Annotated in this window: 44 protein-coding genes and 2 pseudogenes (1 of these 46 only partly in view); 31 read left to right on the top strand and 15 right to left on the bottom strand. The window is 42.9% G+C overall.

The window, feature by feature from the left end; all coding sequences use genetic code 11:
- The 4 genes and pseudogenes from EII32_RS02780 to EII32_RS02765 form a co-directional block, all read left to right on the top strand.
- Nucleotides 1-1,779, top strand: a pseudogene (locus tag EII32_RS02780) (type III restriction-modification system endonuclease) (it extends 1,256 nt beyond the left edge of the window).
- A 471-nt stretch (nt 1,780-2,250) separates the two neighbouring features.
- Nucleotides 2,251-2,661 carry a hypothetical protein gene (locus tag EII32_RS02775; protein WP_125233931.1) on the top strand — a complete coding sequence of 137 codons (411 nt, stop codon included), beginning with the start codon at nt 2,251-2,253 and terminating at the stop codon, nt 2,659-2,661.
- 167 nt (nt 2,662-2,828) lie between these two features.
- Nucleotides 2,829-4,679, top strand: coding sequence for a 2-oxoacid:acceptor oxidoreductase subunit alpha (locus EII32_RS02770; protein ID WP_125233930.1), 1,851 nt, complete (start codon nt 2,829-2,831; stop codon nt 4,677-4,679).
- A complete protein-coding gene (locus EII32_RS02765) occupies nt 4,679-5,686 on the top strand; it encodes a 2-oxoacid:ferredoxin oxidoreductase subunit beta (RefSeq protein WP_125233929.1) in 1,008 nt (335 codons plus the stop codon). Before EII32_RS02770 ends, EII32_RS02765 begins: the two co-directional genes overlap by 1 nt.
- 216 nt (nt 5,687-5,902) lie before the next feature.
- Here the strand turns inward: EII32_RS02765 and EII32_RS02760 are convergent, their stop codons facing one another.
- The 5 genes from EII32_RS02760 to EII32_RS02740 all read right to left on the bottom strand — a co-directional run bounded on the left by EII32_RS02760 (nt 5,903) and on the right by EII32_RS02740 (nt 13,022).
- Nucleotides 5,903-6,115 (bottom strand): hypothetical protein, encoded by a 213-nt coding sequence (locus EII32_RS02760; RefSeq protein WP_125233928.1) that lies wholly within the window; start codon nt 6,113-6,115, stop codon nt 5,903-5,905.
- A 12-nt stretch (nt 6,116-6,127) separates the two neighbouring features.
- Nucleotides 6,128-7,942 carry an ArnT family glycosyltransferase gene (locus tag EII32_RS02755; protein ID WP_125233927.1) on the bottom strand — a complete coding sequence of 605 codons (1,815 nt, stop codon included), beginning with the start codon at nt 7,940-7,942 and terminating at the stop codon, nt 6,128-6,130.
- 64 nt (nt 7,943-8,006) lie between these two features.
- A complete protein-coding gene (locus EII32_RS02750; RefSeq protein WP_125233926.1) occupies nt 8,007-9,959 on the bottom strand; it encodes an LTA synthase family protein in 1,953 nt (650 codons plus the stop codon).
- Nucleotides 9,960-10,046: 87 nt separating this feature from the next.
- Nucleotides 10,047-11,930: an ATP-binding protein gene (locus EII32_RS02745; RefSeq protein ID WP_125233925.1), complete on the bottom strand. Its 1,884-nt coding sequence runs from the start codon at nt 11,928-11,930 to the stop codon at nt 10,047-10,049.
- Nucleotides 11,931-12,440: 510 nt separating this feature from the next.
- A complete protein-coding gene (locus tag EII32_RS02740) occupies nt 12,441-13,022 on the bottom strand; it encodes a hypothetical protein (RefSeq protein ID WP_125233924.1) in 582 nt (193 codons plus the stop codon).
- A 595-nt stretch (nt 13,023-13,617) separates the two neighbouring features.
- Here EII32_RS02740 and EII32_RS02735 point away from each other — a divergent pair.
- From EII32_RS02735 to glmS, 20 genes are all read left to right on the top strand, one after another.
- Nucleotides 13,618-14,712 carry a transcriptional regulator gene (locus EII32_RS02735; RefSeq protein WP_125233923.1) on the top strand — a complete coding sequence of 365 codons (1,095 nt, stop codon included), beginning with the start codon at nt 13,618-13,620 and terminating at the stop codon, nt 14,710-14,712.
- A gap of 70 nt (nt 14,713-14,782) precedes the next feature.
- Nucleotides 14,783-16,219: a lipopolysaccharide biosynthesis protein gene (locus EII32_RS02730; protein ID WP_158611111.1), complete on the top strand. Its 1,437-nt coding sequence runs from the start codon at nt 14,783-14,785 to the stop codon at nt 16,217-16,219.
- A 21-nt stretch (nt 16,220-16,240) separates the two neighbouring features.
- Nucleotides 16,241-16,972 carry a glycerophosphodiester phosphodiesterase gene (locus EII32_RS02725; RefSeq protein ID WP_125233921.1) on the top strand — a complete coding sequence of 244 codons (732 nt, stop codon included), beginning with the start codon at nt 16,241-16,243 and terminating at the stop codon, nt 16,970-16,972.
- Entirely contained in the window at nt 16,972-17,376 is a 405-nt protein-coding gene (locus EII32_RS02720) for an adenylyltransferase/cytidyltransferase family protein (RefSeq protein ID WP_125233920.1), read from the top strand. The genes EII32_RS02725 and EII32_RS02720 overlap by 1 nt, the downstream gene beginning before the upstream one ends.
- Nucleotides 17,346-18,197, top strand: a complete 852-nt coding sequence (locus EII32_RS02715) for a phosphorylcholine transferase LicD (protein ID WP_125233919.1) — start codon at nt 17,346-17,348, stop codon at nt 18,195-18,197. The genes EII32_RS02720 and EII32_RS02715 overlap by 31 nt, the downstream gene beginning before the upstream one ends.
- A 2-nt stretch (nt 18,198-18,199) precedes the next feature.
- The gene (locus EII32_RS02710; protein WP_125233918.1) at nt 18,200-19,291 is read left to right on the top strand and encodes a glycoside hydrolase family 99-like domain-containing protein; all 1,092 of its coding nucleotides are present in this window, start codon (nt 18,200-18,202) and stop codon (nt 19,289-19,291) included.
- 13 nt (nt 19,292-19,304) lie between these two features.
- Nucleotides 19,305-19,937, top strand: a complete 633-nt coding sequence (locus EII32_RS02705) for an acyltransferase family protein (protein ID WP_125233917.1) — start codon at nt 19,305-19,307, stop codon at nt 19,935-19,937.
- Between the two features lie 441 nt (nt 19,938-20,378).
- Complete coding sequence (locus EII32_RS02700; protein WP_125233916.1) at nt 20,379-21,194, top strand: glycosyltransferase family 2 protein; 816 nt, start codon at nt 20,379-20,381, stop codon at nt 21,192-21,194.
- Complete coding sequence (locus EII32_RS02695) at nt 21,191-21,868, top strand: CatB-related O-acetyltransferase (RefSeq protein WP_125233915.1); 678 nt, start codon at nt 21,191-21,193, stop codon at nt 21,866-21,868. Before EII32_RS02700 ends, EII32_RS02695 begins: the two co-directional genes overlap by 4 nt.
- Nucleotides 21,869-22,109: 241 nt before the next feature.
- Nucleotides 22,110-22,580, top strand: a complete 471-nt coding sequence (locus EII32_RS02690; protein ID WP_125233914.1) for an acyltransferase — start codon at nt 22,110-22,112, stop codon at nt 22,578-22,580.
- Nucleotides 22,577-23,503, top strand: coding sequence for a hypothetical protein (locus EII32_RS02685; RefSeq protein WP_125233913.1), 927 nt, complete (start codon nt 22,577-22,579; stop codon nt 23,501-23,503). Before EII32_RS02690 ends, EII32_RS02685 begins: the two co-directional genes overlap by 4 nt.
- A gap of 70 nt (nt 23,504-23,573) precedes the next feature.
- Nucleotides 23,574-24,323 (top strand): glycosyltransferase family 32 protein, encoded by a 750-nt coding sequence (locus EII32_RS02680; protein WP_233582293.1) that lies wholly within the window; start codon nt 23,574-23,576, stop codon nt 24,321-24,323.
- A 45-nt stretch (nt 24,324-24,368) separates the two neighbouring features.
- Nucleotides 24,369-25,514 carry a hypothetical protein gene (locus EII32_RS02675; protein WP_125233912.1) on the top strand — a complete coding sequence of 382 codons (1,146 nt, stop codon included), beginning with the start codon at nt 24,369-24,371 and terminating at the stop codon, nt 25,512-25,514.
- A 74-nt stretch (nt 25,515-25,588) separates the two neighbouring features.
- The gene (locus EII32_RS02670) at nt 25,589-26,140 is read left to right on the top strand and encodes an acyltransferase (protein ID WP_125233911.1); all 552 of its coding nucleotides are present in this window, start codon (nt 25,589-25,591) and stop codon (nt 26,138-26,140) included.
- Nucleotides 26,130-27,191, top strand: coding sequence for a glycosyltransferase family 4 protein (locus tag EII32_RS02665; protein ID WP_125233910.1), 1,062 nt, complete (start codon nt 26,130-26,132; stop codon nt 27,189-27,191). Before EII32_RS02670 ends, EII32_RS02665 begins: the two co-directional genes overlap by 11 nt.
- Nucleotides 27,175-28,410 carry a glycosyltransferase gene (locus EII32_RS02660; RefSeq protein ID WP_125233909.1) on the top strand — a complete coding sequence of 412 codons (1,236 nt, stop codon included), beginning with the start codon at nt 27,175-27,177 and terminating at the stop codon, nt 28,408-28,410. Before EII32_RS02665 ends, EII32_RS02660 begins: the two co-directional genes overlap by 17 nt.
- 131 nt (nt 28,411-28,541) lie before the next feature.
- Complete coding sequence (locus EII32_RS02650) at nt 28,542-29,327, top strand: WecB/TagA/CpsF family glycosyltransferase (protein WP_125233907.1); 786 nt, start codon at nt 28,542-28,544, stop codon at nt 29,325-29,327.
- Between the two features lie 46 nt (nt 29,328-29,373).
- The gene (locus tag EII32_RS02645; protein WP_125233906.1) at nt 29,374-30,336 is read left to right on the top strand and encodes a capsular polysaccharide synthesis protein; all 963 of its coding nucleotides are present in this window, start codon (nt 29,374-29,376) and stop codon (nt 30,334-30,336) included.
- Entirely contained in the window at nt 30,336-31,445 is a 1,110-nt protein-coding gene (locus EII32_RS02640; RefSeq protein WP_125233905.1) for a nucleotidyltransferase family protein, read from the top strand. Before EII32_RS02645 ends, EII32_RS02640 begins: the two co-directional genes overlap by 1 nt.
- Before the next feature lie 46 nt (nt 31,446-31,491).
- The gene (glmS, locus tag EII32_RS02635; protein ID WP_125233904.1) at nt 31,492-33,336 is read left to right on the top strand and encodes a glutamine--fructose-6-phosphate transaminase (isomerizing); all 1,845 of its coding nucleotides are present in this window, start codon (nt 31,492-31,494) and stop codon (nt 33,334-33,336) included.
- A gap of 617 nt (nt 33,337-33,953) precedes the next feature.
- On the opposite strand, the gene EII32_RS02630 is transcribed toward glmS, so the two are convergent.
- The 5 genes from EII32_RS02630 to EII32_RS02610 form a co-directional block, all read right to left on the bottom strand.
- The gene (locus EII32_RS02630; RefSeq protein WP_125233903.1) at nt 33,954-35,069 is read right to left on the bottom strand and encodes a restriction endonuclease; all 1,116 of its coding nucleotides are present in this window, start codon (nt 35,067-35,069) and stop codon (nt 33,954-33,956) included.
- Nucleotides 35,062-35,943, bottom strand: a complete 882-nt coding sequence (yhdJ, locus tag EII32_RS02625) for an adenine-specific DNA-methyltransferase (protein ID WP_233582292.1) — start codon at nt 35,941-35,943, stop codon at nt 35,062-35,064. The genes EII32_RS02630 and yhdJ overlap by 8 nt, the downstream gene beginning before the upstream one ends.
- 9 nt (nt 35,944-35,952) lie before the next feature.
- Nucleotides 35,953-36,111, bottom strand: a complete 159-nt coding sequence (locus EII32_RS12810; protein ID WP_410524563.1) for a hypothetical protein — start codon at nt 36,109-36,111, stop codon at nt 35,953-35,955.
- A 635-nt stretch (nt 36,112-36,746) separates the two neighbouring features.
- Entirely contained in the window at nt 36,747-39,050 is a 2,304-nt protein-coding gene (locus EII32_RS02615) for a PKD domain-containing protein (RefSeq protein WP_125233902.1), read from the bottom strand.
- A 210-nt stretch (nt 39,051-39,260) separates the two neighbouring features.
- The gene (locus EII32_RS02610) at nt 39,261-40,766 is read right to left on the bottom strand and encodes a glutamine synthetase family protein (protein ID WP_125233901.1); all 1,506 of its coding nucleotides are present in this window, start codon (nt 40,764-40,766) and stop codon (nt 39,261-39,263) included.
- Between the two features lie 188 nt (nt 40,767-40,954).
- On the opposite strand from EII32_RS02610, the gene EII32_RS02605 reads away from it, so the two are divergent.
- The 3 genes from EII32_RS02605 (at nt 40,955) to EII32_RS02595 (ending at nt 48,845) form a co-directional block, all read left to right on the top strand.
- Nucleotides 40,955-42,346, top strand: a complete 1,392-nt coding sequence (locus EII32_RS02605) for an SO_0444 family Cu/Zn efflux transporter (protein ID WP_125233900.1) — start codon at nt 40,955-40,957, stop codon at nt 42,344-42,346.
- A gap of 238 nt (nt 42,347-42,584) precedes the next feature.
- A complete protein-coding gene (locus tag EII32_RS02600; protein WP_125233899.1) occupies nt 42,585-45,614 on the top strand; it encodes a leucine-rich repeat domain-containing protein in 3,030 nt (1,009 codons plus the stop codon).
- 255 nt (nt 45,615-45,869) lie between these two features.
- Nucleotides 45,870-48,845 (top strand): glycoside hydrolase family 2 TIM barrel-domain containing protein, encoded by a 2,976-nt coding sequence (locus EII32_RS02595; RefSeq protein ID WP_158611110.1) that lies wholly within the window; start codon nt 45,870-45,872, stop codon nt 48,843-48,845.
- A 92-nt stretch (nt 48,846-48,937) separates the two neighbouring features.
- Here the strand turns inward: EII32_RS02595 and EII32_RS02590 are convergent, their stop codons facing one another.
- The 3 genes from EII32_RS02590 to EII32_RS02580 form a co-directional block, all read right to left on the bottom strand.
- On the bottom strand, nt 48,938-49,408 hold the full coding sequence (locus EII32_RS02590) for a MaoC family dehydratase (protein WP_125233897.1): 471 nt from the start codon (nt 49,406-49,408) through the stop codon (nt 48,938-48,940).
- A gap of 151 nt (nt 49,409-49,559) precedes the next feature.
- Entirely contained in the window at nt 49,560-51,245 is a 1,686-nt protein-coding gene (locus tag EII32_RS02585) for a LeoA/HP0731 family dynamin-like GTPase (RefSeq protein ID WP_125233896.1), read from the bottom strand.
- Complete coding sequence (locus tag EII32_RS02580; RefSeq protein ID WP_125233895.1) at nt 51,232-53,055, bottom strand: GTPase domain-containing protein; 1,824 nt, start codon at nt 53,053-53,055, stop codon at nt 51,232-51,234. The genes EII32_RS02585 and EII32_RS02580 overlap by 14 nt, the downstream gene beginning before the upstream one ends.
- 363 nt (nt 53,056-53,418) lie before the next feature.
- Here EII32_RS02580 and EII32_RS02575 point away from each other — a divergent pair, with 363 nt between their 5' ends.
- The gene (locus EII32_RS02575) at nt 53,419-54,426 is read left to right on the top strand and encodes a YqiA/YcfP family alpha/beta fold hydrolase (protein ID WP_125233894.1); all 1,008 of its coding nucleotides are present in this window, start codon (nt 53,419-53,421) and stop codon (nt 54,424-54,426) included.
- A gap of 478 nt (nt 54,427-54,904) precedes the next feature.
- Here EII32_RS02575 and EII32_RS02570 read toward each other — a convergent pair whose 3' ends face one another.
- Nucleotides 54,905-55,033: a DUF4372 domain-containing protein gene (locus EII32_RS02570; protein ID WP_125233893.1), complete on the bottom strand. Its 129-nt coding sequence runs from the start codon at nt 55,031-55,033 to the stop codon at nt 54,905-54,907.
- Nucleotides 55,034-55,355: 322 nt separating this feature from the next.
- Between EII32_RS02570 and EII32_RS02565 the strand changes: the two genes are divergently transcribed.
- The 3 genes from EII32_RS02565 (at nt 55,356) to EII32_RS02560 (ending at nt 57,043) form a co-directional block, all read left to right on the top strand.
- A complete protein-coding gene (locus EII32_RS02565) occupies nt 55,356-55,898 on the top strand; it encodes an isopentenyl-diphosphate Delta-isomerase (RefSeq protein ID WP_125233892.1) in 543 nt (180 codons plus the stop codon).
- Nucleotides 55,899-55,910: 12 nt separating this feature from the next.
- Nucleotides 55,911-56,051 carry a hypothetical protein gene (locus EII32_RS12035; protein WP_158611108.1) on the top strand — a complete coding sequence of 47 codons (141 nt, stop codon included), beginning with the start codon at nt 55,911-55,913 and terminating at the stop codon, nt 56,049-56,051.
- A gap of 179 nt (nt 56,052-56,230) precedes the next feature.
- Complete coding sequence (locus EII32_RS02560; protein WP_125233891.1) at nt 56,231-57,043, top strand: carboxypeptidase-like regulatory domain-containing protein; 813 nt, start codon at nt 56,231-56,233, stop codon at nt 57,041-57,043.
- A 174-nt stretch (nt 57,044-57,217) separates the two neighbouring features.
- Here the strand turns inward: EII32_RS02560 and EII32_RS02555 are convergent.
- Nucleotides 57,218-57,661, bottom strand: a pseudogene (locus tag EII32_RS02555) (hypothetical protein).
- Nucleotides 57,662-57,671 lie beyond the last annotated feature (10 nt).

The raw sequence follows: 57,671 nt of genomic DNA, 5'->3' as shown, positions 1-57,671 counted from the left end.
ACTTACGACAACGGCGGTAATGGCAAAGGTAAGTTTGCCGAAATTTTTGAAGAAGAATACCATCGAGTGTTGCAAGAGTTGCAACCCACTTTTACTGATGACGCTTACACTCGCTATCTGTCACGTTTCTCGGCAGAACAGGTACACAATGGCTACTTCTCGAAAGACAAGAAGGGCAAGTTTATCGACTCAAAAGTGAAACGTGGTGAGGCGGGCAGCAGTGATGAAAGTGCCTACGACCTGATTATGAAGGATAAGGAACGATTGCTGAGTTTCGACGAACCGACACGTTTTATCTTCTCGCACTCGGCTCTGAAAGAAGGCTGGGACAACCCCAATGTGTTCCAGATTTGCACGCTGAAGAACAGTGCCAATGAGACCAACAAACGTCAGGAGGTAGGACGTGGTATGCGCCTTTGCGTTAACAAAGACGGTGAGCGTCAAGATGCCAATGTGTTGGGCAACAAAGTATTCGATACCAATGTGTTGACCGTGATAGCCAGCGAAAGTTACGAGCAGTTCTCCAAGCAGTTACAGCACGAGATTGCCGATGTGGTGAGCGACCGCCCTGTGGTCATCACCCCGACACTCTTTGTGGATCACGTCTATGAAACGGCAGAGGGCAAAAAGGTGAAAATAACGGTAGATGATGCCCGAAAGATATACAACCGGCTCATTAAGTGCGACTATGTGGACGACGATGGCAAACTGACCGATATCTACTTTGAGGAAAAAGAAACCGAAACTCTCAACTTTGGCGACCTGTTTAATGACATCAAAGAGGGTATTATACAGACATTGGATAAAGTCTTTAATCCGAATGCCGTCAAGCCGGGTGATGCCCGCAAACCAAAGAAGGCGAACTTCCAAGAAGAGCAGTTTAAGAAGAAGCAGTTCCAGGAACTGTGGAAGCGCATCAATGTCAAGACTTACTATAAGGTGGATTTTGATACGGCAGACCTTATCCACAAGTCTGTTGATGCCATCGACAAACGCCTCTGTGTAACAGAGATACGTCTTGTGATGGAGGAAGGGAGCATGGAAGAGATACGCGACAAAGAACAGCTCAAAGCCGGGGCTGCAATGGTACGAGAGAAAGCACGCACTTATCATGTGCGTGAGACGGTTGGCACGGGCGTGGCATACGACTTGATTGGCAGACTGGTGGCTGCTACCGGACTTACCCGTAAAACTATCGTGGCAGTCTTGAAGGGTATCAAGCCTGAGACATTCCATCAGTTTAAGATGAATCCGGAGGAGTTTATCCGCAAGGTAGGCAACATCATAAACGACGAAAAGGCAATGGCGGTGGTGCAGAAGATATGCTACGAACGCACCGACAATACCTACGATGTGGACATATTCACCGAAGATACCCTGCGTGGCAAGATAGGTATCAATGCCATCGAGAGCACGAAATCACTCTACGACCTTGTAGTGGTAGATAGCGAGGGCGTGGAGAAACGGTTCGCCGAGTCTTTGGAGACGCACGATGAGGTGGCTGTCTATACCAAACTGCCATGTGATTTTTATATCAATACGCCGATGGGTCACTACAATCCGGACTGGGCGATAGCTTTCAACGAAGGCACAGTGAAGCATATCTACTTTGTAGCTGAGACCAAAGGCAACGAATGGCAACGCTCCCAACTCCGTGGTGCAGAAGATGCCAAGCTCGAATGTGCCGCCCGCCACTTCGAAGCCATCAGCCAGAGTGGTGATGTGGTGTATGGCGTAGCAAAAGACTACAAGACATTATATGATAAGGTGATGAAATAAGTTGAAAAATTATGGCAGTAGGAACGACTAAATATAAACTGCTCGGCAATTTAGCCGAAATCGGTGAGTAAAACCGCCGAATTTGGTCGGTAATTTCGGCGAAATTGAGATACGGTTAAGCACAAACGGGACACCGGTTCGGGGTAAAGGATAACGTAAATGGTTTGAACTTCTGCAAAGTAACGGAATTGTTTTCCGATTTTTTTCACGGCGGCGGACTTGCCACATGACGCGCATGTCGTATCAGCGACGGCTTGCGCCGAGAGTCTTTTCCCCACTCGCGCTACTTGCGTATATGTGTCTTTTGAAACATTTCATCCATACTTAATTGTTACCGATTACGATTGGATTGTGTACAAAGCGACGAATAAATTCAAAAGACATGACCGAAAAGAGAAAAGCATGCCCCAAAAAACATGTTGAAAAAAGAACCGATACGGCTGAAACAGATGGTAAAAACTATTTTTACGTATGTTGATGCCACATTGTGTGGGGTTGAAATTTTATCCCCAATCTGTCATTAGAACCCTCAACCGGTTTTGTTCGATTGTTGAGCAGATGTGCAGCCGTTTCATCGAAGGCGTAGCGGGCTACATCGAGATGAAATGGCTGTGCAGATCAGCAAGCGGGCTAAAGCGTTTGGGAAGCGTAACTGCAATGGCAAATCTAAGCAAATGCGGTATAATGACCGATTCGGGTTTATGGAAAACGTCATTAAAAACTCGTTCAAAACCAAAGAATGTCACAATACTTCGCCCTCCGAAATGCCGTAAACCTATCCTCGGAGAAACGGGGAAGGGGAACGCAACGTACAGGCACATATATCCGCGGACAGACACGGGCGTACTGTCCGTAAAAACAACAAATACCATGCTACGATAAGGCAAGCGTCATATGTTTAATGTGGTAAGTTCGGAGATATTGCCGAAGATTTCCCGAGAAAACATGAAAAAGGACAAAATTATGCTTTTTTATTTTGTTATTTAAATTGTTTTTAAGACCTTTGCACTCACTATATTCTTAAATCTAAATAACGTCAAACAATTAAAATGGCTGAACAAGGCAAATTAGAAATCAAGGAAATCGAACAAGTAGTAGTCCGGTTTTCGGGAGATTCCGGCGACGGTATGCAACTTGCCGGCAATATCTTCTCAACAGTTTCTGCTACAGTGGGCAACGGCATAAGCACGTTCCCGGACTATCCTGCAGACATTCGGGCTCCGCAAGGCTCACTTACCGGTGTGTCAGGATTCCAAGTACACATCGGCTCGGGCAAGGTTTACACGCCCGGCGACAAATGCGATGTGCTCGTGGCAATGAACGCCGCGGCTTTGAAAACACAGTACAAGTATGCAAAACCACAGGCTACAATTATCATCGACACCGACTCTTTCGGTGCGAGCGACCTGAAAAAGGCGGCATTCCGAACGGAGGACTATCTCGGCGAGATGGGCATCGATCCGGATCGCGTAATACAATGCCCCCTTACGAAGATGGTAAAGGACTGCCTCAAGGATACCGGCATGGACAACAAGGCACAACTGAAATGCCGCAACATGTTTGCCCTCGGTATAGTATGCTGGCTGTTCAACCGCGACATAAATCTCGTGGGAAATTTCCTGCGTGAGAAATTTGCAAAGAAACCGGAAATTGCAGAGAACAACATCAAAGTGGTTCAGGCAGGATACGACTACGGACACAACGTTCACGCCAGCGTTCCGGCAACCTACCGCATCGAATCGAAGCACAAGGTGGCAGGTCGCTACATGGACATCACCGGCAACAAGGCAACGGCATACGGACTGATTGCCGCCGCCGAGAAAGCCGGCATGCGCCTGTTCCTCGGTTCTTACCCCATCACTCCCGCCACCGACATACTGCACGAGTTGGCAAAGCACAAGTCGCTCGGTGTGATAACGGTACAGTGCGAGGACGAAATTTCGGGCTGCGCCAGTGCCATAGGCGCATCTTTTGCCGGTGCGCTTGCGGTAACATCGACATCGGGCCCCGGTGTATGTCTCAAGAGCGAGGCGATAAACCTCGCCGTAATCGACGAACTCCCGCTCGTAATCGTTGACGTACAACGCGGAGGCCCGTCAACCGGTCTGCCGACGAAGAGCGAGCAAACCGACCTGTTGCAGGCTCTATACGGTCGAAACGGTGAAAGTCCGATGCCCGTCATCGCCGCACTCTCGCCCACCGACTGCTTCGATGCTGCCTACGATGCTTCAAAGATTGCCGTAGAACATCTCACACCGGTGATACTCCTTACCGACGCATTCATAGCCAACGGCTCGTCGGCATGGTTGCTGCCCGACATAAACAAATTGCCGGAGATAAAGCCTCACTATGCTCTTCCGGAACAGAAAGGCAAATATACGCCGTACGAACGTGACCCGAAGACAGGCGCACGCTACTGGGCAATACCCGGAACAGAGGGTTACACACACATTCTCGGTGGTCTGGAAAAAGACGGCAAGACCGGTGCAATATCAACAGATCCGGAAAACCACAACCTCATGTGCCGTCTGCGTGCAGAGAAAGTGGCACGCATAGAAGTTCCCGATGTGGAAGTGTTCGGTGATAAGGACGATGCCGAACTGCTGCTCGTGGGCTTCGGTTCCACTTTCGGACATCTTTATTCTGCAATGGAAGAACTCCAAAAACAAGGCAGAAAGGTTGCACTCGCACAATTCCGTTACATCAATCCGCTGCCGAAGAACACCGAAGAAGTGCTCAGACGGTATCCGAAAGTGCTCGTTGCCGAACAGAACCTCGGTCAGTTCGCCGCTTACCTGCGCACAAAGATTGACGGTTTCGTGCCATACCAATACAACGAAGTGAAGGGACAACCGTTCCAAGTGAATGAGATAGTAGAGTTCGTAACCCAAAAATTCTAATCAAAATGTACACAGCAAACGATTATAAAAAGGGACAACCCCGTTGGTGTCCGGGTTGCGGAGACCACTTTTTCCTTGCATCGCTCCACAAAGCGATGGCCGAAATCGGCGTAGCACCGCACGAGACGGCAGTGATATCGGGCATCGGCTGCTCAAGTCGCCTGCCATATTATGTCAATACCTACGCCATGCAGACAATACACGGTCGTGCGGCGGCCATCTCCACGGGTGCAAAGGTGACAAACCCCAACCTCACAGTATGGCAGATTTCGGGCGATGGCGACGGACTTGCCATCGGCGGAAACCATTTCATACATGCCATGCGCCGCAACATAGACATAAACATCATTCTGCTCAACAACCGCATCTACGGACTTACCAAAGGTCAGTACAGCCCGACATCGCCGCGCGGCTTTGTGTCGAAGTCATCGCCATACGGCACCGTGGAAAACCCGTTCCGTCCGGCAGAGTTGTGTTTCGGTGCCCGCGGTAATTTCTTCGCCCGTTCGGTTGCCACCGATGCCAAGGGTACACAGGAAATTCTGAAAGCGGCAAAACTGCACAAGGGTGCCGCCGTATGCGAGATATTGCAGAATTGTGTCATCTTCAACAACGGTGTATATGACCCGGTATATACCAACGACGGTCGCAAGAAGAACTGCATCTACGTGCGCCACGGCGAGAAACTTATTTTCGGCGAGAACAACGAGTTCGGTCTCGTGCAGAAAGGTTTCGGTCTTAAGGTGGTGGAAATCGGCAAAGACGGATATACACTCGACGATGTTTTGGTGCACGACGCACACTGCGAAGACAACACCTTGCAACTGAAACTTGCCGAGATGTGCAACGAAGACGGCTTCCCGGTAGCACTCGGAGTAATCCGCGATGTGGAATCGCCTACTTACAACGATGCGGTATATGCACAGATAGAAGAAGTTTCGGCAAAGAAGAAATATCACAATTTCAGCGAATTGCTCGAAACCAACGACACATGGGAGGTTAAATAATCCTTTTGACACTTTTATAACGAAAGGATATTAACAAAAAGCGCGGGAGTGTGAAGAACTTGTTTCTTCTACTCCCACGCTTTCTTTTTACGACTTACAAGATGTTCTGCAATACCGCTTTGTAACAATATGCTCCGCTGTCCGCACCGCAACGGAAAGACAACGAGGGGCATCGAAATACTTCGACAAAACAAACCAAATGGCAGAAGATAATGCTTATGTTTTTAACCCGAATCTGTCATTAGAACCCTCAACCGCTTTTGTTCGATTGTTGAGCAGATGTGCAGCCGTTTCATCGAAGGCGTAGCGGGCTACGTCGAGATGAAACGGCTGCACAGATGTCAGCAAGCGGGCTGAAGCGGTTGGGAGTCGTAACGGCAATGGCGAACCTAAGCAAATGTGGTTTAATGACCGATTTGGGTTTAACACATCCTCTACCGGTCAACGGGCGGTAAACTTGTAGAAGTAAATAATCTGCTTTAATTCCGTTGCCGGGTGTTCCGTGCGGTTTACCTCCACAAACTTATATTCCGTGTGTCGGGCGAAAAATGCAGTGCGGTCGCCATCGGCAATCATGAGGAATCCGTGACACGGAGACGATTTCTCAAACTGTTTGATGCGATCGCCAAGGTAGAAATTTGTGCCGAAGAAATGCATCATGGGTTCTTCAACAAAAGAATACAGGTGATCGACAGGCAATGTCTTGCTTATCTCCATTGCAAGCGGGCGGTCGCTTTTCACGTTCTGTATGGCAGGAAGGAGCAAACCGTAAAGGCATACATATATGGCTGTTACGGGTATTAGAGACAAATAATGGGCATTATTTCCCACCTTCGCTTTAGACGTGTCAACCGTTGAAGCCGTACCGCGTGACGAACTGCGGGCAAGTTTTACAATTACATAGATGCCGGCAACAATGGGGACAAGCATGAGCAAGATGCTGACAGGCGTGAAACCGATGTCCTGAAGTGCGGCAAAAATCTGTCGGTTCTGCCAAGCATGCCTGCCGTGGAAAGAGTCGGGGGCAACGAGGTGAAACTGCAATGCGGCACAGACTGTGCCGAGAAGCAACGCCATGACTCCCATGATGCCGGAGAAGATTTTTACGGCAAGGGGTTTCCGGCGTGCAATACGTGTAATCCACTCTGCCAGCAGCCATGCCATGAAAGGATAGGCGGGCAGAAGATATACACTGCGCTTGCTCTTGGGAATGCAGTAAAAAGCCACCACGATGATGAAAGCCACCCACGTGTAAAGTTCCAACGGCTCCATATTCCTCAGTCGGGCAAGCCATCCGCAAGGCTTGTCAATAAATCGTCTCGCATACGTGAAATGTTTTTTGCGCAGGAAAAATAACGATACGAGCGGCAGAAGTATCCAAGGCAGCCACCCTGTCATAAGGGTCTGAAAATTATAGAACACGTTGTGTACATGACTCTCATACGACATCTTGCCGAGCATTCGCAACACGTTCTCCTCATATACCAACGCCAAAAACTCGTCGCCTCCCTGACGATAGGCTGCAAAATACCAGCACAGTGGAAGTATCAGGGCAAGAACCGACGACAACAGCAGTATGGAAAAAGGGCGAAGGAGAGAACTGCAAGACAGACTGTGGCAGGACACGGTACATTGTTCCTTCCCTGTCGTTCCTTCTTTTACATTCCTACCCCTCAACAACAAGAATGTACCTGCAACCCCGCAGGGAAGTATTATCCCCACCGGACCTTTTGTAAGCACCGCCCCGCTCATAAAAAGCACCGCCCACAATGGTATTCCGCGGCATCCGCCCTCTATCCATTTGTACAGTAACATGATTGCAAACACTATGAACATTGTGAGCAGCATATCCACACGACAGTTCACTCCCGACCGATATACCTCGAAAGATGTCAGTGTCAGCATGGCGGCAAGGAATGCCGTAGAGTTGTCTCTGCGTTTCGAGTAGAACCAAAACATCAGTCCTATCATTGCCGTCAACGATAGTGCTGAAGGCAGTCGCGACGTTGCCTCGCTCACATATCCTTGCGGCAGCGAGCACAGTGCCGCCGTCCAGTGGAAGAGTGGCGGTTTGTAAGCGATGTCTCCTCCGTTGTTCACCGGCAATATCCAATTACCCGTTTTCAGCATTGTCACTGCCACTATGGCCTCACGCGGTTCTCCTTTCGAGTTGTATTCCGTCAGCGGGAGAAACGTTATCAGCATTGCCGCACATATCGCCACCACTGCCGCAAGCATCGTTTTTCTACTCTTCATATATCCAATTCCTTGTTTGTTTTTTATCTTCGTGTTTATGCAAATATCATTTTTCTGAAATCAATCAGCGACAACGACTCTGCCTTTCGTTGAACTCTGCCGTCTCTATCATTGCGAACACATAACGTCTCAGCACATCGGTGGCTGCCCCGGGTTTCATCTCTGCCAACTGCCAACCGGGCATCACGCCGTACGTAAAACTTTTCTGCATTTCGGGAGAATAGATGAATACCTGCTCGTTGTTGCGTGCCACGATTTGATTGTCGGCACTGTAGAACACCATCTCGCGCGGATGCCGCAACAAATCCTGCCCGAAACCGTCGAACGTGTATCCAATGCCCATAATTCCGAGCAGCGTGGGCATCACGTCTATCTGACACCCCGGCCCTTCATACACCTGTGGCTGAATGCCGCAACCGAACATCATCAGCGGTATGTGATTGTAACTTTGGGGCAGTTCGGCATCTGCCTTGCCAACAAGTTTGCCGTGGTCGGCGAGTACGACGAATATGGTGTTGTCGTACCACGGCTGTCTTTGTGCCGCTTGCAGAAAATCTCCTATGCAGCGGTCGGCATATTCCACTATTTGTGTCTCCGGCTCTTTGCTCCTGCACTTGAACCCTTCGGGTATCACATACGGCGGGTGGTTGCTTATCGTCAGCACGGTTGCCATGAAAGGTTTGCCCGTTTTCGCCTGCCGGTTTATCTTATCGAGTGCGAATTCGAAAAGGAAACCGTCGTTCACCCCGAAGGCATTGACAACCTTGTCGGCCGGATAATCCTCCTGCGCATATATGTCATCGTAGCCGTTCTGTGCGAAGAAAGCCTTCATATTGTCGTATTGCGACTCATGTGTCATAAAAAACATGTTGTGATAGCCATTCTCCTTGAGAACCGTAGGAAGCCCCGTTCGTCTCGGCGTAACGGTGCCTTTCATAAGGTTTCGCTTCATAATGGCAGGACACGAGTAAAGTGTCCCGGTCATTCCCATGTTGGTGTGGATGCCCGTGCTGTAGAAATTGCTGAACGACAGCGATGTCTTGTACAGTCTGTCGAGTACCGGCGTAAGTTCCTCCCGCGCCCCAAAACTTTTCATAAAGTTTGCAGACATCGACTCCATGAGTATTATCACAACATTGGGACGTGACTTTACAGAATCTCCCGCCATCTCCCTTCTGAGCACATAGAGACTATCCACAGAGCCGGTTATTCCGAGACTGTGCCGTGCAATCGTAACTGCCTCGGCAGTGGGCATGAGGTTTAGCGAGCGATTTTCCTTTCGCATGTCGTCGAGGGCACTCGTGAGTAGATTGAAAGCAGGGTTTATGCCGAGTTGATTGAGGAAAGAGTCGTTACAGTAATATGCCGCACTTATCTTTATCGGATTGTATCCCGTGCGCCCTCTGATGCCGAAAAAACACAGTCCGAGCAACACCGATGTTACGACAAGTCTCAAAGCAATGCCCGACGGACGGCGTTTGCCGGCATCGGTACCCCGAATGTCAACGAACGTGCGTTTCTCGATAAACCACAACAGGCGTACGAATATTGCCGTGACGACAATGAAAAGAATTATGTATAACCACCAACTGCTCTCTTGAAACATCATTCCCGCCGTGGTGCCGGTATATCCGAACCACTCGAAAATACCCGAGTTGATGTTCTTGAAAAAGAAACCGAAATATGGTATGTTGGCAGCCGATACGGCGAATGCCAGAGTATAAAATATCGAGAACCACCACACGGCAAACCGCCGCCACCCTCTGTTGTGACTGTGGAAGCACGCCGCGAGCATCACAACGAACATAGGCGCCACCATTATATAGCAAGCCGTAACGTTGTCGAACCACACTCCGCGCACAAACGCCCCCGTCTGCAGCCATGTCTCGCCTTTAACGGCAGGTGTGAGCAGGTCTTTCAGTGCGACGAACTCTGTTATGCGGAACATGCTGAGCATGGCAAGTCCCAGCAAATGTATCTTTAACAAGAATGTTATAGTCTTTCCAAAACGTTTCATATCTGTTGTTTGTTGAATGCCATTGCTTTGTTGACGGCATGGCAGTGATTGGCAAACGGTTGACAGCCTTGCCGTTCGATTTCATTGTTATTTTTCATTATTTTGCTTTATCCTGTATTTCTGACGGGGATGATGAGGAATGTCGTACATCTTTTCTATTACATCAGATAGTTGTGGAAGAACTCTGTCTCTTATATATACAGGATTCCTTCCGACTTCAAGTGCAATTTCATCAGCAGTTCTCCAATTGGTGCAATAAGCCACTATAAGTGCCCGTAATTCCGATTGAGAGTATCTTTTTTTATCATTAAGTCTTACATTATCACTGTTAAGTCCTACATTAGTATCATTAAGTCCTACATTAGTACTGTTAAGTCCTACATTAGTACTGTTAAGTCCTACATTAGTACTGTCAAGTCCTACATTAGTACTGTCAAGTCCTACATTAGTATCGTTAAGTCCTACATTTATTCCATAAACACGGTATTTTGTACCTCTTCCATGTCCGTATGAATCCAATAATTTCTGAGAACACATCTTGCTTAGCATTTTTGTGATGTCCGCCCGATGTATTCCCAAGGCATATTGCAGTCGTTCATTAGTTATTTCTTCTTCAGAATATGCCATCGCCAGTGTCAGCAATTGATGACGAGGCAACTTTTCTATAATCTTCCCAAAATGTTCTACAAGTACCTTTATTATCGATTTATCTAATAAGGATTCCATCGACAACGTCAATACTACTTTATTGGGATGCTTCTTCTCAACGAGATAAGGACGTTTCCAATTAAGTTCTTCCCAACCACGCATAATCTTATCTACACCACTTCCTGCTTTCTCTGCTGATCCTAAAAAAGTGAACATTGTCTGTAGATACTTGTTTCTGCAAATACTTTCTCCTCCTTGATAATATTGTTTTATCGAAATCAACATGATGCCTGGATTTGAGAACACCATCTTATTTGGGTATTTATATATATTCAACGAAGCATTCTCCGTATAGTCTGCATGTACTAATGCATTGGTCAATGCCTCTCTGACAGCCACATGAGCCTGTGTCTCCGTTCTTCTTTGATTGCCTTTCAATTGGAAAGGTTTAGGAAGGAAATTCTGTAAGATGGGAAGTGTCCGGCTATAGAACTGGAACAAATTCGATTCCCAATTCCCGTCAGGACAAATTCGATTCACCCATCTGTCTTTTGGGTCTTGTATCTCCTGATAGTCGGGGAAGAAATTAGGATTTTCGTCCATGATGGCACTATATGTTCCGAACATCAACAGTCCTGCGTAAGTCAAGCCATACTTGCCCGTCTTCCTGTCTTTTCTGAACACATTAAGTTTCTCCAAAAATTTATCTTCAGGTAATGCATTCCACACATGATCAGGATTCCATTGTTCAAATCTGCGACGATATTGCTTGATAGAGTCTAAATCCAAATCATTCTTGCTGAAATTCTCCAAAATACGTCCATCTACAGGACTTGCCAAGTTCGCATCTGCAAACATGCTGTTCACTTCCTCACGCGAACAATGGTAATCCCCGTCAAGGTCACGCCGATAAGTTCCCGTATAAGGGTCAAGTCCGCAATACACAGGTCTCAGACTTCTGTCAACTCTTGGAATATAGAAAAGCAGAAAACAGGCATCTTCATGTTTTATTGTACGTACATCATTTTCTTTCAGTAATGCAATATTCACACTCTCCTTGCTGTGCATTCTGTTAAAGAAATCCTTTTCGTACTTTCTAACCTGCTCTTCTGTCAGACCGTCAAGGAAATACTGCTCATCTTTTTCTTTGATACCAAAGACAATAACGCCCCCGTCCGTATTGGCAAACGATGAATATGTTTCCCAAAACGAAAGAGGAAATCCTCCTCTCGCCGACTTGAACTCCAAATCGCTCGACTCCTTATCTTGTAGAAACTGTTCCAACACAAGTTGCAAGTCTTCATATTCATATACTCGTTTCATAATCTTATGCCATATCTATGTTTCCTTTTCTTAAACACTTAAATGTTTGGAAATCGTTGCAGGATATTTGCAAATCTGTCCGGCAAGCCATTCATTACCATTCTGCAAACATAACAACTTTGATTCCGTTAAATCTACATTATTCTTAAAGTTGTATTCTGTTCACAAAGGTAATAAAATATCTGCATAATAAATGAGATTTTCAGATAATTTACCCCGATAAGTGATGATAAATTGCGTAAGGAACTTGAGATTTCTGCAAAAACAACTAATTTTGCGAAGGTCTCAATGTTTTGTTTATAATCAAAATTTAAAGGAGCATTAAACTTTCTTATACCGAATTTACATTATATAAATTTCTTCGCGTAGCATTTTTGGATGATTTACGATTGTTGGTTTAAACTCTTCGACAAGCAGAAGGGGTAAAGTTGATTTTAATTGCACTTCGCATTTATGTGGAAACATAGGGGCATAAACTTGCTTTCTTTGTTTAGAACGACTTCCCGAAACTTATGTATGGCACCAAATAGAGACGGTCGAGTGTGTGCTTGCCGCCCAGTCCGAACGACGGTGACAGTCCGGCACGGAACGTGAAACCCCTGCAAGGCTGCAGTCGGTAGCCGATGTTGCCGAAAATATAGTAGGTGAAGAATTTTTTTTCTCTTTCACATGCCCGGCGTACTCATGGTATTTATAACCCCCTTTTTCCTTAATGTCGTATATGTCGTATTCATTTTTTCCTATAAGATAGCCAATGTTAGTGCCAATGCCGAGTTCGAGTTTGCTTTTTTTCTTGCCCAATAGATAATTCATGCGCGGCACAAAGGAGATAAGATGATATTGTTCGACACTGTTAAATAAGTTGCTCGACTTGGAATATCCCCATGCCAATCCTGCCGAGTATCCCCACCCGTTATTTCCTTTCAGACGGGAGTCGTAGTGTAGTCCTATCCCGTTGGAAGATCCAAAAAGTTCTGTCGATATGTTCTTTGTCGTTTTCGTTACGGAAGGTTTGTGATCTCCGGCAGATGCAGGCAATGTGGTGAACAAAACTACTGTTGCTACCAATATTGTTTTTGATGTTTTTCTCATTTTTTTATCATAATGGCGAGTCGTGTAAATTACTGCAATAAAAATATATTTTATATTGTGGGTAATGTTTTGTCATCTTGATTTATGTTCCTATTCCAAAATAGTTGGCACGTTCGGTAATGTATTTCGTCATACTTTTTCGCCTGCTGCCACTTTATACTCGAAAACTGTCTCTCGACCCTCACGTTAGGGTCGAGGGGAAATATTTATATGTTAATAGACGCATGTTTCTACCATTCTGAAGCAACTTTTTCGGTGAATGTCATTTGCTTGATACAGAGTATTTCGAGTGTGCAAAGGTATTAAATTTTTAATGGAATGCAAAAAACGATGCTGTCTTTTATTTTTAATTTTGCTGTTTCTTAAAAACACATTTAAGAAATGTAATATATTTCAAAAAATATTTGTAACTTTGCAAGCGAAATATTTCTTTTTTGTAGTTATATTTCGACATTGAAACTTTTTATACAACCATAAAAAAGGTAAAGGATATAAGCAGTAAATGTATATGTGGAAAGATGAATGTTTTTTTCGGGAATACATCTTTCTGTTTTGTTAAGGTTCAGATAGTCAGTGGTTTATAATTCTTGCTGATATGGCCGAGTTGTGTGGTGATGTGAAAAAAAAGACTGTTTCAAAAGATTGTAATGTCGTAAGATGGTACGTGCTGGTACTACCATACAGACATCATGGTTCGCCATCGGCAGGACTACAAGAGGAACTCGAACTACGTGAGAAGAACGGGGAAACTTTGTTTGAATATTTCGCTCCGTCGTATATGGAAGTAAAGAGTTTACGCGGGAAAATGACAAAGACATCCCGTCCGCTCTTGTTTAACTATGTTTTCGTGCATGCCTCCGAGAAAGAAATATACAAGATGAAATGCGGTACGCTGAAACGATATAATTTTCTGCCGCGGGTGCGTGAAGAGGACAGGCAATATTATCCATATATAACGGACGAAGTCATGGAAAATCTCCGGTGGGTGGCGCGGGCATACGATGACGTACTGCCGGTATATACACCTGAACCGGACAAACTGATGAGAGGCGACAGGGTGAGAATAACCGATGGGCAGTTCATGGGGATAGAGGCAACGGTAATGATACAACCCGGTGCAGGACAAAAGAGCGTTATGGTATGTGTGGAAGACTGGCTTTGGGTGCCGCTGCTACATGTGAAGCAAGGGCAATACGAAGTAGTGGCTTTGAACGAAAGCGGTAAACACATATACACCAAACTCAACAACGACCGCCTTTTCACGAAAATGCACGAGGCCATAATGCGCCACCATTCGGCAGAAGGAGTGACCGATGATGACCGCCGAACTGCTCAAGAAATAATAAACCTCTTCGGCTGTCTCGAAATGCCCACACCGATATTAAGATGCAAACAATATTCTTTGCTGCTTCCGGCGTATCTCGTGTTAGGCAAAACCGATGAAATGGACACATTGCTACAAAAGACTGATAATATATTAAATGGCATAAAGGTAGAGCAAGCCGCAGTTCTCCTTCTTACTACCTTATACGGCTGTACCGGACACGATTGTTATCGGGCGCAGACAAGTAATATAGTAAACCGGTGGAAAGAAGAAGACAATCCTAAAAAGAATAAACGGATAATAATAATGTTCTTCGAAAATTATGAAACCTTGCATTATCCGTGCCTGCACAAAGTTTTAAATTAAACTGTGCAATAAATAAATATCTCTCATTCGGGAATATTTTAATGCGATGAGTTCTTTAAAACAACAAACTATGTCAGGGGTCTTCTGGCAATTTATGCAGAAGATGCTTGGACAGATAATAACATTCGCTGTATCAGTAGTATTAGCACGTCTTATATTACCTTCTGATTACGGTACTGTTGCCCTTGCCGGAATGTACATGCTATTGCTTGGTATATTCATTGATTGTGGTTTAGGTGCCGCGTTGATTCAAAAAAAAGAAGTTGATGATTTGGACTTATCCACAATATTCTGGGCTCAATTATTATTATCAATCATAATATACACGATTGTATTCTTTTCTGCGCCATACTTCTCCGAAATGTTCAAGGATGACAGGTTGACACCGATACTCCGTGTGTCTGCATTGTTAATGCCTCTCGGTACTTTGTCAACCATACAGACTTCCATAATAAGCAGGAAGATGGCGTTTAAGACTTATTTTTACACAACATTCGTCAGTTCGCTATTATCAGGTGGCATAGGCATTTTTATGGCTTTCAGGGGATATGGTGCATGGGCATTGGTGGGGCAAAATATGTCAAGTAGCATAATTGGCACACTTGCTGTTTATTTTCAAGTCAGGTGGCTGCCAAGTTTTAAGTTTTCCAAAGAAAGATTTCTTGGTTTATTTTCGTATGGATGGAAGTTTTCAAGTTCAAGTTTTTTAGGCACGATATTTTTTCAGTTACGTGGATATATCATCGGTTTTTATTATACAAATGCAGATTTGGCTTTTTATAACAGAGGAGAAGGCATTCCCGGAATAATAAACAGGAATATTTCAGGAACTGTCAGCAGTGTTCTTTTTCCGGTCTTGACAAAGTTACAAGACGACAAAATGGCAGTAAAAAGAGCACTGAGTCGTTCAATGAAAACCTGTAGCTACCTTATGATGCCGCTTCTTTTTGGTTTGGCAGCAATTTCAGACAAGCTTGTAGTATTGTTATATACAGAGAAATGGAGTCCGTGCATACCTTTTATGCGGGTTATATGTGTAATGGAACTTTTTAATTTGTTGTCAATGGCAAACCTGCAAGCACTAAATGCTATTGGAAAGGCGGATGTGGTTTTGAAGTTGGAAATTTACAAGAAACCACCATTGGTGGTCATTCTTGTCATAACAGCCATGATAAGTCCTTTAGCTATTTGTGTCGGAATGCTAATATATTCATTGTGGGCATTCATCGTGAATGCTTTTCCCAATCGTAAATTAATTTCTTATCCAATAAAAGAACAGTTGAAAGATGTAGTAGAAAATGTGCTTTTGTCTTTTATTATGGTAATAGTAGTGGTTTTATTGGGTAGATTGTTGCCATTCAGTGACATGATTATAATTGCGCTTCAGATTACAATTGGAATCGCAATTTACATACTATCTTCTATACTGATGAAGAATGAGAGTTACTTATATTTAAAATGTAATTTTAAATCTTATTATTTTAAAAAGAAAATAAATGCAGAATAGTTTGTATTTATTGCACAGAGAATGGCTCCGTTTTTTAAGAAGCAATATATAGCACATGCACGTCATAGGGGAACTGCTCCGGAAAATACAATTTTATTGTATGAGCATGTGATAGAATCTTTAGGATATGGCATTGTTGAAGGTGATGTTGTATTTACGAAAGATGGTGTTGGCATATTGAATCACAGTATCTTTTTGGAGGCATATATTAATAAAGCAAAGGTTACTATTGATGTTACAAAGACCTCTTATGATGAATTGAAATCATATTCTTTGTCATGTGAAAGTTTCATCCCTATTACATGTGTTGAAGAGTTTATAAAATTTGGGAAATGTAAAGACGTATGGGTGATGCTTGATCTTACTTTCCAGAAATATTCATATTCAAATTATAAATACCTATACAACTTGGCGTGTAAATATGATATGAAACAACGGATAATATGGGGAGATCCTGATTTCTTTAAACTTGCATTGATTGACAGGAAACTGATATGTCAGCTTGGCGGATCATGGGGACGTAAGATGTTGATAGAGGCGGCATTTAAATCACTGCTTTGCAAGAAAATGATAATGTCTTTTAGTTATTATGGAGGTGACATAGAACAGTTCGAAAAAATTGTACGTTATGGTCACAGATTGGGATTTGTTATGAAAGTCGCCACTGTAAATGACGCTGAGACTGCTGATAGATTTTGGAGAATTGGAACAGATTTGATTAATACGGATGTGCTTTTAAACGAAATGATATAATGAAAAAAGTTTTGACAGTAGGTGTGTATGACATGTTACACATAGGTCATGTCAATTTATTCAGGCGAGCAAGGAAACTTGGTGATTGGCTAATTGTTGCTGTTCAGGAATCAGACGTTGTTTTGAAGTTTAAACCGGGAACGCAGTTAATATACGGCACAGAGGAACGTATGTATATGGTAAAGGCCATAAGGTATGTTGATGAGGTGATTACTTATGAAGGGATTGACGAACTTGTTAAGACTTGCGACTTTGATGTCTTAGCCACAGGACCGGATCAGACACATGAGGGTTTTCAACGTGCAATAGAATGGTGTATTAAACATGGTAAGGAAACGATTGTGGTTCCACGTACAGAAGGAGTTTCTTCATCATGGTTAAAAGAACAAATAAAGACAATGTAGAATATATGCAACAAATTTCATTAAAAATAGAAGAAATACAAGAAGTTTCTCTTAGAATTCTGAAAAGAATTACTAGTGTTTGTGAGGAACATGGATTTCGTTATACACTTGCTTTTGGCACATTAATAGGTGCTATAAGGCATAAAGGGTTTATACCATGGGATGATGATGTGGATATTTTGATGCCTCGTCCAGACTATGAGAGATTTATTCTATATTTGACAAATCACCCAATAGAAGATCTCAAGGTATTTAATTGGAAGTGTGTTAAAAACTACCCATTAGGAATAACACGTATTTGTGACATGAGATATAGGGTTCTTGAAAATAATTTTATTGATTTTGATCATGGAATATTTGTAGATGTTTACCCTGTTGATGGACTTGCAAACTCATATAATGATGCAAAAAAAGCCTTTGATAGGACTGCAAAGGAAAGGGATGAACTTTTTATGTCTGCTATAAAAAAATATAGAGAAATTAGATTAGTGGAGTTTTTTAAAAATCCAAGATTAACGTTATCAAAACTTCGCAGGCGCATTCTTGGTATATGTTATTATCAAAGGAAATTAGAAGAAAAAGTTATAAAATATACTTTTGAGGATTATAAATATGTCGGTGTTCCGAATTGGAATTGGGCAAGAATTGTATTTGAGCGCGACTGGTTCAATGACCGCGTAAAAGTACCATTTGAAAATGATGAGTTTTATATAACAAAACATTATGATAAGATGTTAAGAGAAGAATATGGTGATTACATGCAGTTGCCTCCAATTGAAAAACGTGTATATCATCATGGATATATTGCTTACAGAAGATAAATATGAAAAAACCAAGAGTACGAGCGATAGCCTTTTATTTGCCACAGTTCTATCCTACGATAGAGAATGACGAGTGGTGGGCTCCGGGGTTTACAGAGTGGACTAATGTCGGTAAGGCCAAACCGCTGTTTAGAGGTCATATACAACCGCGTGTCCCCGCAGATTTAGGATATTACGATCTTCGTGTTCCGGAAACACGTGTCAAACAAGCAGAGATGGCCAAAGCACATGGAATTGAAGGGTTTTGTTATTGGCATTATTGGTTTAATGGTCACAGACTTTTAGACCGTGTATTTTCAGAAGTTGTGAGTACTGGTGAACCAAATTTTCCATTTTGTCTATGTTGGGCAAATCATTCATGGTATGCAAAAACATGGGATGATAACTCACCTGACAAACTTTTAATAGAACAGACGTACAAAGGCATTGATGATTATACAAATCATTTTTATGCGATGTTGCCTGCTTTTAAAGATTCTCGTTATATTAAAGTTGACGGGAAACCTGTTTTTGGGCTATTCAGTACGAGTTTCAATGATTTTCGTCTTTTTGCAAAGACATGGAATGCTTTAGCAAAGAAAAATGGTATTGAAGAATTTTTCTTTTTTGGACTATGCCAAGAAACATACCAAATTAAGATTGCGATAGAAAATGGATTTAAGCATGTAGTTGTTGACAATCTTGTTGACGCGCACTATCATGCAGACAATAAGATAACAAGAAAAATAGGATTTCTTAAACGTAAGTATTTCCACAAACCTTATGTCGTTCATTATGAAAAATATGTTGATTACACCATAGATTTTTTCAAAAATAATTATGAAACAAATCATCATATAATACCATGTATAGAACCCGGATTCGACCACAGTCCAAGAAGTGGATACCGTGGGACTGTTTTTGATAAGAACACACCCGACAAATGGGGAGAAGTCTGTAAAAATATTATAGATATAATATCAAACAGTCAAACACATAATGACAAATTGATGTTTATTAAGGCATGGAATGAATGGGCAGAAGGAAACTATCTTGAACCTGATATCCATAATGGAAGAGACTTTCTTGAACAACTGAGAGAATCTATATATTAATAATGTTTTAAAAATGGGAATAACAGAAAACCTTTTTAATATTAAGAAACGGCAGTCGAATTTCGAATTGTTAAGGATTCTCTTAATGTTCTTTGTACTAATCGAACATGCAGATTTCCATGTGTTAGGCATTCCAACAAAAGAAGATGTTTTAGGAGCACCAGAATCTGCTATTACAAGAATCTTTTTTGAGTTTATGTCAGTTGGTGCCGTAAATTGTTTTATAATGATATCCGGATGGTTCGGTATAAATATGAAATTTAGGAGTTTTTCTAAATTTCTTTATCAGATATTCTTTTTTTTCATAACCATTTACGTATTTCTTATTATATTAGGTGAAGAATTTAATATTAGGGAAGATATTAAACCATTGTTATTATTCAAGGGAGGTTGGTTTGTCAAGTCATATCTTATTTTGTTGTGCCTGTCTCCCGCTCTGAATTATTTTATAGAACATGCGCCAAGAAATAAACAAAAACATGTTCTTATCTCTTTCTTCTTTTTTCAAACTATATATGGTTGGCTTTCTCCGGATACTGGATTTTTTAACGAAGGATATACTCCAATATCATTTGTGGGACTTTATTTACTTGCTCGTTATCTGAGAACTTCACGCCCTGCATTTTCGAGATATGATCTTTGGTAAAGATTTAATTATAATAATGTCGATAGTAATTTTGCAATCATTATTATCATTCTTATCTATTCTTGGGGGGCATGATGTCACATTTAAAATGATTTCATATACAAACCCATTGGTAATTATTACATCATTATACTTGATTTTCTTTTTCTCAAAATTGAAATTTTCCAATAAGTTTGTAAATTTTATAGGAGCATCAAGTTTTGCAGTTTTTTTATTTCATTGTCACCCTAATATCTATTTTAATTATTTCAGTGTGTTTGTAAAACAGTTATATGAATCTTATGATTCCATAATTTGTATTTTAATGATTGGTTTTTTCTTGATTCTTATATATGTTTTATCTATTACGATTGATTTGACAAGGATGCTTTCGTATGAATATATAGAAAAGATAATATCTAAATATAACAAAATTGAATTTTATCATAAGAAAATAAAAAGATGACCCCTAAAATATCAGTTATAATACCTTTGTATAATAAGGAAAAGATTGTAGAACGTTCTGTAAATAGTGTTCTTAACCAATCATTCAAGGATTTCGAGTTGATAATTATTGATGATGGGTCAACTGATAATAGTTTTAAAATAGTAGAATCGATTAAAGATGAAAGAATTCGGATTATTGTTCAGAGTAATGGTGGACCGAGTAAAGCGCGTAATACGGGTATAAAAAATGCAAAGGCAGATTGGTTGTATTTTATAGATGCGGATGATGAGATGTTACCAAATGCTCTGGATTGCTTATGGAGAGGTGTTATAAATAATTCACAATATATGATGTATTGTGGAGAGGTTTACATAAACAATAGGATAGCAACTAAATATATTGAAGGAAAACTTGAGAATGCTTATAAAGCTACTTTTTTAAATAAATTATATCAATGTTCCGGAAGTACATTATATCATAATAAATTATGTAAAGAACACATGTATGATGAGTGTATTAGACGTTATGAAGATTTAGATTGCTTATTTCGAAAATATAGAACAAATAAAGTTTTTTTGATTGATTCCGTTGTAGCAAAGATAAATGCGAATTTTTCTTCAGCAAGTAATGCAAGAAAAGATATTAGTGAAGATTTTGTCGGGCATTTGGATTTTAGGGGGAAGTCATTTTGGGAAAAGATGTGTCTGTATAAACTATATTTGGGTGAACGTAATTATTACAAGAAGCAGATTCGCAAACTTTATCCTTCCTTGCATTTTAGGTATGACTTGTTGATAATGTATAAAATTATAAGGAAATTTTACAAATGAGTATAAGGAACAGGGTAAAACATTGTTTGCTATTTTTTTACAACAAACATAGGTTGAAAGGAAAAGTTAAATTTCCATATTCCGCACAAATATCCCATAGCTCCGAATTCGAGTGCTGTAATGCAGTTGGGGCGAACTCTACGTTTTATGGAAAAATGGGATATGGTACTTACATTGGAAATAACAATCATATAACTGCTTATATAGGTCGTTTTACATCAATAGGCTCTGAAGCTCGGCAAATTGTTGAGACCCATCCTATGAAAAGTCCATTCGTAACTACCTGTCCGATGTTCTTTTCGATAAAAAAACAAAATGGGCATACATTTGCGAGAGAGCAGAAATTTCAGGAATATCGTTTTTATGATGAAGAAAATAGTATTGCATTAAATATTGGTAATGATTGTTGGGTCGGCAATAATGTAACTTTCATCGGTGGAGTATCCTTATCTGATGGAGTTGTTGTGTTATCAGGCAGTATTGTTACGAAGGATATTCCTCCTTATGCAATTGTTGGAGGAATTCCTGCCAGAGTAATTGCTTATAGATATGATAAAGAAACCATTGATTTTCTTATGAGAATTAAATGGTGGAATAATACTCCTGAATGGTTTTCAGGTCATTCTGATTTGTTATGTGATATTGATGCATTAAAAAAGTATTTCGAAAAATGAGTTTGTTAATCTCATGCTAAATTTTATGGAATATTTACATAATGATATTTAATATATTAAGATAAGTTGTCTGTAAGAAAGACAAAAACTAAGATAATTAATATTACTAATGAAGTCTTTGTTTAAAAAAACATATACGTTTTATTCTTTAGCAATCTTCGTACTATGGAATTGGTATAACAGAATACTTTTTCGAATAAAAGGGGTGAAGTTTGCAAAAAAACTGCAAATATATAAAAAGATGTATTTGCAAGTAAGAAATGGTACACTTACTGTGGGAGATAACTTCACTTTGACTAGCGGTAATTGTATCAATCCCCTATGTCGTAATATTCGTGCATGCATACACATCACTCATGGTGGAGTGGTAAAGATTGGTAACAATGTAGGAATGAGTTCTCCATGTATATGGGTGAGGAATAGTTTGACTATAGGAGATAATGTGAATGTTGGTGGAAATTGTATTATCATGGATAATGATGCTCATGAAATTGACTATAAAGCGCGACGTGGAGAAATAAAGGGAGAAGTAAAGTCTGCTCCCATAGTTATTGAAGATGATGTTTGGCTTGGTGCAAATGTGATGGTGTTAAAGGGGGTAAGAATAGGTGCTCGTTCGATAATTGGAGCCGGTAGTGTCGTGACAAGAAACATTCCTTCTGATTGTATTGCCGTAGGTAATCCTGCGCGTGTAATTAAAAACTTAAAATGAAGAAAGTAGTTGCTGTAGCACCATACAATCATGGTGTGAATTTCAAGATGCAGGTTTACGATGCCTGGGTTAAGATGGGAGGAGAGACAATGCCGAGCCATTATCCTTGGCGACTATTTCATAGGTTTGCATATAATTACGAACTGCCGACAATTCCAAAAAATAATGATATTGCACAATTACGTTTTGTGGAACCGGTGAGTCTTAGTTTCGACACCTTTCCAGACTATGCACGATATGAGATTATTCCATTGGTATGGGATTGCTGGCCAATATATTTCAAAAAAACCTGCCAGTGGTTTATTAAACATGATGTAAAAACGGCTATATTTACATCTTCACAGACAGCAGAAAGAATGCGTGAGAGATTTCCACAGATGAATATTCTTACGATTACAGAGGGTATAGACACAAGTAAATATCAAGAAGGCAAATTATTGAAAGAAAGAGATATTGACATCTTAGAGTTTGGAAGAAATAACAATCTTTTCAAGAAAGGTTTACCTGCCAATATTAATCATATATGTAGCAATGGTAAACAAAAGATGTTTGCAACAGACGAAGAGTTCCATGTAGCATTGAAAAATTCTAAAATAACAATATGCTTTCCGAGATGTGATACAAATCCGGAAACGGCTGGTGATATAGAAACACTTACCCAACGTTATTGGGAAGCAATGCTGTCACGAGTGATTATTGTGGGGCGTGCCCCCAAAGAATTAAAAAATCTTGTGGGATATAATCCTGTTATTGAAATAAATGATAGAAATTATATTGAAAAAGTTATAAATATTATTGAAAATATAAATGATTATCAAAAAGTTGTTGATAAGAATAGAGAATTTGCATTGACTATGGGAGATTGGAAAGTTAGAGTTGTTCAAATTAAAGAATGGCTTAATGGTCTTGGTTATGAAATTTAGTTTGTGTTGTTTACTAATTATATAATGTGGATTATCACATTTAGTTATTCATATAAATAAAATCTTATTTATGATACCTAAAATAATACATTATTGTTGGCTCAGTAAAGATCAGATACCTGATAATATGAAAAAATGGATGGAATCTTGGAAGAAACTTCGAGGTTATGAATTTATTTTGTGGAATTTTGACAGGTTTGATGAAAATAGTTCTGTATGGGTTAAACAGGCATTTGACGCGAAGAAATATGCTTTTGCAGCAGATTATATTCGGGCTTTTGCCTTGTATAATTATGGTGGTATATATATGGATATGGATGTAGAGGTAATAAAACCATTTGATGATTTACTTGATAATGACTACCTTTTAGCAGAAGAGAATCCTTTTGGACTTGAAGCAGGAATAATGGGAGCATCAAAAGGTTGCCCACTGTTTAAAGATGTATTGGATTGGTATAATGCTCGTCATTTCTTAGATAAAGATGGAAAGATACCATCTCCACCTCCGAATATGCCAAAAGTAATACAAAGTGTATGGAAGGAAAAATATGAATTATGTAGAGATTGGAAAACAAAATCTCCAAAATTTGATGGTAAAACTATATATATATATCCTTGGTATTATTTTACGTCACGTGATTATCCTTTTCGTGATATAGTTGTCAAGCCAGAATCTTATACTATTCATCATTTTGCAGGTTCATGGATTGGTTCGAGAAAAGGGCTTAAATTCTGGATTAAACAGATATTAGGTAAAAAAATTACTAGAAAGATAATTTTATTAAAACATATAAATGATAAAGATTGGGGTAACGACTAACATTTTGATATATTGTATGCAAAATTGTTTTATATTTATAATCACATGAAAACAAATAAATTTTTTACTTGGTTTTGGGTGTTATATTTTTCGTTCTGTATATTGTTTTACGACAAGTCAGGTTTGCAATATCTTGATGAGTTTATGACGCTCGGCCTTGTCATCTTCACATTCATAAAAAAAACCTCTGGACATGAGATAAAGAAAGAGATATATGTATATGGAGCATTGATGCTATTTTTTCTCGTCTATTCATTAGTTATGGCGGTAAACGTCCCAAATGCTGTTTTTCTTGACTTTCAGCAACAAGTGCGTCCGTATGCTATTTTCTTCTGTACATATCTGCTAGCTCCATCTTTCACCAAGCGACAACAAAACACAATTTTATATGTTTATATAATAGGAATCTTCCTATATTTCATTGGGTTTAATTTTGGAAGTGAGGATGCGACAATCGGACAGGCATGTTTCCAATGTAGTTTGCTATATATATTCTTTAGAGGGGATAAGAAAAAACATATATATATTGGCATATTGATTGCTACTTTAGGACTTTTCTCCGGGAAATCCAAGTTTTATGGAGAGTATGTCATGCTTATCGGTTTTGTTTTCTTACTTAAAAATAAATTCCGCTTGAATAACTTGTTATCTTATATTCAAATTGGGGCTCTTGTATGCGCAATTGTATTTTTCACATGGTATAAGTTTAACGCATATTATGTAGAAGGATTTAAAGAGGCAAAAGTTTCCGAGATGATGGCGCGTCCTGCAACATATACCACTGCGGGAACTATTATCTTCAAAGATTATGTTCCTTTCGGCAGTGGTTTAGGAACATTTGCTACCAATGCTGTTTCCGAATACTATTCACCATTATATTACAAATATGGACTAAATAAGATATGGGGACTTAGTGGTAAGCATGCTGGCTTTATTGCTGATGCATATTTTCCTACTCTAGCCGAGTTCGGTTTGGTAGGTATTTTCTTTTTCGTATGGTTTTGGGTGAGGCGATATAAAGATATAAATAGAATAAATAATTTATTGGATTATAAGATTGCATTGATGTGTATGTTGGCATTATTCTTAGAGGGAGTTGCCGATACGAGTTATCTGTCGGGAAAAGGTATGGGATACTTCATGCTCCTTGCCATGGCTATACGTAGTCGTAAAATGGTAAAAAGAAATTAAAGTCCCTAAAAGAATTTCATATTATATGGTGAAATATTTATATTGATTGTTTTTTATAAAGGAATAAAAGAATAATGTATGATTTTATTATAAAGTTATTAAATGTAATTCCATACTTTAATGACAAGATTGTCTCTTTTTTCTATAAACGTGCGATGAAGCATTGTGGAAAAGGAGTCTATATGCGTCCGTTGAAAAGCGATCTAAAAGGTTTGAATAATCTTAGTATCGGTGATGGCACGAGTATACCTAAAGGAAGTGTTTTTTATTGCACAGAAGCTACACTCACAATAGGTCGTAAAGTAGTTTTTGGGCCAAGACCAATAATAATTACTGGGGATCATCGTATAGATGTTGTCGGAAAACACATATTGGATAATACAGAAAAACTTCCAGAGAATGATGCACCTGTTGTTATTGAGGACGATGTATGGTGTGGTGCAAATGTGACAATTCTAAAAGGGGTGACAATTGGCCGTGGAGCAGTAATAGCAGCAGGTGCTGTCGTAACAAAAGATATTCCACGTTATTCCATTGCCGGTGGAATTCCTGCAAAAGTTATTCGTATGCGTTTTAATTCGGAAGAAATTATTGAACACGAAAGAATATTAGGATATGTTGAATAAGAATCATTGCACAAAAAAAGTAATGATGGTCGGTTCTGCCGAAAAAAGTCCCGGTGGTGTTGCTTCTGTAATTAAAACAATGAAAGAGATGCCATTTTGGGGGAAACACGATTGTTTTTGGCTTGGGACTCAGATACAGTCGGGTTATCCTACAAAATTGTGGTATGCTTTGAGAAGTTATTTCGTTGCATTATTTAAAATGTGGCGATATGATATAATTCATTTCCATACAGTTGCGGATCTGATTTGTCTTGTAATACAATTACCGGTGTTCTTGCTTGCATTGATTGGGCAAAAAACGATAATAATGCATATTCACATGGGTAACCAGATTGGGGAACATACAAATGACAGGCTGTTTAATTGGTGTATGAGAAAAGCTGATCTTATAATTGTTTTGGCAAAGATATGGAAAGAGAAATTTGATAAAGAATGGTTTAAAGATTTGGGAACTCCGGTAACCTATCTCTATAATGCATATAGTCCTGTGGAGGCACTCCCTTATGAGGAACGTAAAAAACATATACTGATGGCCGCATATTTAAATGATAATAAGGCATATCAGGTTTTGTTTAAGGCATTCAAAAGGATAAAGGACGATTATAAAGATTGGAACTTGCTTATTCTTGGGAATGGTGAGGTAGAGAAAGCAATGTCGCTGGCGAAAGAAATGGGTATTTCTCATCGTACAACATTTACTGGATATTTGACAGGAAAGAAAAAACAAGAAGTGTTCCAACATGCTTCAATCTATTGTATGTGTTCTTATCAAGAGGGCTTTCCTATGGTGATACTTGAGTCATGGGGATATGGCATTCCTGTTGTTACAACACCGGTAGGTGGTCTTCCTGATGTGTTGGATGATGGAAAGAATGCTCTCGTTTTCCCTTTTGGTGATGATGAATCTCTTGCAAACAAATTGGAACAACTTATTGATGATTTTCCCAAGTGTAAAGAGATATCTGAATATTCACAGATTTTCGTTAAACAGAATTTTTCAAAAGAGAAAATTAATTCTGATATAGAAAAGATTTATGAAAGTTTTGATTAATGCATATGCATGTTGTCCTAATATGGGATCAGAGCCGGGAATGGCATGGAATTGGTGTCTTAATTTAGCCAAAGAATGTGAATTATATATTATAACAGAAGGTGAGTTCAAAGAGCAGTTGGAAAACGCTGTAAAAAAAGTGCCACAAGGTCATAGAATGCATTTTTATTTTAATCCGGTAACACCTAAAATAAGAAAAATGTGTTGGAATCAAGGTGATTGGCGTTTCTATAAATATTATCGTGAATGGCAACTTAAAACTGAAAAAATAGCAAAGAGCATTTGTGAAAAAGAAAAGATAGACATAATCCATCAGTTGAATATGATTGGATTTCGTGAACCGGGTTATTTGTGGAGAGTTTCACAGGAAATGAGAATTCCATTTATATGGGGACCTGTTGATGCAAAAGAGAAATTCCCTGTATCCTATTTGGAAGGGGCAAAATTAAAAGACCAAATAACATTAAGACTGAAAAATGTTATTACAGGTTTGCAATTGAGATTTTCCACAAGAGTACGCAAGGCGGTCTTGACTGCAAATTGCGTATTGTCAGCTTCTTCAAATAGCCAGCAGAGTTTCAAGAAATACTTTAATATTGATACTACTATATTGAACGAAACTGGATGTAATGTTATAAGTTTTGACAAAACACGAAAAGATAAAGATACTTTTGACATCTTATGGGTTGGGAAGATGGACTTTAGGAAGAAGTTAGATATTGCAATTCGTTCAATTTATGAATCTGGGCTTTCAGATGTATGTTTACATATCATTGGCAATGGCGATAATTCAAAATATCAAAAGTTGGCAAAGTCTCTCAATATTCAAAATCAATGTAAATGGTATGGTGTAGTGAGTCATTCTGAAGTCCAAAAGATTATGAGACAATCAGATTTATTGCTTTTTACAAGTGTAGCGGAGGGTACACCTCATGTCGTTTTAGAAGCAATAGCTAATTCGTTACCTGTTGTTTGTCACAATACATGTGGACACGGAGATTGCGTGAATGAAGATGTTGGTATAAAGGTTATGCTTTCAACTCCAGAGAAAAGTATATCTGAATTTTCAAATGCAATAAAGAAACTTCATTCTGACAGAATATTACTTCAGAATCTATCAGAGAAATGTGTTTCAAGAGCCAAAGAATTATCATGGAATAGAAAAACAGCAGAACTTATGTGTATTTATAACAAGATTATTAAAAAAAGTAACCCATGACACAGAACCTTATTCAATATATGCGGGGGTACCAGCAAAGAAAATCAGAGATAGATTTGAAAGCGAGGAAATTCTTAGGCAACATCTTGAAGGAATTAGAATGAATTGATTTGTTCGTGTCAGTGATGAATATGTTGAGACTGAAAGACGTAAATATAATATGCTCTAAAGATGAGTTGAAAGCGTTGCCACGAGGTAAGATATTGATTAATACAATCAATGCTCATTCTTACAATACCGCACAAAAGGACGCGTTATTTGCTGAAGCACTTTTGAATGGCGACGCGTTGATTCCTGACGGAGCAAGTATAGTAAAGGCCTGCAAGTGGTTGAATGCCAAATCGCAACCAAAAGAAAGGATTGCAGGTTGGGACTTGTTCGTTTTCGAGATGAGAAGACTGAATGATGAACAATTGAGAGTAGGAAGCAATGTACAGGCGGCGAACGTAAATTCTGAACCAAACGACGACAGGAAACAGCCAAAAGTAATGTTCATGGGAAGTTCCGAAAAAGTGTTGGAACTGATACGTGAGAAAGCAAAACATGAATATCCAAATCTTGAGATAGTTACTTATTCTCCACCTTACAAACCGGAGTTCTCCGATGAGGATAACGCAGCAATTGTGAAAGCAATTAATGATGCTGATCCCGACTTGTTATGGATAGGCATGACTGCCCCCAAGCAGGAGAAATGGGTTTATAAGCACTGGCACGAACTGGATATAAATTGCCATTGCGGAACAATCGGTGCCGTGTTCGACTTCTTTGCCGGCACGGCAAAACGTGCTCCTTTATGGTGGCAAGAGCATTCATTGGAGTGGCTCTACCGTCTTATTATAGAGCCTCGACGCATGTGGCGCAGGTATATAATAGGAAACGCACTGTTTCTTTGGAACATAATAAAAGAGAAAGCATAGTTCTTTTGTATGTTGGTTTTCGGGAAGATAAAAAGATACTCTCTCTGTGGACATTAAGAAACTTATAACAAAATTCCGCCAACTTGGCGGTTTTACTCTTTTAAGAGAATATGCACGCATCGGTGCATTGCATATTCTCGTAAAGGAACTTGTGCGCATAACCGGAAAGGGATTGCCCCCGAAAGAGATTTATCCAGCACTTGAACGTAAGGTTCAACCTATTCTTCGTAAACGTTACGAGAAAACCATGCACGGTCTGATTGAAAAATATAACACAGTATGTCTTGAACAGAAGCGTAGTGACAAGATATGGTTCTGCTGGCTTCAGGGCATGGAGAATGCACCATTGTTGGTCAAGGCATGCTATGAGTCACAGAAAAGAAACCTTGTGGGAAAGAAGATAGAATTGATTTCATACGATACATACGGCCAATTCATTGAACTTCCCGATTATATTGTTAAGAAACACAAGCAGGGAAAGATACCACATCCTCAATTCTCCGACCTTATTCGTCTTGAATTATTAATAAAATATGGAGGGACTTGGATTGATTCCACCGTGCTATGCACCGGAAACAATTTCCCCGAGAAGGTCTTGGACTCTGACCTTTTCCTGTTTCAATATCGTGATGCGCAGACAAACAAGATTGTAGGCTTTTCCAATTGGTTCATAACATCGTGTACCAATAACCGCGTGCTGCTTGTGCTACGTGAAATGCTCTATCAATATTGGCGCGACTATGATTGTGTCATTGATTACTATATTTTCCACCTTTTCTTCTCTATGATTATCAATGAATGTCCGGAAGAAATGTCCAAGATGCTAAAGAACAACAATAGCGTGACATTGATGTTAGGTAAAAGAATAACACATAAGTATGATGATGTTTGGATGAAGAAACTTACATCTGCTTGTGCTTTTCATAAACTGAACTACAGAATAAAGCCTGACAACAGAAATGCAGAGCCGACATTCTATGATAAAATCATCGAAACCTATATTGTATAATGAAGCGATTTATAGAACTTCTTCTTATTGCGATAGGCAGAAAGGATAGATTTGATGTTGCTCCTACTGAAAAAGAGTGGGAAAGCCTTATCGAAACCGCAAACAAGCAGACCATGATTGGGGTGGCTTTCTCTGCAATAGAACGCTTGCCGAAGGAGCAACGACCGCCAAGAGATACGATTATCAGACAATATATGTTTGTGCAACATATAGAAACGAGAAACGAAAAACTCACTGAATCGTGCGTGAAAATGATAAAACATCTTCATAGCAATGGTTTCGAGGCTTGCATACTGAAAGGACAAGGCAATGCCTTGCTGTATCCGGAGCATCTGAGAAAGAGACGCATGAGCGGAGATATTGATGTATGGACATTGCCCAAGGGCTATAAAGAAAAGGGTGAGTTGGAGTCGATAAGAATGGTGATAGATCATGTCCATAAGTTGACACCCGGCACGAAGGCAACATATCACCACATTGATTTCCCTGCCATGAAAAATGTTGAGACAGAGGTGCATTATCGTCCGGCATTCCTTTACACTCCTTATCGCAACAGGCGACTTCAGCAATGGTTTCTTGAAAATTCGGAAGAGCAGTTCCGCAATGTGATGAATACACAATATGGAGAAATAATAATGCCTACGAGAGAGTTCAACATGGTGTTCCAGTTGTGCCATATCTACAAGCATTTGTTCGAGGAGGGTGTAGGACTAAGACAGTTGATGGACTATTATTATGTGTTGAAAACCACTCCTATAAATACAGAGAAACAGCAGGATGCCCTAATGATAATAAGACGCTCCGGGATGCTGAACTTTGCAAAAGCCGTGATGTGGGTGATGCAGGAGGTTTTCGGATTAGAAAAGGAGTTTCAATATGTAGAACCGGACGAAAAGATAGGGCGATTGTTGCTTGAAGAAATTGAAGCGACAGGAAACTTCGGACAAATGGATACTCGGTTCGGTGACAAATCAAAGGAGAGCAACTGGCACAGAATTGTTAGAGTAGTAGGTTATGACATGAAGTTTTTCCGATATTATCCCGAGGAGGTTCTGTGGAATCCTTTGTTCAAACTTTACCACTGGTATTGGCGGCGAAAGATGAATTGAGAAATGTCGCCATGTAATTATTCATTATAAAACAAATAGATGTAAAATGTGTGGAATAGTAGGTTATATCGGGGACAGGGACGCATATCCCATCCTTGTAAAGGGCTTGAGAAGATTGGAATACCGCGGTTACGACAGTGCCGGTGTGGCACTCGTTAACGGTAGCGGGACACTTAGTGTGTATAAGACAAAGGGCAAGGTAGACGACCTTGAAAACTATTGTGCCGAGAAAGACGTTTCGGGACAGGTGGGCATAGCGCACACGCGGTGGGCTACCCACGGCGAGCCGTCGTCGCGCAATGCACACCCGCATTACTCCGAGTCGAAAAACCTCGCAATAATACACAACGGCATAATAGAGAACTATGCCGATTTGAAAAAGAAACTGCAACAGAAGGGAATACCGTTTCGCAGCGACACCGACACCGAGGTGCTTGTACAGTTTGTGGAGTATGTGCAGCAGAAGAAATCGCTCGACCTTCTCACCGCCGTCCAACTCGTGCTTCACGAAGTGATAGGAGCATACGCCATAGCAATCGTGGATAAGCGCACCCCCGACACAATCATCGCGGCACGCAAGCAGAGTCCGCTGGTGGTGGGTATAGGCGAAGATGAGTTCTTCCTCGGTTCCGATGCCAGTCCGATAATAGAATACACCTCGCGCGTGGTATATCTCGAAGACGGCAACATCGCGGTAATGAAACGGGGCAAGGAACTGCAAGTGGTAAACATTTACAACACCAAACTGCCGCACGAGGTGAAAACCGTGGATATAAGTCTCGGGCAGATAGAAAAAGGCGGCTATCCTCATTTCATGCTCAAGGAAATATTCGAGCAACCCGAATGTCTCACAAACTGCATGCGGGGGCGAATAAACGTGGAGGCTGACAATGTAACCCTGAGTGCGGTAATCGACTATAAAAAACAACTGTTGGCGGCTCGGCGCGTAATCATAGTGGCATGTGGCACATCGTGGCATGCCGGACTGATTGGCAAACAGATGATAGAGAACCTGTGCCGCATACCGGTGGAGGTGGAATATGCATCGGAGTTCCGTTACCGCAATCCCGTGGTGGGCGCGGGGGATGTGGTCATAGCCATATCGCAGAGCGGAGAGACGGCAGACACTCTCGCTGCCGTTAACTTGTCGAAGGAGCGTGGGGCTTTCATCTACGGCATCTGTAATGCCATCGGGTCAAGCATTCCGCGTGCAACAGATACCGGATCATATATCCATGTGGGACCGGAAATTGGTGTGGCGTCGACAAAGGCTTTTACCGGACAGGTTACCGTTCTTGCCATGCTCGCACTCGCCATCGGTAAGGAACGCGGTACTGTGGCGCGTGCCGAATACGAGAAAATAGTGAAAGAACTTGTTTCCATGCCTGCTAAGATAGAGGAGGTGTTGACTGTTAACGACCGCGTAAAGGATCTCAGTCGCACGTTCACATACGCCCGCAATTTCATATATCTCGGTCGTGGATACAATTATCCCGTTGCTTTGGAGGGTGCTCTCAAGTTAAAGGAAATAAGTTATATACACGCCGAGGGCTATCCTGCCGCCGAGATGAAACACGGTCCCATCGCACTCATTGACTCCGACATGCCGGTCGTTGTCATAGCAACACATAATGCCATGTACGAGAAGGTGCTTAACAACATACAAGAGATAAAGGCACGCAAGGGGCGTGTGATAGCGTTGGTAAGCAAGGGAGACGAGACGATATGCCAAATAGCCGATGAGTGCATCGAACTGCCTGACACCATAGAGTGTCTCGAACCGCTCATCGCATCGATACCATTGCAACTCCTCGCATATCACACAGCCGTGTGCAAAGGTAAGAATGTTGACCAACCGCGCAACCTCGCCAAGAGCGTAACGGTGGAATAACGGACAACACAAGAGGTGAAAGATGATTCTCGGGAATAGATGATTTAAAAATAATACCGGTGTTATTTAAATACGATCCCGTTTAGAATATTGAAAATTCAAAAACAAATTGCAAAATTGAATAAAAGAAGTATTAAAAAATATTTGGCAACATTGCACTTGCTGATGGACTCTACAGAAATAAAATGTTATTTTTGCATTGTAAATATACAGAACACATTATTAGGCGTAATGGACATATGAAAGGTTTTAGCCTACCAAATGTCCATTACGCCATAATTTATAAATTTGAACTTGTGGCTCACTAAAATACGCTATACAGAAAAGATTTTGTGAAACGTTCCTTGATACACATTTGGTCGCATAATCCTTCATTTTACGTACTACGACACTAATCCAAGTTTCATTGAACTCATCAATCTCTTCGGTTGTCCTACATCTATCCCATGCACCTTTTTCAAAACTGACTTTTCTTCCCGCAATATTCATCTTCCGTCCGCCGGAGAGATCGGCAAATACCACATCAATAGTATTGTCCTAAAATTCAGAAATCAAGGACAAACTGTTGCCAAGGTATAAGCTAAAGTCTGTTGTTTGAAAATATGCTTGTGACATTTTCAATCTTCGTCTTCTTCGTAGTTGAATTCCACCTTACTTTGTAGTCTAATTTCTTTCAGCACATCTGAAATCTTACCTTCATTCTTCAATTTCTTCAAATAGTGTTTCAACTTAGAAATATTGATGATTTCATCGATACATTCCAGATAGTCTTTTACAACACTCTCCACAACGTAAGTCTTGATCGCATCTGATTTCAGTTTATCCAAAATAGCCTCCTCACTTTCATCTATCTTAATGACAAACGAGATGGGGTATTTCTCTATCTTTTCTATGTCAAGGAAATACTTCTTGAAGTCGAGTGTCTCGGTTACTTGGAAGAAACGACCGAGAGGTCTCATCACGAAATCGATGCCGCCATCATTTGCATTTGTCCGTCCAGTCTTATAGAGGTGAAGGTAATCTTTTCTTATTTCCTCCATCGTATAGCCCCAATAAATATGCTGGTCTCTGTAGAAGAACTTCAGAATGGCATAACTTACTATCTCAAAGAGTCGGGAATCAACATTGGGTGCTAACAGAGATAAGATGAACGACATTATCTTTTCGGGTTCTTTGTCTTCTATAGTTTGCAATTGCTGACATTTCTCAATAAACTGTGTGAAGGATTCCTTTTTGGCGACCACATAATCATCAATGATATTAATGATATCTTGGGCTATGTTAATGTTTTCTTGACCAATTCTTATTTTCAGGTAATTCTCATTGAACCAGTAACGCTGGGTCTTGAGATCACGCATAATCGGATAATTTCCTTTTTGGGTTGGGAAAAACTTGAAAAACTCTTCATTCATTCGCGAGTTTAAGGCATGGTTCTGCAATCTTGCGCCAAATGGCAATTCTCTCTGCCTTTTGAACAAAACTGAGAACTGAGCTCCTTCATACTGGGCATATGTTCCATTCTTGTCGAAGCCTTGTTTCAAATAATCCTCGACAATAACATATATGGCATAGAGATTGGCAAAACTACTACGGGACTTTGCTCCGCGATTTGCCGATTTTGTTTTGTTCACCAAGTACTGAAGAATGTAACTCAAAGAATACAATTCTTCTGAACGTTCTCCATACTGATCAGCAAGATATTTTTTGATATATGCTTCGAATGTATTATCCATTTGCAAAAAGTTCAGTTTGAAGCACATTCGTCGGCATGTGCTTTATTTCGTATGTCTTTTGTTCTCTTACAAGCTTTTCGTTCTTATATTCGCTGGCCAACGCAAGCCGACGGAGACCTATCTTGTAATACTCCTCCTGTATTTCGATTCCGATAAACTGTCGGCCAAGTTCTTTTGCAACATATCCTGTCGTAAATGTGCCACAGAATGGGTCAAGAACAATGTCTCCTTCGTTGCTGCTGGCTTTTATGATACGTTCAAGCAAACTGATAGGCTTCTGCGTGGGATGGTTCTCGTATTCATCCATCCTATAGCGCACACGACAAAAATTCCATACATTGCCAGGCACTTTCTCGTTCTTGTATGGCCGGGGGGGGGTCTTTCTATAGTCAATTAACTTACGCTTCGCTCCCGTTTTTGCCTCTACCATAATGTCATCGGCATTGAACGTGTAGTTGTTTTTGTCCTTTACACAAAATAGTATTGGCTCGTATAGCGAACCAAAATAACGTTTTGCCTGAACACCAGAACTGTCATAAGTCCATACAATTCTTGACAATATAGTCATTCGTTCCCTAATATACAAGTCAAAGTAGGGCATAAATTGCGTGGAGGTCATCACGTAGAAAGTTCCAGTTGGCTTTAGTTTCTTGATGCACTGATCAATCCAGATATAACACCACTTCAGATAGTCCTCATCGGTTTTCCACTTATCCTTTCTACCAGCAAAATCCTTACCGATATTATATGGTGGATCGACGAATATCAAATCCACAGAACTGTCAGGAATAACTTGCAGCGCCTCCAAAGCGTCACCGTGAAATATTTGTAGATTATCACTTCCTGCCATTTCCATATTTGTACTAATTTTCATATTGTTGTTTCATACATATTTGTTAAAATTTAAATTCGGACTAATTAAGGTTAGAACATCTACATTTAGAGCATTTGCAGTTTCGTTTAATTGAGTCATTGACGGTTGGGTCTTATTGTGACACCACCGAGAAATGGTATGTTCCGATTTGCCAAGACGATATGCCAACTAATTGTTGGCCTTTTCCTGCTCTGCAAGGACAACCTTGATCCGATTTAAAGCCTCTACACGTTCATTATTTGCCGTAAATTGTTCATTAATTTAATACAAAAGTATAGAAAAAGAGCGAGAATAAAGAATGTTTTAACGTTTTTCAAACAAAAACGCTGTACTTTTGGTGTGATGTGGTATATTTTTCCTTTCGGAGGCTTTTTGTCTGCTCCTAATCGTGGGATAAACTTTTCATAAATTCTCATGAAATCACAATGATTTTCAAAAACTATGTCAAGGTTACCATCGCTTCAAGATGCGCAGTGATTGTGACTCAGGGGGATTGCAGTGGTGTTCAACGTATCACGAAGACTCAATGATACGATAGTGTATCAGATGGGAAGGCTGAAAAAGTTTGTTTACACATAGTTTACACAGACATAAGAAAGCACTTGCAAAATCTTTGTAAATGCTTGATTTTTAGCGTGAGCCGACCTGAGTTTGAACCGGAGACCTCTGGATTATGAGTTTGTTGCTCTAAGCCAGTGTATTAAAATAAAAAGTGAAACAGGCGGAATTGCGCGGCAATTTCGGCGGTATTGGAACACAATTTGGGTGGAATTGAAATGCGATTCCGCCCAAATTGTGTTATGTCAGTTATCTTTTGCCACTTTTGTTACGCGTTCCCTGCCGTCGGAAAGTTGTTCTCGCACGAAGTGTATGCCACGTTTTGGTATGGCGGTGGTAATTTCCCTGCCGTCTGTGGTGTAATAGCGGCGCGACACTACCACCGGTGTTGCATCCGGCATTGTTGCTGCCGACACGTTGGAAGCCCTCTGAACCACCCTCATTGTGATGGTAGTCACACTGTCGGAGAAAGTCAGGGCTGCCTCGCGTTGTTGCATTCCTTCGGGCAACGGGTCGCATTTTATGTGGATAGTGTCGAGTGTCAGTCCGTTGGGTGTGTTTGTCACGTTACACCAGTCTGCATTACTTCCAACGAATTTGTACCCGAGATACGAGAACAACTCTTGTTCGGTTATTCCTCCCTCTCGCGTTACCTCCACAGTCTCCTTTCCCACCGGCAGCGGCGTTATCACGCTGTGTGCGATGCTTGGGTAAACATAGAACGATGTCTGTCCGCCCGGTGTTTGGTTGAAATATCCTGTCATGGGACGCCATTCGCCGTTTTTCAGCATGTATGCGGTATTCTCCTTGTCGCGCATCGGTGCCATGGCAAATGTCAGTTGCAGCGTTCGGTTTTTCTCCGGCAGGTCTGTCACTGTTATGAAAAACTCCTCGTCCATGACATGTGGTTTGCTAAATTCCACCGTTATTATGCCGTTGTTGTTCTGTATGGCATATCCTATTTCCGGTATTGTCCACGAGTCGAAATCAATCACTTCGCCCGGCATGCCGTTGTTGCTTTTTGCGAGACTGAATTTAACTGCCTTTACCTGATCGTACAGTTGCTCTGCCGCAGCCTCCGTGGCATACACGTATGCTCCGTATACGAGTATCGGTCGCGATGGTTTTGAGAATTTCTCGGCAAATCCCTGTAAGTTGCTGCCTGCAATTTTGCATGCCCCGGGGAACTTTCCGTCTTCTGACATGTCGTAGTTTGTCGGAACATCGTTTTCGAGCAGATTGCATACCGGTCCGCCATACTTGGGCAGTACGCTGTCCGTGGCGGCTTTTGCCATTGCTTCCGAGGGCTTGCTCTCACCGTTCGGTTCCTCGTTTTCCGCCACGAGTGCCGCATATTGCTTTCCAAGGAAATTGTATGCAATCCACGGGTGCTGTTCGTGTTTATGCTCATCGGTGGCCGATGTCGGCCCGTTTGTCAGCAACCATGTCCACGATGTAGGGAATCCCGTTGACGTGTCGCGGTATTGCACCGGAACGAGCGGCGCAACCATTTTCAGGTGCGACGCGGCATCGCGGAACGAGGCGGGGCAGTTGAACGCCGATACCGGTTTTTTCCCCGTCACGCCAACGAAACCTTCTACGGTCTTTGTGTCTTCTCCCTCGTTGTCGGCAACGGTCAGCGTTACGTTGTATCGCCCTCCCTTGGTGTAATATACCACGGGATTCTGTTCGTTGGAAGTTTCGGGAACTCCTCCCGGGAAGTCCCATTTCCATGATGTGGGACTGCCTGTTGACATGTCTTTGAAATGAATTTCCTCGCCTGTCTGCACTTCGATGTGAGCAGTCTCGGCAATACCCGTCACGGCGATATTGTCTATGCCGTACTCGTACATATATCCTCCCACGTTCATGTCGTCCTTTATTCCCGCGCCGTATGCGAACATTACCTTCACGGTTTTTCCCGCGAAGACTGCAAGGTCGAGCGCAACGGAGTGCCATTTCTTGCCCGTCTCGGTAATTTCCGTGCTCTTCCACAGTTCTGTTTCGGTGGCAAAGTTGTCCGTGGATACGCTTATGGTGAGTGTGGCATAGTCGTTATGCGTCTTTCCTCCATATATCGCGGCATGCAGTGTGGCGTTTGACGGTATGGCTATTTGCGGACTTTTGGCGTATGCTTTCTCGCGTTTCCATGTCTGGTATGGCACATCGAGTGTCAGCGACTGCACGTCTCCTTCGCACGGCGGTGTACCGATCTTTTCCAGTTTCCACGTTACGTGGCTCTCTGCTCCGTTTTGCAAAGTCCACCCTTCGGAGCCATCGTCGAAGTTCTCTGTCCATATCGTATCCCGGATTTCGCTGCCTTGAATGCCGAATTTTGCTGTAAGTCCGTTTGCCGCAGCCTTTGTCATGCGCGCCATGCGATGCCGGTCTGCAATGATGCTTGTTGCTTTGGGCATGTTTGTCACCGGTGTGTCAATGCCGTGCCTTACCTTTTGGCAGATTATTGCGTCGTCTTCACCGTTGTCAATGGCGGCAACCGCAAGTGCAGTCGATGCCAATATGGAAAATAAGAAGAGGTTGCGTTTCATGGTATTGGGATTTTGGTAGTCTTTTCTTTCCGGTATTTTAGTAATTGAGTTATTAAATAAATTCGGAGTCAACGAGTTGAGTCGAAAGCAAAAGGGATAAGCATTGTTGTATTGCTTATGAATTTGTCTGTCGTCTCAACTCGTTGACTCCGTGAGTGTTAATTCCCGGGAACGTTTTACGGAAATTTTTTCAACTGTCGAAAATCGTTTTTATCCGCAGTGGAAATATGTTTGCACGAGTTCCTTGATGGCATCTTGGTTGTTCTCGATGTCGCGGCGCAGCGTGGTATCCTCGAAAGAGCGGAGTTGTTTGATGATACCGTCGATCATTGCCTTGCTGAACACGCCCTTCTCCTCGTATATCGCACGTTGACGCTCAAGGCGGTCGGCAGATGCGCAGCAACTATCAGGCAGTTGTGCCAGTTTGTCGAGTTTCTCGGCATTTGCCGCATCGTGGATATTAACGTTGACATAAGTGTTGTCTGCCACTTCGAGTGCGTTGTCCATCTCGAAACCGTGACGGCATGCCACGCACAGACCTGCTATGAGTTGATACAAGTCGGCACTTCCGTCTGGCGAGCGCATCTCCACAGTCTGTTTTGACGATGTGTCAACGGTAATTTCCGGTTCCTGCGGGTTGGCAGCATGGCAGAGATCTATGCCTGCGGTCCAGCCGAGCGGTACTCTTACGAGTACACTGCGGTTGCGGTCGCCCCAACAAACGTTGGTGGGTGCTTCCTGATGAGGCACGAGACGGAAATAAGACGTTGGGTTTTTGTTGCCGAAAGCGGTTATGCTCTCTGCGAGATCCATCATTCCGGCGATAGCCTTGCGTGCCGCTTCGCTCAGTTTTCCTCCGTCGAGCATTTGGTTCTTGCCGTCTTTCACCATTCGCATGTGTATGTGCAGACCGCTTCCTGCCTTGCCCACGGTAATCTTCGGAGCGAACGTAATGTCGAGTCCCATCTCGTATGCGAGATTTCTTATTACCCATTTTGCGAGCATCAGTTGGTCGGCAGCTTTCTCTGCATATACCGGTAAGAATTCTATTTCGTTCTGTTCGTAAAGCAGTCCGTCCTGTGTGAAGTTTCCGACCTCCGAGTGTCCGTATTTAATCTCTCCCCCGGTTTGTGCCACATACAGCATGCATTGCTGGCGGAATTCGTTCATTTTGGCGTACGGAGACGACTCGTGGTATCCGTGCTGGTCGATTGCAGGGAACATTTCCGGGTCGTTATCGATTACATAATATTCGAGTTCGCCCATTGCGTAGAAATCCATTCCCGTTGTCTCGCGGAATGCGCGGCACGCTTTGCGCAGCGTGTTCTCGGGAGATGATGCAAGCGGCTGACCGTCTTTGTCGAAATAACTGCACAACATGCAGAGCGTGGGGATTTCCGAGAACGGGTCGAGGAATGCTGTGCTGAAACGCGGCATCACATACAAGTCGCTGCTTCCTGCCTCGATGAACGAGAACAGACTCGAACCATCGACACGCTCTCCGCATGTAAGTATCGTTTCAAGGTATTCCTTGTTTGTGATGACGAAGTTGAGAGTTTTCAACTTACCATCGCCCGCCGGATACATGAAATTGACCATCTTCACTTCATTTGCCTCGATGAAGCGGATAATGTCCGCCTTGGTAAATTCTTCCGTAGGCTTTTGCAGGAATGCCACCACGCGGTTTGCATTCATTGCCAGTTCTGCTTTTGTCATAGTAATATTGATAAAGTTTACAAGTTAGTAATTAAAAAATTAATGTGTGCAAAATTAGTCATTTGTTTTAATACTGCCAAATAAAACGAGGGAAATAATGCAAATGCAACTTTTTTCCACTTTGCAACCGGGTTGCACTCTTTTGTTCGTAACTTTGCGGCAGATAAATAAAGAAAGGAACAAAGAATATGTTTACATTTATTGAAAACTATTGGGATGCTCTTGTAGTTATGCTTGCAGAGATGGCTCCCTACCTGTTGTTGGGTTTTTTCTTTGCGGGACTGCTGCGCGCATTTGTGCCTAAAAATATCTACAAGAAGCATCTTGCGCCACGCAACATGAAGAGCGTGGTAAAGGCTGCGGCTCTCGGTATTCCTTTGCCGCTGTGTTCGTGCGGTGTGATACCGACCAGTGTGGGACTGCGGCGAGAGGGTGCATCGCACGGTGCATGCACCGGTTTCTTAATAGCCACGCCTCAGACGGGTGTTGATTCCATAGCCGCGACATACTCGCTGATGGGACTTCCATTCGCCATAGTACGTCCCATCGCGGCACTTTTCACGGCGATGCTCGGCGGGTGGCTCGTAAATCGTCATGCACGTCAGGACGAGACATTGTCTGCCGAGGCGGCAAAGAGCGGCGAACATGACCACTGCGATTGCAGTAACGACCATTGCGACGACGACCACGGTCATGGAGGCTGCTGCTGCGAAGGCTCGCGAGAAGAACATGCCAAGGGCGGATTTCTTCATAAGTTCGCGACATCAATGCACTATGCTTTCGTTGAAATGTTGCAAGACGTGGGCAAATGGTTAGTTGTGGGTCTGCTCATTGCCGCGCTGATAACCGTTGCCGTACCCAACGAATGGCTCGCAGCACTGCACGACTACAAACTGCTTAACATGCTCATCGTACTTGCCGTGGCTGTTCCGATGTATGTCTGTGCCACTGGGAGCATTCCGATTGCCGTTTCTCTCATGGCAAAGGGGCTCACTCCGGGTGCCGCACTCGTGTTGCTTATGGCAGGGCCGGCGGTGAACAGCGCCTCGATACTCGTCATCGGAAAAGTGTTCGGAAAGCGCACGTTGTGGCTGTATGTAATATCGATAGTATTAGGCTCGGTGCTGTTCGGGTTGGGCATCGACTATATTTTGCCGCAGGAATGGTTCGCGGTAAGCAGTATTATTGCAGGTGGCGAAAACTGTACGCACTGTCTCGGGATAATGGATTGGGTATGGATTGCCATATTCCTCGTCCTGCTCGTCAACGCGTTTGTCTCCCGTCTGTGGCATTCCCGTACTTTGTCGCATCGTCACGGAAGCGACGGACGGCACGAGGAACACTTGTCGGAGTGTGTGGCGGCGGAAAGCGATGTTACCATATACGATGTTAGTGACATGGCGTGCAACCACTGCAAGGCCAACGTTGAGAAAATAATAGCGGAAATTGCCGGGGTGGAAAGTGTGGAAACAGACCTCGCGCGCGGACTTGCTTATGTGAGGGGAGACCATGACCACGGCGAACTGGAACGACAAGTGGCTGCTGCCGGTTATCCGACAAAAGAAAAGAAACCGTCCTGACGCTCAAAAAACATTGGTTGTTAGGAAAGTCTTGGCACCCGTGCGTATAACATTTCCCCGATTATCGGAAGACTAAGTTTTTGCGATGTCGGTGCGCTTGAAAAACAAATTCATTATTATTCGTTTTTTAATGACAGAATATTTGCCCTATTTGGAATAAGTGACTATATTTGCATGCAAATTAAATATTTTGTTGGAATAAAGAATTTTATCATAAACTAAAAGAAACAATAATAATATGAGAAAACTGTTTTTCATGTTATGCGCGGCGTTACTGCTATGCAACATTGCGCATGCACAGACGATTGACAACGGGGTGCTGACCTCGTGGGACAACGCACAGGGAGAAATAACTATTCCGGACAATGTTACCGAGATTGCCGCGAACTGTTTCTATCAGGAGGGAGAACCCGACGACGAAGGCTGGGGCATATCGGATCCGATAAGCAATACCGCCATCACGGTGGTGAACCTTAACAACGTGACCAAGATTGGCAAGAATGCGTTCAGAGGATGCACCGGCATTAACACGATACAAGCACCGAAACTGCAGGAAGTGGGCGAGTCGGCATTCAACGGATGTACTGCTCTCACGGGGATAGACCTGCCCGTAATCGTTACCATAGGCAAGGATGCTTTTAACTGTTGCGAGACGGTGGGTTCCATCAAACTTGGAAATACGCTCGCAAACATCGTCAACAATCCTTTTAATGGTTGCAAGGCGGCAATGGAAATGACCATGCCGGACGGCGGTCAGAATTTCCGAACCGTGTCGAATGCGCTGATTCGCAAGGCAGATGCCACACTAATGGCTTTCATCGGGGGAGGAAAAGAAATATCGCTTGACGCAGATGTCTGCAAGGCTGTTGGCGAAGAGGCTTTCTTCAACATGGCATCGCTCAAGAAAGTGACACTCCCCGGAGTGACAGTCATCGGGAACAAAGCATTCGTAATGTGTTCGTCGCTCTCCGAACTATATGTACCGCGATTGGTGCGTGTTATGGACGACAGTTATTTCACGTTCTCCGGAGTATCTGCACTTAGTATAATAGACATACATCTCAGTACGAATTTCGAGACGTTGGGTCACAGTCTTGCAGACAAGGAACAGACAACAATATACGTTGCGAACCAAAACATCAAGGACAAACTAACGGAGAAGTTCAAGAAATGTAAAATAGTAATCGGCGAACCGTCGTCAATAAATAAATACGAGGTAAAGTTTTCGGGTACGCCGGTTGAATACGGCACAATGGAAGCATGGACTACGGGAGCCGTGCCGGTGGAAAGCGGAGAGTTCCTAAATGAGGGTGCTATGCTGAAAATAAAGGCAGTACCTCTATACGGACACAAAATAGCAAAATGGACGGTAAACGGTACGGTGCTTACAGAAGAGTTGCCGACAGAGGGAACATACGGTCAGATATATACCGTAGATGCAATACATGAAGCTGTAAACGTGGAAGTAACGTTCGAAAAACTCCCCGAAGGATATGTAGTGTTTTTTAAGAGCATGCAGCCGGATTACGGAACGTTGACATGCAAGACGCAGGACGGAAAAGAGGTAAAGACCACCGAGCAAGTACCGGTTGGTACGAAACTCACTTTCACGGCAACGGCATTTGACGGTTTCCGCGTTACCGATTGGTATAGAGAAGTGACGGGGGCAGATAACTCTTCATCGTTCGAGAAAATAGAAGGCTTGTATGGAAAGACGACATATACATGCGATGCTTATGATATGATGGACATACGAGTGGATTTTGAACGCAACCTCGGTACAAACGTGGTAAAATTCGCTTCGCTGAACGAGTACGGAACGATAACGGCAACTGCCAACGATGTAGAAATATCTACCGGTGCGGCAGTTCCAACAGGTTCGAAAGTGGTGTTCACGGCACACCCGCTGGAGGGATACCATGTTGACAGTTGGTTAAATAATAATGAACTTGTTGTGGGATTGACTGCAAAAGAGTATGTCATTGAGAATCTTAATACAGATGTGGAAATATCACTCGTATGCTCTAAGACTGAATCCGGTGACGATGAACACAAACCGGTGGTAGAGAACGGACATCTTGTAAAATGGCTCGCTGTGGGCGAGGCTGTCATAGGAGATGATATAACGGCTATCGATGCACGAGCTTTTGAAGGAGCTAACGAGATGACCAAAGTGACCATAGGCAAGAACGTGGAGACGATTGGTGAACTGCCGTTCCTGTATTGCGTACGACTGACCGATATCACGGTGCATGCCGAAAACAAGAATTTCTGCGACATGGACGGTGTGGTATATAATAAGGAAAAGACGGAAATCGTTGCTTATCCTTCGGGACGCAAGACTTCGGAATACACTTTGCTGCAAACTACTCAGAAGGTGAGACCGGGGGCATTCGCCGCAAATTTCAACCTGACCGCCGTAAATGTGCCGACAGAAGGAATGCCGATAGTATCTGAAGAAGGTGCTTTGTATTCTTCCGACAAGAAAAAGTTGCTGTTCCAGCCTATAACGGCAGGAGAAGAACTCACGGTAAAGGACGGTGTGGAGACCATCGGACGATTGGCAATAACATTCAGTCCGGTATTCAAGAAAATATTCCTGCCCGCATCGCTCACTGAAATCGAGCCTCTGGGCATGGCATACAACATGATGTTGGCGCAGTTCGGGTGGAAAGAGGGTGTCACACCGGCACTACGGACAATCGGCGATAACGCTTTCGAGCGTGATATGTCGTTGCTGCAAATGCCTTACATCGCAAGTTTGAAGAGCATTGGTGCCAATGCTTTCCTCAACGATCTGCTCATGGAAGAGGCTCACATACCCGCCGGATGCACACCGGCAACCGATGCGTTCGCACACTGCGTGGCTCTTCAGAACGTTTATGCCTATGCCATGCAACCGCAGGTAATCGGCGATGACACGTTCAAGGACATCGAGAACATCGCCACTGCCGTTCTGCATGTGCCGGAAGGGACAAAGGCTCTTTATAAGGCAGCCGCAGGTTGGAATCGCTTCACTATAATAACGGAGGATATACCTACCGGCATAAACACGGTAGGAGAACAAACGGCTTTGCGCATATCGCGTGTAGAAGGAGGCTATATGGTTGACGGGATGAAAGTGGGAGACCGCTATGCCGTATATACTGCCACCGGTACATTCCTGTCGGCAGGAAATGCCAATGCCACATCAATCTTCGTTCCGGTACCGCATGCTTCTCAACCGCTGATTTTGCGTGTAGGAGCAAAGACCGTTAAGATGTGGTGACAAAACACTTTTCCCCATATTCACCAAAGGCTGTGTGCAATGTGCATGCAGCCTTTGGTGTTTGTTGCGGCAACCGTGCCGTTCCATTCTTCACGGTTTGGACGAACAGGAAAAAAGAGATAAATGCTGCGTGTTGAACAATAAGCATGAATCGCGTGCGAAAAGTGGGTGTCACGGTGTCTTTTTAACGCTTATTCTTTTGCATCTTCGGGATAAAATGTTATTTTTGTGGCATATAACCTAAACATGGTCGCTATGAGAATTAATGTCGCCAAGTTGTTTTTCATGATACTATTCTTGGTAACCGGAAGTTTTTCCGACGCCCAGACTTTGAACGAATGGCGCGACATGCGTATAGACAAGGTAAACCGCATGCCTTTGCATGCTTCTTTTTTCAGGTACGAGAATCCGCATGTTGTTATTTCAAGCAATCCTGACGAGAGGAATGGTGTTGTGCCGCTCGATGGCGAATGGCGTTTCCTGTGGGTGGAGAATGCCGATGAACGTCCCAACGATTTCTACCGCACCGACATTGATGACAGCCTTTGGGGAACGATGCCCGTACCGGGAATGTGGGAACTTAACGGCTATGGTGCCCCGATATATGTAAGCAAGGGTTTTGCGTGGCGCGGCAGTAACGACGACAGTTTGTGCACTCCGCCGCTAAAAGGCAATCATATCGGTTCTTACAGACGCATGATTGAAATTCCCGAATCGTGGCAGGGCAGGCAGATAATCGCACGTTTCGGAAGCGTTACATCGTGCATCTACCTATACGTAAACGGAAAGTTTGTGGGTTACAGCGAAGATTCCAAGGCGGCAGCCGAATTTGATGTCACGCAGTATTTGAAGACGGGTAAGAATCTGTTTGCATTCCAAGTTTTCAGGTGGTGCGACGGCACTTTCTTCGAAGATCAAGATTTCTGGAGGCTCTCCGGCGTGGCACGCGACAGTTATTTGTATGCGCGCGACAAGGACATTCACCTTGACAACATGTGCGTTACGACCGACCTTGTGAACGATTTTCGCGACGGAGTGCTTACGATTGATGCAGATGTAAAAGGCAACGCCGATGTTTTTTATACTTTGAAAGACAAAGAGGGCAACATTGTGGGCAGGCAGGAAGGCGGCACCATAACCGTAGAGAACTGCCGACCGTGGACGGCCGAGACACCATATTTATATACATTGACGGTGAGAATATGCAGAAAAGCAAACCGCAGAGAGGCAGGCAAAGAGGTGGAAAGAGTGACAGAACGTATCGGTTTTCGCCACGTGGAGACGAAAAACGGGCAGATGTTTCTCAACGGAAAACCGGTATTGGTGAAAGGAGTAAACCGGCACGAGATGGATCCCGACGGAGGTTATGTGTTGTCTCGGGGGCGAATGATGCAGGACATCTCGCTGATGAAACGCTTCAACATAAACGCCGTGCGTACGGGAGGATATACCAACGACCCGCAGTGGTATCATCTCTGTGACGAGTACGGCATATACATCTGTGCCGATGACAACTACGACAGTCGCGGTATTGCCGACAATCCGTCTCTTGCCGAGTCATGTCGTCAGATGCTTGCGTACAATGCTGCGGAGCGCAGGCGACATAACATTACAATCAACGGCAACCACCCGAGCATCATAATGTGGGGAGACTGCGGCATACCTCCTTCGGTTACATACGGATATTGCCTTGCCGCGGGCAATTCTTGCGGAGGAATAAAGGAATATTGGGACTCCATACGCGCGGGAAATAAATGTCAGGGGGGCTTCATAACCGATTTTGCCGACCAAGCATTGCACTTGGACGCGCCGGACATTCTTGCTTCGACCGGTTCCGACAAAGCATTCTCTGTCCAACCAAGTTACTCTTACGGCGGCGATTACAACGCGGAAGACCCCTCGGACAATAACCTCAACTGCAACGGCTTGGTGTCGCCCGACCGAGTTCCCAATCCTCAGATGTACGAGGCAGGGTATGTAATGCAGAATATATGGACGGAATATGTGGGAATGAAAGACGGAAAGATGGTGCTGAAAGTTAGAAACGAGAACTTTTTCCGACCACTCGACAACATACGGTTGGAATGGGAGACAATTGCCGTAACGGGCGAAGTAATTGCACAAGGTGTGGAGGAAACAATAAATGTAATGCCGCAACAAACGGAAATGATTGAGATTCCATGCAACATAAACGAGCATGATTGCAGTTTCGTAAACGTATTCTACCGCCTAAAAGGCGACGAACCGCTTATGGCGAAAGGACAGACGGTGGCTTACCGGCAAATAAAAATCCGGGAAGATGCCTCGCTCGAACCTGAACGATTACACAAAAAAACTTATGTGAAGACTGAAAAGACACTAACGGACATTATCTTGAAAACCGCCGATGCACGATTGGTATTCTCGAGAATATCCGGATACCTCACATCGTGGATTGTCAGAGGGAAATCCATACTCGGCGAGGGAGGAAGATTGATGCCCAATTTCTGGCGTGCGGTGACCGACAACGACATGATTGGAAACATGCAACACAGGTATAAAGTGTGGCGCACCCCGAAAATTGTGCTCGCCGACATATCGGCAGATAAATCTCCGAACGACAAAGGTGTTGTCGTAACTGCCTATTACGAACTTCCCGAGGCATCTGCAAAGATGCGGATAAGATACTCTTATAACGGCGAAAGTCTCGAAGTGACCGAGCAGATGGTGCCTGCCGACAGAAGGAGAACGGTGGTGGGAATACCGCGCTTCGGCATGGTGATGCAGTTGCCTTACGACATGGACAAGAGTCGTTTCACGGGGCGTGGACCGGCGGAAAATTATTGCGACCGTAAGGAGTCGCAACTAATCGGGATATATGAAATGACTGCCGACGAGCAGTTCTATCCGTACATTCGACCGCAGGAAACGGGAACCAAGAGTGACATAAGCCTGTGGGAACAGACCGACGGCGGCGGATTCGGAATAAAAGTAATGCCCGTATGCGGTACGTCGATGTATGCCTCTGCACTGCACTACGACATCGACGAACTCGATGAGGGAGACAGCAAGCGGCAAAGACATACGGAACAACTCGCGAAATCGAAATACACCAACCTCTTTCTCGACGGTTTCCATGCCGGAGTGGGCGGCACTTACGGCTGCGACGGAACGCCGGAAAAGCAGTCACGCTACCACATGGAACTAACGGGCGAGTTCTCGTTCGCCGTCCGTATCAGTCCTAAGAAATAGCCTTTGCCGAGTAACACGCAACATAAGAAACCGATGTGTGTTTCAATATCTTGCGTTATGTGGCATCAATTTATGTGCCGTCGGAGGTCGTGTCAGTTGTTGTTGAAATAATACAAGAACGTTGCCACGCCCTCAATGGCGGGTTTTCGCTCGTTCTCTATTTCTATTTTGAATGCCACTTCGGTCTTGCATACCCCTCTGAGGTTGTTGATGTTGTGGAGCGAAGCCTTCATGCGTATCCTCGATCCGCTCTTCACGGGTTGTCCGAAACGCATCTTGTCCATTCCATAGTTAACCAGCAGTTTGATGTTTTGCACATCTATTACCTCCTCCCACAAGTGTGGCAGCAATGACAGCGTGAGGTATCCGTGTGCTATGGTCGATTTATACGGACTTTCTTTTTCCGCCCTCTCCGTGTCAACGTGTATCCACTGGTGGTCGAGTGTGGCGTCTGCAAACATGTTGATGCGTTCCTGTTTGATTTCGAGCCATTCCGAAGTTCCCAATTCTTTTCCCAGATAAGATGCGAACTCTTCGTAAGATTTTACTGTCAGTTTTGCCATTATAATTGTGATTTTTGTTTTCTTATGCAAATATAGGCATTTCTTTTTATATTTCCTGCCTTTTTCAATTAAAAAAACTTTATTGTCAATAATCAATTTGGTGTACGCCCGCAGTTCGCCATATACATAAATATGCCGTGCCGCTCTCTGTCTATGTCATTATCTCTGCCTCGTCCGTGTCATGTTCCATCCATTGTCGCAGTCGGTCGCGGTAGTCGCCCAGTTTGTCACTCTGCTGCTGCATCTGTCGCAACTCCTCCTCGCGTGTGCTTATCATTTGCAGCATATCGGGATATGTCGGTGCAAAGGTTGCATAATAACTCTCATCGCTGTCGAACATTCTGAATATTCCGGAAAATATCTCGTTTACGCTCTCGCGCAGCATGTGCTGCATTTCGGCAACCTTTTCGTTGCGTTGTTTCGCTTCGTACCAGTCGTACAGTTCCATCGCGACACCTATTGCCACGCTTGCATTTCCTATCCACCTTCCGGCTTTGGTCTCGAACTTTGCAGCCCTCCCCACGGTTCTTCCGAATGTCTGCGAGAACAAACTGTATGCGTGGCTCACCACATCGAGTTTCGACTTTACGTCGCGTAACACTTTCTGCGATTCCTTAATAGAGTTTCCCAGCATGTCGTTTTGTGCCGTTAATCGGCTTTCGAACTCTATTTCTTTTCGTTCGAGCGAGGTGTTGTTGGCTTCTGCACACTCCGACATTATCTGACTTATGTTTCTGTTCAGTATGTAGCATGTCACTTTTCCATGTTCCATCCCGATATGTTCCTCCACCACCTGCACCAGTTGCTCTGCCGTTTCCGCATGTCTTATCTCGTTCATCACTCGTTGTTTCAAGTCGTTCATGCGGTCGGTCATTGTTCTGCGGCTGCCGTTCAGTTCCTGTCTCAGTATCAAGCAGTCGCTTCTCATGTCTGCAATCTCCTCCCGGCAGCGCATCAGCGGTTTGTTCATACTTTGGTTTACCGAACCGATGCTTCTCCCTATGCTCGTCAGTACATCGCGCACCACCGCCATTCCCGCCGCCCCGGCAAGTTCTTCGGCATCGGTGTTGCCTGCCAGTCGTTCCACTTCCTGCCGCAGCAGCGATATGTGTGATCTACGTTCATAGTCGTCTTTGTGTTGCAGCCAGTATTCCATTCCTCTACCTTTCGGGTCGGCAGCGATACACACAATGCACAGTGCGTTGCGTTCCTCGTTGCTCAGTGCGAGTGTTTCGGCGAGTCTCCGTGTCATTGTCTCGCGTTTTACTGCGGCATGCTCGTTGTAATCCTCCTCGTCGGTCATGTCCGTTCCTGCCTCGTCCATCTTGTTTATAACGAATATCGTGACGGGAAGTTTCCCGAAATCGCGCAGCACCAATCGCAGAATTTCTTTGTGCGAGTCTTTCAACGGCAGCACTGCGTCGCATACATATATCACAGCCTCTGCCTCGGATATGTATTTCCGTGTTATTTCCGAGCATCGCACTTGTAGTCCGTTCGTTTCTTTCTCCTTTGTTCCGAACAGTCCCGGGGTATCCACAATCTCGTAGTTGTGTCCTATTGAGTCGAGTTTGTAAACCGTCAATTCGTCCGATGACTCTGCCACGTCTATTTTCATGGACTGTTGCAAAGTGCCCGTCATGCCTGCCACGGCACTCGTCTTGCCGTCGCTGAACGAGCCGAGCATCACGATGCGTGTTTTCCCAGCCGTTGCATTTCGCATTGCCGAGTCAATCTTTTCCTCCACCTCTCCGAGTTCGAGTCCCAATTCCTTTCCCATGCTTACCATCTCCTGCAGACGGTGCAGGCGTTCCAAGGTGTTTTCATATCGTGCCATATTCTTTTGATTTTATTTCTTCTATGAATGACGTTATGCCTGTTTTGGCATCGTCTATTATATTTTCCACGGTCTTCAGGTTGCGTGTTTCCTCTTCTATTGCCGCTGTCATTCGTCCACAGTCTTTTTCTATTTGCTCATTAATCCCTTTTGTAAGTTCTTTCAGTCGTATTTTGCTGTCTATTCGTGCGGTGTCTATTTGTCTCCTTGCCACTTGTTTCGCCTTGCTTCTCCGTCCGTCGCCGAATATCGTTTTGCGTGCGATGTGCGACAATCCGCCGAGTACCGCCCCCGTCGCCGTTGCCACTCCGGGTGCTATGAACGTGAAAAAACTGCCTATCGACGCCCCTCCCGCCACCGATACTGCGAAACTTCCCACATCGCCTAAGCCGGGATTTAGAGTCTGCTCTATTCGTTTTGTACTCACGAAGAACGAGCCGAGGCGTTTCTGCGGGTCTTCTATGTCGAGTTGTCCTGCGAGCGGAATATAGTCGATTTGCCTTTTCCGCATACTTATGTAGTCATTCATCTCTCCAACGTTGCGTGTCACCGCCTCGTTTATCCCTTTCTCAATGCGCGATGGTACGAGAGCCTCCTGTTGTTCTATGGCAAATTTCCGTTGTGCCTCGTTCAGCACTTTGTTGTCTATTGCTGCGCAAACCTTTTCTTTCAGCGCGTTGTACTCGTTGTCGTTCACTTGTTTTATGTCGCGTTCCATTGCGGTTTGTGTCTTTGCCGTCACGCTCTTAATGTCTCCTTGAAGGGTGTGCAGCAACAGTCGTGTGCGCCGTGTCGCCTCTTGTTGTCGTTGCAGTTCGTCGGAAATTCCGTGGTATGCCTTTCTTGCAAGTGAGATCATTTTATGCTTGTTTGCCTCCACGATTTCGTCTACGAAACGGTCTGCCATGTCGTCTATAAGTTCGGTCAGCGAGTGCAATCGGCTGAAACGCAACAGTGTTTCCCCGTCGCCGAATAGAGTTTTCAGTTTCCGTTGTGTGCGCAGCAGGTCGCCCCGTGTCTCTGCGAACTCTGCCACGGAACACATTGCGAGCAACCCTTGCAGCGATACGTTCCCTTTGTACCGGTCGCCGAGAATTTCCCGGAAGGTGTTAGTTATGAGAACTTCTGTCTTTACCGTTTTCTCCGTCATCAGTGTTTCTCGTTCTTCCGGTTCGTCGTAGTCGCTGCTTCCTCCCCTTATGTTATATATCGAATACACGCTTACCCAGTCTTTCAGGTATCGTTTTATCTTCTCTGCCGTTGCCGTGTCGGGTTGTTTGTTGTGTCCTTGCACATAGAAAATGCAGTGAGCCTTGTCGAGTGCGCGTTTTATCTCCTCCGAGTAATCCTCCTCGCGACCTTCTATCCCCGGCACGTCAATCAGCGTGAATGGTTTGCCGTTTATCTTCAGGCGGTATTCGCAATACACTTTCGTGAAATCGGTTCTCCCGTCGCCCACTATCATTCCGTCTTGTGCCGAGCCGGTTTCTTCGCGTTTCCGTTCGCGTGTCGTCTCGTTCGTGAGTATGCGCATTGTCTCTATGATAGTGCTCTTTCCGGCATTTGTTTCTCCGAAGAATGCTATGACGAGTTGATCCCACACCGTTGAACCGATTGTCTGTTCCGCCTGTGTGCCATATTCGTCAATCAGGTGTTCGAGCGTTGAGGCGAGTGCATCGCGCGTCTGTGCCAACACCGCGTCCCGTCCTCCCGTTCCGCGCATGCTGCCTGCCGCCTGTTGCAGTTTTCCCGCTATGCGCCGGTATTCGCGTTCAACTCTCTGTTTTGCATCTTCATTCATTGCTCCCATGTTATTAACAAAGACAAAAATAGAAAATAGTTGCGAAACTGCAAAATATTTTTCTTCTTTTTACGCTCGGGTTGATGCTCTCGACAAAAGTAATTCCGCCTGTTTTGTTAATCAATTTGGGCGAAATTACTCTTCAAATTCGCCTGTTTTGCATTTCAAAATTCGCCCATTTTGTCGGTACTTATGTTTTTCCGTGCCTTTGTTTTTGTTATATGTCAGGTTGTGCGAACCGGTTTTCATGGCAAATGTTACCGTGAAAAACACCGGTTTTATGGATTATTAACCCGCAACGTTTGTCTGAACGGAGGTTGTTTCGTACATTTGAAATTCGTTAAAATATGACGTAAAGAAACAATATCTGTAATGGAAAATCAGTATATGAAACAATATCCCGACATTATGTGGGGCAAAAAGATAATGTATGTACACGGTTTTGCTTCGTCGGCATGCAGTGGGACGGTGGGGCGCATGCGCACAATGCTGCCCTCGGCAACAGTGGTGGCAGAGGATATTCCGATTGACCCGCACGAGGGACTTGCAATGCTGCGCGAGATGGCAGAGCGCGAAAAGCCCGACCTCATCATCGGAACATCGATGGGCGGAATGTATGCCGAGCAGTTGCACGGTTTCGACAGAATACTTATAAACCCGGCATTTCGAATTGCAGACACAATGGGAGCGCACGGCATGACGGGCAGGCAGACTTTTCTCAACTCGCGAAAAGACGGTGTTCAGGAGTTTATCGTAACAAAGACCTTGGTTAAGGAATATCGCAACGTGCAGGAAGGTTGCTTCGCCGACACGTCTGATGTTGAGCAACGGCACGTATGGGGATTGTTCGGTGACGAAGACCAACTTGTACAAACCTATCCTCTGTTCTCCGAGCATTATCGTCGGGCAGTGTGGTTTCATGGCGGGCATCGCATGAACGACGAGGTGTTTGTCAACAGTGTCATTCCCGTGATACGCTGGATAGACGATTGTCAGGAAGTGCGCGACCGTAAGGTGATATACATAAGCATTGATGCACTGCGCGACAAGTATGGTAAACAGTTGTCTTCTGCGCGCAAGACTTTCCGCAGACTGCTTGATACATACGAAATATTTTTCGTGGCACCGTCGCCGAACCATGATGCCGGGCAGTGTGCCGATGTTTTGTCGTGGCTTAAGGAAAACATCGGTGTGCCGGCATACGACCATGTTGTATTTGTCAACCGCCCGCAACTCCTGTTGGGAGATTTTCTCATAACGCCGCAGTACGACACCCTTCGTTCTGCTTTCATGGGTACGGTAGTGTCGCTCGGCAGTCCAACATTCAAGACGTGGGACGAGATTGCGAACTATTTTGAAAGACTGGGAGGAGGAGTTTAATAAAGGACGGAGTACCCCGATTGCTACGATTGTCCGTAGTTTTCGGTAGTTGCCATTTCTGTGGAAATCAAGGATTGAGACTTCTGAAAAACTATTTATTTTCATTTGTTCAATTCAAATATGTTTCGTACCTTTATGCCATGAAAAAGAAACCACCATTCCCGAACTTTGCGGATATTTTGTATTCCCTTAGAGAAAGCCGACTTTTTCAGAGAAGACACCCGTCTTTGCCCGCAAAAGATTCAATAAGAATGTATCTTTCAGACAATCAGCAAAATAAGCACAAATAAGGGGTGAATGGGTTACGAATTGGAAACGAGCGAGTTTCTTTTCCCTTCTTTATTCTGCAATGCTTCAATGAACACTTGATTTGACATTGCAAAAGTACTCTTTTTCACCGTTACAGATGAAGGAATCTCAAAGAAAAATCAGCCAAACGTAATTATTGAGAGTATTTGTATGAAATCAGAGCTAACAGTTAGTTCCAACAAGTAAAGTACTTGATATACTTGTCACTACCATATTTACGAACCAGATAGTTGAAATGGTTCCTATCTAGGAAAGACACTAATTGAGCAAATACGAACTTATCTTGATGTATATGCATTCTTTTGAATAAGAATACAAAGTTGCCTTATCAAGTCCGTTGACTCTTATAATGCTCGTAAAAGACTAATTTCAATAATGTCAAAGAACGATTAGATCACTTAAAAGGGACAATGGTGTACAAGTATAAAGGCGGAAATTATTATGATTTCTTAAACAGGATTGGGTATGCAAAAGAGTTGTTATATCTTGTTAAAGTGAGGAGCATTACAGAAAACTTGGAAAATGATAAGACAGTTTGTTGTTTCAAAGTGTTAATCTTACCAATTTTATGGCATATGAATTTATTTTATCGTAACTTTGTATACTAATACAAAGTTTATATGGAGAATGTTAATTTCAAATTGAAAAGTAAGGACTTAGTTTTATTAGCCAACGAGCCTATCATGTGTGAAAAAATGAAAGCCCACATTGAAGGCCTCAAACATTATGCTTTCTCTGTAATTATAAGAAATGACTTGGGAATGATTTTGCTTCAAAAAAGAGCTTTGACAAAATATCATTCTGGAGGGATTTGGAGTAATGCATGCTGTGGACATCCTCTTGATATTTCATCTTATCAATCTCTTAATAATTCTGCAAAAGTAAGACTACAAGAAGAGCTTAATATAAATACAAAATTAAGATTCCTGTTTCAGTTTGAGTATTCTGCAAAATGCAGTAGTCTTGTGGAAAATGAAATTGATTATGTTTTTGAAGGAAAAAGTAATCAAGAAACATTTCATTACAATCCTCAAGAAGTGTGTGATATGAGGTGGATTAAGGTTAAGGACCTGGTCCAAGAAATAAACCAAACATCAGACATTTTTACACCTTGGTTCTTAATTCTCATGAAGAAATATATATATAATTATTTTTTTACTTAATTAGTTTGCATTATGAAAGAAATGGAAAAACTTGTAGAATCGCTTGACTTAGAAGAGTTGTCAAGTCGTGAAGAATTTGTTGCAATGGTCGCAGAACAGCAACAGATGGATCACGAAGGTATCACTCTTTTGAACTGGACAATTAGCTTTTAAGGTCTATTATCTAACGATAGGCTACTTTGTAATGCAGCCTGTCGTTTTTATACAAATAATTAGATATAAAGTGCGTCATATCAATTTAGAATCTGATTATTTCTCTTACGCTCTTTAAAATTTAGCTAAGGATTCATGGTAAATCCATATCCTATTTTTAAATAACAATAAAATTAAAAATGAATAAAATAATCTGTTTGTATTTATTTGTCGTTGTTAGTGTTTGTGGCGCTAATGGCCAGACAAAGATTAAAGGTGTTGTAAAAGACCAAAATAACATAGGTGTAGAATATGTAACTGTATGCGTGGATAGTATCTTTACTTTAACAGATAGAAACGGACAATTTTCTCTCGAACTTCCAATCGGTATAAAGGGTGATATGACTTGTACACATATTGGTTATAAAAAGAAAGTAACACCGTATTCTATATATAAAGGTGGAATCGTTGACATATCATTGGAAGACGAAGTCTATGAACTTGGTGAGGCTTTGGTTGTAGCCCGAAAGACTAAGCCTACGGTGATTCTTCGAAAAGGAATGAAACTACCTGGCGATGTTGCTTTCGGCAATGCTCCATCAGGCAAATATGAAATAGGAACCAAATTTACTGTGCATGATAATTTTATTATAGATAGATTTAACTTGAAGATAGAGGAATGCACCTATGAACATTGCACACTTCGACTTGTTGTCTATGAATTTTCAAAAGGACAATTTTCCCCTATCATTTCCAAACCTATTTATTTCAACCTGTCTCCTTTGAATAAGAATTCTGAAATTAATATTGAAACAACCTCATCAATAGCATTACATAAAGGAAAAGATTACTATATCGGCCTAACCATAGTCTCTGGTTCAAAGGGAACAATCCACTTCCCAGCCTATCTTCGTAGCGGATTTGTAAGGAACCTAATCGAAGGGACCATGAAAAAGCTACCTGCAACAGTTGGTATTGGTGTAATTGGACGAAAGCAAACCATTGCAGATTAATTTTTGGCGTATAGGTCAAAATGGTGGATGAAATGGGGCATGTATAGAGTTGTTAACCCGCACCTCCATTTTCACCCAGTCATAATTTGTCTTGAGTTCCTATTCCGGCATATCCTCTCCGTTTTCATTCATGAAGTTTGTAAAAATGGGCTGCTGCAAAAAATACTTGGAGGATTATAGTAGAGTCGGACATTTATCATCCCTCTCTAGATAATCTATCGTCAAACTCACCGTCTGCTCCTGCAAGGCGGTGAGTTCTTTTGTCAAGCGGATAAGTTCCTTCAATAGGGGTTTGTATCGTTGTTTCCCTCTCGGTGATGTGGAGAAAGCGCACCACCTAATTATAGTTCACTCCAATCTTATGGACTTCAGCGGTGATTTCTGTGAGTTTGCGGTAATAATCCACGGCAGACTTGTCCACTGTTATCACCTTGAAATGCTCACCTAAAAGCCTTGCACGCACGAACTCGGATTTGGACATTGAGCCTGACTTGTGATAGAGGTCTATCACTCGTATTTGGTCTTTCGGGTCGGGAAACGGACGTGCCAATCGTCCCACTTGTCGAGCATATCACCATACTTTTTTGCTACTCTTTTCCTTGATTTATCGCTTGCCATATTCTCTTGT

Origin of the sequence: Prevotella sp. OH937_COT-195, assembly GCF_003932845.1 — a bacterium.
GTDB lineage: Bacteria > Bacteroidota > Bacteroidia > Bacteroidales > Bacteroidaceae > Prevotella.
This window is presented reverse-complemented; position numbering and strand designations above follow the sequence as displayed.

What these genes read in the sequence shown, in the direction of transcription:
- EII32_RS02775 (WP_125233931.1), top strand. Translation starts at nt 2,251, where the DNA reads ATGTTGATGCCACATTGTGTGGGGTTGAAATTTTATCCCCAATCTGTC.
- EII32_RS02770 (WP_125233930.1), top strand. Translation starts at nt 2,829, where the DNA reads ATGGCTGAACAAGGCAAATTAGAAATCAAGGAAATCGAACAAGTAGTA.
- EII32_RS02755 (WP_125233927.1), bottom strand. Translation starts at nt 7,942, where the DNA reads ATGAAGAGTAGAAAAACGATGCTTGCGGCAGTGGTGGCGATATGTGCG.
- EII32_RS02750 (WP_125233926.1), bottom strand. Translation starts at nt 9,959, where the DNA reads ATGAAACGTTTTGGAAAGACTATAACATTCTTGTTAAAGATACATTTG.
- EII32_RS02745 (WP_125233925.1), bottom strand. Translation starts at nt 11,930, where the DNA reads ATGAAACGAGTATATGAATATGAAGACTTGCAACTTGTGTTGGAACAG.
- EII32_RS02740 (WP_125233924.1), bottom strand. Translation starts at nt 13,022, where the DNA reads ATGAGAAAAACATCAAAAACAATATTGGTAGCAACAGTAGTTTTGTTC.
- EII32_RS02735 (WP_125233923.1), top strand. Translation starts at nt 13,618, where the DNA reads ATGGCCGAGTTGTGTGGTGATGTGAAAAAAAAGACTGTTTCAAAAGAT.
- EII32_RS02730 (WP_158611111.1), top strand. Translation starts at nt 14,783, where the DNA reads ATGTCAGGGGTCTTCTGGCAATTTATGCAGAAGATGCTTGGACAGATA.
- EII32_RS02725 (WP_125233921.1), top strand. Translation starts at nt 16,241, where the DNA reads ATGGCTCCGTTTTTTAAGAAGCAATATATAGCACATGCACGTCATAGG.
- EII32_RS02720 (WP_125233920.1), top strand. Translation starts at nt 16,972, where the DNA reads ATGAAAAAAGTTTTGACAGTAGGTGTGTATGACATGTTACACATAGGT.
- EII32_RS02715 (WP_125233919.1), top strand. Translation starts at nt 17,346, where the DNA reads ATGGTTAAAAGAACAAATAAAGACAATGTAGAATATATGCAACAAATT.
- EII32_RS02710 (WP_125233918.1), top strand. Translation starts at nt 18,200, where the DNA reads ATGAAAAAACCAAGAGTACGAGCGATAGCCTTTTATTTGCCACAGTTC.
- EII32_RS02705 (WP_125233917.1), top strand. Translation starts at nt 19,305, where the DNA reads ATGGGAATAACAGAAAACCTTTTTAATATTAAGAAACGGCAGTCGAAT.
- EII32_RS02700 (WP_125233916.1), top strand. Translation starts at nt 20,379, where the DNA reads ATGACCCCTAAAATATCAGTTATAATACCTTTGTATAATAAGGAAAAG.
- EII32_RS02695 (WP_125233915.1), top strand. Translation starts at nt 21,191, where the DNA reads ATGAGTATAAGGAACAGGGTAAAACATTGTTTGCTATTTTTTTACAAC.
- EII32_RS02690 (WP_125233914.1), top strand. Translation starts at nt 22,110, where the DNA reads ATGTATTTGCAAGTAAGAAATGGTACACTTACTGTGGGAGATAACTTC.
- EII32_RS02685 (WP_125233913.1), top strand. Translation starts at nt 22,577, where the DNA reads ATGAAGAAAGTAGTTGCTGTAGCACCATACAATCATGGTGTGAATTTC.
- EII32_RS02680 (WP_233582293.1), top strand. Translation starts at nt 23,574, where the DNA reads ATGATACCTAAAATAATACATTATTGTTGGCTCAGTAAAGATCAGATA.
- EII32_RS02675 (WP_125233912.1), top strand. Translation starts at nt 24,369, where the DNA reads ATGAAAACAAATAAATTTTTTACTTGGTTTTGGGTGTTATATTTTTCG.
- EII32_RS02670 (WP_125233911.1), top strand. Translation starts at nt 25,589, where the DNA reads ATGTATGATTTTATTATAAAGTTATTAAATGTAATTCCATACTTTAAT.
- EII32_RS02665 (WP_125233910.1), top strand. Translation starts at nt 26,130, where the DNA reads ATGTTGAATAAGAATCATTGCACAAAAAAAGTAATGATGGTCGGTTCT.
- EII32_RS02660 (WP_125233909.1), top strand. Translation starts at nt 27,175, where the DNA reads ATGAAAGTTTTGATTAATGCATATGCATGTTGTCCTAATATGGGATCA.
- EII32_RS02650 (WP_125233907.1), top strand. Translation starts at nt 28,542, where the DNA reads ATGTTGAGACTGAAAGACGTAAATATAATATGCTCTAAAGATGAGTTG.
- EII32_RS02640 (WP_125233905.1), top strand. Translation starts at nt 30,336, where the DNA reads ATGAAGCGATTTATAGAACTTCTTCTTATTGCGATAGGCAGAAAGGAT.
- glmS (WP_125233904.1), top strand. Translation starts at nt 31,492, where the DNA reads ATGTGTGGAATAGTAGGTTATATCGGGGACAGGGACGCATATCCCATC.
- EII32_RS02630 (WP_125233903.1), bottom strand. Translation starts at nt 35,069, where the DNA reads ATGGATAATACATTCGAAGCATATATCAAAAAATATCTTGCTGATCAG.
- yhdJ (WP_233582292.1), bottom strand. Translation starts at nt 35,943, where the DNA reads ATGAAAATTAGTACAAATATGGAAATGGCAGGAAGTGATAATCTACAA.
- EII32_RS02615 (WP_125233902.1), bottom strand. Translation starts at nt 39,050, where the DNA reads ATGAAACGCAACCTCTTCTTATTTTCCATATTGGCATCGACTGCACTT.
- EII32_RS02610 (WP_125233901.1), bottom strand. Translation starts at nt 40,766, where the DNA reads ATGACAAAAGCAGAACTGGCAATGAATGCAAACCGCGTGGTGGCATTC.
- EII32_RS02605 (WP_125233900.1), top strand. Translation starts at nt 40,955, where the DNA reads ATGTTTACATTTATTGAAAACTATTGGGATGCTCTTGTAGTTATGCTT.
- EII32_RS02600 (WP_125233899.1), top strand. Translation starts at nt 42,585, where the DNA reads ATGAGAAAACTGTTTTTCATGTTATGCGCGGCGTTACTGCTATGCAAC.
- EII32_RS02595 (WP_158611110.1), top strand. Translation starts at nt 45,870, where the DNA reads ATGAGAATTAATGTCGCCAAGTTGTTTTTCATGATACTATTCTTGGTA.
- EII32_RS02590 (WP_125233897.1), bottom strand. Translation starts at nt 49,408, where the DNA reads ATGGCAAAACTGACAGTAAAATCTTACGAAGAGTTCGCATCTTATCTG.
- EII32_RS02585 (WP_125233896.1), bottom strand. Translation starts at nt 51,245, where the DNA reads ATGGCACGATATGAAAACACCTTGGAACGCCTGCACCGTCTGCAGGAG.
- EII32_RS02580 (WP_125233895.1), bottom strand. Translation starts at nt 53,055, where the DNA reads ATGGGAGCAATGAATGAAGATGCAAAACAGAGAGTTGAACGCGAATAC.
- EII32_RS02575 (WP_125233894.1), top strand. Translation starts at nt 53,419, where the DNA reads ATGGAAAATCAGTATATGAAACAATATCCCGACATTATGTGGGGCAAA.
- EII32_RS02570 (WP_125233893.1), bottom strand. Translation starts at nt 55,033, where the DNA reads ATGCATATACATCAAGATAAGTTCGTATTTGCTCAATTAGTGTCTTTC.
- EII32_RS02565 (WP_125233892.1), top strand. Translation starts at nt 55,356, where the DNA reads ATGGAGAATGTTAATTTCAAATTGAAAAGTAAGGACTTAGTTTTATTA.
- EII32_RS12035 (WP_158611108.1), top strand. Translation starts at nt 55,911, where the DNA reads ATGAAAGAAATGGAAAAACTTGTAGAATCGCTTGACTTAGAAGAGTTG.
- EII32_RS02560 (WP_125233891.1), top strand. Translation starts at nt 56,231, where the DNA reads ATGAATAAAATAATCTGTTTGTATTTATTTGTCGTTGTTAGTGTTTGT.